51 protein-coding genes and 1 tRNA gene (1 of these 52 running past the window's edge) are annotated in these 56,924 nt (G+C 72.8%); 16 read left to right on the top strand and 36 right to left on the bottom strand.

All coding sequences use genetic code 11. The features are described 5' to 3' along the window. Positions 1 to 503: 503 nt before the first annotated feature. Together SNR22_RS18445 and SNR22_RS18440 are read right to left on the bottom strand one after the other, a co-directional pair. Positions 504 to 1,502, bottom strand: a complete 999-nt coding sequence (locus SNR22_RS18445) for a tyrosine-type recombinase/integrase (protein WP_320067840.1) — start codon at positions 1,500 to 1,502, stop codon at positions 504 to 506. 132 nt (positions 1,503 to 1,634) lie between these two features. After that, a tRNA-Thr gene (locus SNR22_RS18440) sits at positions 1,635 to 1,708 on the bottom strand. A gap of 365 nt (positions 1,709 to 2,073) precedes the next feature. Here SNR22_RS18440 and SNR22_RS18435 point away from each other — a divergent pair. Together SNR22_RS18435 and SNR22_RS18430 are read left to right on the top strand one after the other, a co-directional pair. After that, positions 2,074 to 3,165 carry a sn-glycerol-3-phosphate ABC transporter ATP-binding protein UgpC gene (locus SNR22_RS18435; RefSeq protein WP_320067839.1) on the top strand — a complete coding sequence of 364 codons (1,092 nt, stop codon included), beginning with the start codon at positions 2,074 to 2,076 and terminating at the stop codon, positions 3,163 to 3,165. A gap of 138 nt (positions 3,166 to 3,303) precedes the next feature. Beyond that, positions 3,304 to 3,900, top strand: coding sequence for a hypothetical protein (locus SNR22_RS18430; RefSeq protein WP_320067838.1), 597 nt, complete (start codon positions 3,304 to 3,306; stop codon positions 3,898 to 3,900). A 67-nt stretch (positions 3,901 to 3,967) separates the two neighbouring features. Here the strand turns inward: SNR22_RS18430 and rlmB are convergent, their stop codons facing one another. Continuing rightward, positions 3,968 to 5,098, bottom strand: a complete 1,131-nt coding sequence (rlmB, locus tag SNR22_RS18425) for a 23S rRNA (guanosine(2251)-2'-O)-methyltransferase RlmB (RefSeq protein WP_320067837.1) — start codon at positions 5,096 to 5,098, stop codon at positions 3,968 to 3,970. After that, positions 5,098 to 6,513, bottom strand: coding sequence for a cysteine--tRNA ligase (cysS, locus tag SNR22_RS18420; RefSeq protein WP_320067836.1), 1,416 nt, complete (start codon positions 6,511 to 6,513; stop codon positions 5,098 to 5,100). The genes rlmB and cysS overlap by 1 nt, the downstream gene beginning before the upstream one ends. Before the next feature lie 63 nt (positions 6,514 to 6,576). Here cysS and SNR22_RS18415 point away from each other — a divergent pair, with 63 nt between their 5' ends. Next, positions 6,577 to 7,269 carry an IclR family transcriptional regulator gene (locus tag SNR22_RS18415; protein ID WP_320067835.1) on the top strand — a complete coding sequence of 231 codons (693 nt, stop codon included), beginning with the start codon at positions 6,577 to 6,579 and terminating at the stop codon, positions 7,267 to 7,269. A gap of 177 nt (positions 7,270 to 7,446) precedes the next feature. Continuing rightward, positions 7,447 to 8,460 (top strand): hypothetical protein, encoded by a 1,014-nt coding sequence (locus SNR22_RS18410; RefSeq protein ID WP_320067834.1) that lies wholly within the window; start codon positions 7,447 to 7,449, stop codon positions 8,458 to 8,460. Between the two features lie 107 nt (positions 8,461 to 8,567). Here SNR22_RS18410 and SNR22_RS18405 read toward each other — a convergent pair whose 3' ends face one another. From SNR22_RS18405 to SNR22_RS18395, 3 genes are all read right to left on the bottom strand, one after another. After that, positions 8,568 to 10,244: a S8 family serine peptidase gene (locus tag SNR22_RS18405; protein WP_320067833.1), complete on the bottom strand. Its 1,677-nt coding sequence runs from the start codon at positions 10,242 to 10,244 to the stop codon at positions 8,568 to 8,570. Positions 10,245 to 10,450: 206 nt separating this feature from the next. Next, positions 10,451 to 11,428: an EamA family transporter gene (locus tag SNR22_RS18400; RefSeq protein ID WP_320067832.1), complete on the bottom strand. Its 978-nt coding sequence runs from the start codon at positions 11,426 to 11,428 to the stop codon at positions 10,451 to 10,453. 433 nt (positions 11,429 to 11,861) lie between these two features. Beyond that, positions 11,862 to 13,271 (bottom strand): class II fumarate hydratase, encoded by a 1,410-nt coding sequence (locus SNR22_RS18395; RefSeq protein WP_320067831.1) that lies wholly within the window; start codon positions 13,269 to 13,271, stop codon positions 11,862 to 11,864. 127 nt (positions 13,272 to 13,398) lie between these two features. Between SNR22_RS18395 and SNR22_RS18390 the strand changes: the two genes are divergently transcribed. Then, on the top strand, positions 13,399 to 14,766 hold the full coding sequence (locus SNR22_RS18390) for a hypothetical protein (RefSeq protein WP_320067830.1): 1,368 nt from the start codon (positions 13,399 to 13,401) through the stop codon (positions 14,764 to 14,766). Between the two features lie 61 nt (positions 14,767 to 14,827). Here SNR22_RS18390 and SNR22_RS18385 read toward each other — a convergent pair whose 3' ends face one another. The 3 genes from SNR22_RS18385 to SNR22_RS18375 all read right to left on the bottom strand — a co-directional run bounded on the left by SNR22_RS18385 (position 14,828) and on the right by SNR22_RS18375 (position 18,717). After that, positions 14,828 to 16,495, bottom strand: coding sequence for a fumarate hydratase (locus SNR22_RS18385; protein ID WP_320067829.1), 1,668 nt, complete (start codon positions 16,493 to 16,495; stop codon positions 14,828 to 14,830). Positions 16,496 to 16,631: 136 nt separating this feature from the next. Further along, a complete protein-coding gene (locus SNR22_RS18380) occupies positions 16,632 to 18,098 on the bottom strand; it encodes a PQQ-binding-like beta-propeller repeat protein (protein ID WP_320067828.1) in 1,467 nt (488 codons plus the stop codon). Positions 18,099 to 18,210: 112 nt separating this feature from the next. After that, positions 18,211 to 18,717, bottom strand: coding sequence for an Lrp/AsnC family transcriptional regulator (locus SNR22_RS18375; RefSeq protein ID WP_320067827.1), 507 nt, complete (start codon positions 18,715 to 18,717; stop codon positions 18,211 to 18,213). 139 nt (positions 18,718 to 18,856) lie between these two features. On the opposite strand from SNR22_RS18375, the gene hppD reads away from it, so the two are divergent. From hppD to hisC, 4 genes are read left to right on the top strand one after another with little or no spacing between them, the layout of a single operon-like run. Further along, complete coding sequence (gene hppD, locus SNR22_RS18370) at positions 18,857 to 20,062, top strand: 4-hydroxyphenylpyruvate dioxygenase (RefSeq protein ID WP_320067826.1); 1,206 nt, start codon at positions 18,857 to 18,859, stop codon at positions 20,060 to 20,062. Positions 20,063 to 20,084: 22 nt separating this feature from the next. Continuing rightward, positions 20,085 to 20,858, top strand: a complete 774-nt coding sequence (locus SNR22_RS18365; RefSeq protein WP_320067825.1) for an RDD family protein — start codon at positions 20,085 to 20,087, stop codon at positions 20,856 to 20,858. After that, a complete protein-coding gene (locus SNR22_RS18360) occupies positions 20,855 to 21,841 on the top strand; it encodes an RDD family protein (RefSeq protein WP_320067824.1) in 987 nt (328 codons plus the stop codon). The genes SNR22_RS18365 and SNR22_RS18360 overlap by 4 nt, the downstream gene beginning before the upstream one ends. Beyond that, on the top strand, positions 21,838 to 22,941 hold the full coding sequence (gene hisC, locus SNR22_RS18355; RefSeq protein WP_320067823.1) for a histidinol-phosphate transaminase: 1,104 nt from the start codon (positions 21,838 to 21,840) through the stop codon (positions 22,939 to 22,941). The genes SNR22_RS18360 and hisC overlap by 4 nt, the downstream gene beginning before the upstream one ends. 103 nt (positions 22,942 to 23,044) lie before the next feature. Here hisC and SNR22_RS18350 read toward each other — a convergent pair whose 3' ends face one another. The 5 genes from SNR22_RS18350 to SNR22_RS18330 all read right to left on the bottom strand — a co-directional run bounded on the left by SNR22_RS18350 (position 23,045) and on the right by SNR22_RS18330 (position 27,444). Beyond that, on the bottom strand, positions 23,045 to 24,298 hold the full coding sequence (locus tag SNR22_RS18350; RefSeq protein ID WP_320067822.1) for a PQQ-binding-like beta-propeller repeat protein: 1,254 nt from the start codon (positions 24,296 to 24,298) through the stop codon (positions 23,045 to 23,047). A gap of 49 nt (positions 24,299 to 24,347) precedes the next feature. Further along, the gene (locus tag SNR22_RS18345) at positions 24,348 to 24,833 is read right to left on the bottom strand and encodes an SRPBCC family protein (protein ID WP_320067821.1); all 486 of its coding nucleotides are present in this window, start codon (positions 24,831 to 24,833) and stop codon (positions 24,348 to 24,350) included. Between the two features lie 166 nt (positions 24,834 to 24,999). Then, positions 25,000 to 25,209 (bottom strand): DUF397 domain-containing protein, encoded by a 210-nt coding sequence (locus tag SNR22_RS18340; protein ID WP_320067820.1) that lies wholly within the window; start codon positions 25,207 to 25,209, stop codon positions 25,000 to 25,002. Positions 25,210 to 25,390: 181 nt separating this feature from the next. Next, entirely contained in the window at positions 25,391 to 26,587 is a 1,197-nt protein-coding gene (gene fahA / locus SNR22_RS18335) for a fumarylacetoacetase (RefSeq protein WP_320067819.1), read from the bottom strand. Then, positions 26,584 to 27,444: a hypothetical protein gene (locus tag SNR22_RS18330; protein ID WP_320067818.1), complete on the bottom strand. Its 861-nt coding sequence runs from the start codon at positions 27,442 to 27,444 to the stop codon at positions 26,584 to 26,586. The genes fahA and SNR22_RS18330 overlap by 4 nt, the downstream gene beginning before the upstream one ends. Positions 27,445 to 27,538: 94 nt before the next feature. Here SNR22_RS18330 and SNR22_RS18325 point away from each other — a divergent pair, with 94 nt between their 5' ends. Then, entirely contained in the window at positions 27,539 to 28,705 is a 1,167-nt protein-coding gene (locus SNR22_RS18325) for a homogentisate 1,2-dioxygenase (RefSeq protein ID WP_320067817.1), read from the top strand. Between the two features lie 105 nt (positions 28,706 to 28,810). On the opposite strand, the gene SNR22_RS18320 is transcribed toward SNR22_RS18325, so the two are convergent. The 5 genes from SNR22_RS18320 to SNR22_RS18300 form a co-directional block, all read right to left on the bottom strand. Further along, on the bottom strand, positions 28,811 to 30,370 hold the full coding sequence (locus SNR22_RS18320; RefSeq protein WP_320067816.1) for a chitinase: 1,560 nt from the start codon (positions 30,368 to 30,370) through the stop codon (positions 28,811 to 28,813). A gap of 218 nt (positions 30,371 to 30,588) precedes the next feature. Further along, positions 30,589 to 31,683: a tetratricopeptide repeat protein gene (locus tag SNR22_RS18315; RefSeq protein ID WP_320067815.1), complete on the bottom strand. Its 1,095-nt coding sequence runs from the start codon at positions 31,681 to 31,683 to the stop codon at positions 30,589 to 30,591. 8 nt (positions 31,684 to 31,691) lie between these two features. Next, the gene (gene ispF / locus SNR22_RS18310; protein ID WP_320067814.1) at positions 31,692 to 32,174 is read right to left on the bottom strand and encodes a 2-C-methyl-D-erythritol 2,4-cyclodiphosphate synthase; all 483 of its coding nucleotides are present in this window, start codon (positions 32,172 to 32,174) and stop codon (positions 31,692 to 31,694) included. A 16-nt stretch (positions 32,175 to 32,190) separates the two neighbouring features. Further along, positions 32,191 to 32,886: a 2-C-methyl-D-erythritol 4-phosphate cytidylyltransferase gene (ispD, locus tag SNR22_RS18305; protein ID WP_320067813.1), complete on the bottom strand. Its 696-nt coding sequence runs from the start codon at positions 32,884 to 32,886 to the stop codon at positions 32,191 to 32,193. A gap of 57 nt (positions 32,887 to 32,943) precedes the next feature. Further along, the gene (locus SNR22_RS18300) at positions 32,944 to 33,429 is read right to left on the bottom strand and encodes a CarD family transcriptional regulator (protein WP_320067812.1); all 486 of its coding nucleotides are present in this window, start codon (positions 33,427 to 33,429) and stop codon (positions 32,944 to 32,946) included. Between the two features lie 328 nt (positions 33,430 to 33,757). Here SNR22_RS18300 and SNR22_RS18295 point away from each other — a divergent pair, with 328 nt between their 5' ends. Next, positions 33,758 to 34,489 carry a hypothetical protein gene (locus SNR22_RS18295; protein WP_320067811.1) on the top strand — a complete coding sequence of 244 codons (732 nt, stop codon included), beginning with the start codon at positions 33,758 to 33,760 and terminating at the stop codon, positions 34,487 to 34,489. Between the two features lie 13 nt (positions 34,490 to 34,502). Here the strand turns inward: SNR22_RS18295 and SNR22_RS18290 are convergent, their stop codons facing one another. From SNR22_RS18290 to SNR22_RS18280, 3 genes are all read right to left on the bottom strand, one after another. Beyond that, positions 34,503 to 35,132, bottom strand: coding sequence for a hypothetical protein (locus SNR22_RS18290; RefSeq protein WP_320067810.1), 630 nt, complete (start codon positions 35,130 to 35,132; stop codon positions 34,503 to 34,505). Between the two features lie 179 nt (positions 35,133 to 35,311). Then, positions 35,312 to 36,370, bottom strand: coding sequence for a type III polyketide synthase (locus SNR22_RS18285; RefSeq protein WP_320067888.1), 1,059 nt, complete (start codon positions 36,368 to 36,370; stop codon positions 35,312 to 35,314). Positions 36,371 to 36,566: 196 nt separating this feature from the next. Beyond that, positions 36,567 to 37,316, bottom strand: coding sequence for a methyltransferase domain-containing protein (locus tag SNR22_RS18280; RefSeq protein WP_320067887.1), 750 nt, complete (start codon positions 37,314 to 37,316; stop codon positions 36,567 to 36,569). Between the two features lie 19 nt (positions 37,317 to 37,335). Between SNR22_RS18280 and SNR22_RS18275 the strand changes: the two genes are divergently transcribed. From SNR22_RS18275 to disA, 4 genes are all read left to right on the top strand, one after another. Beyond that, positions 37,336 to 38,214, top strand: a complete 879-nt coding sequence (locus SNR22_RS18275) for a UbiA family prenyltransferase (RefSeq protein WP_413775657.1) — start codon at positions 37,336 to 37,338, stop codon at positions 38,212 to 38,214. Between the two features lie 136 nt (positions 38,215 to 38,350). Next, positions 38,351 to 39,121, top strand: a complete 771-nt coding sequence (locus SNR22_RS18270) for a hypothetical protein (RefSeq protein ID WP_320067808.1) — start codon at positions 38,351 to 38,353, stop codon at positions 39,119 to 39,121. A gap of 90 nt (positions 39,122 to 39,211) precedes the next feature. Beyond that, positions 39,212 to 40,675: a DNA repair protein RadA gene (gene radA / locus SNR22_RS18265; RefSeq protein ID WP_320067807.1), complete on the top strand. Its 1,464-nt coding sequence runs from the start codon at positions 39,212 to 39,214 to the stop codon at positions 40,673 to 40,675. Positions 40,676 to 40,817: 142 nt separating this feature from the next. After that, complete coding sequence (gene disA / locus SNR22_RS18260; protein ID WP_320067806.1) at positions 40,818 to 42,002, top strand: DNA integrity scanning diadenylate cyclase DisA; 1,185 nt, start codon at positions 40,818 to 40,820, stop codon at positions 42,000 to 42,002. A gap of 29 nt (positions 42,003 to 42,031) precedes the next feature. Here the strand turns inward: disA and SNR22_RS18255 are convergent, their stop codons facing one another. The 3 genes from SNR22_RS18255 to SNR22_RS18245 all read right to left on the bottom strand — a co-directional run bounded on the left by SNR22_RS18255 (position 42,032) and on the right by SNR22_RS18245 (position 44,012). Continuing rightward, the gene (locus SNR22_RS18255; protein WP_320067805.1) at positions 42,032 to 42,787 is read right to left on the bottom strand and encodes a hypothetical protein; all 756 of its coding nucleotides are present in this window, start codon (positions 42,785 to 42,787) and stop codon (positions 42,032 to 42,034) included. Positions 42,788 to 42,942: 155 nt separating this feature from the next. Further along, positions 42,943 to 43,503: a peptide deformylase gene (locus SNR22_RS18250; RefSeq protein WP_320067804.1), complete on the bottom strand. Its 561-nt coding sequence runs from the start codon at positions 43,501 to 43,503 to the stop codon at positions 42,943 to 42,945. Beyond that, a complete protein-coding gene (locus SNR22_RS18245) occupies positions 43,500 to 44,012 on the bottom strand; it encodes a glycine cleavage system protein R (protein WP_320067803.1) in 513 nt (170 codons plus the stop codon). The genes SNR22_RS18250 and SNR22_RS18245 overlap by 4 nt, the downstream gene beginning before the upstream one ends. Before the next feature lie 96 nt (positions 44,013 to 44,108). Here SNR22_RS18245 and SNR22_RS18240 point away from each other — a divergent pair, with 96 nt between their 5' ends. Further along, positions 44,109 to 45,014, top strand: a complete 906-nt coding sequence (locus tag SNR22_RS18240; protein ID WP_320067802.1) for an A/G-specific adenine glycosylase — start codon at positions 44,109 to 44,111, stop codon at positions 45,012 to 45,014. Between the two features lie 114 nt (positions 45,015 to 45,128). Here the strand turns inward: SNR22_RS18240 and SNR22_RS18235 are convergent, their stop codons facing one another. From SNR22_RS18235 to SNR22_RS18190, 10 genes are all read right to left on the bottom strand, one after another. After that, on the bottom strand, positions 45,129 to 47,660 hold the full coding sequence (locus SNR22_RS18235) for an ATP-dependent Clp protease ATP-binding subunit (RefSeq protein WP_320067801.1): 2,532 nt from the start codon (positions 47,658 to 47,660) through the stop codon (positions 45,129 to 45,131). A gap of 587 nt (positions 47,661 to 48,247) precedes the next feature. After that, on the bottom strand, positions 48,248 to 48,592 hold the full coding sequence (locus SNR22_RS18230; RefSeq protein ID WP_320067800.1) for an Lsr2 family protein: 345 nt from the start codon (positions 48,590 to 48,592) through the stop codon (positions 48,248 to 48,250). Positions 48,593 to 48,705: 113 nt separating this feature from the next. Next, positions 48,706 to 50,214 carry a lysine--tRNA ligase gene (gene lysS / locus SNR22_RS18225; RefSeq protein ID WP_320067799.1) on the bottom strand — a complete coding sequence of 503 codons (1,509 nt, stop codon included), beginning with the start codon at positions 50,212 to 50,214 and terminating at the stop codon, positions 48,706 to 48,708. A gap of 194 nt (positions 50,215 to 50,408) precedes the next feature. Beyond that, a complete protein-coding gene (locus SNR22_RS18220) occupies positions 50,409 to 51,167 on the bottom strand; it encodes a type III pantothenate kinase (RefSeq protein WP_320067798.1) in 759 nt (252 codons plus the stop codon). 32 nt (positions 51,168 to 51,199) lie between these two features. Then, positions 51,200 to 52,141, bottom strand: a complete 942-nt coding sequence (gene nadC, locus SNR22_RS18215) for a carboxylating nicotinate-nucleotide diphosphorylase (protein ID WP_320067797.1) — start codon at positions 52,139 to 52,141, stop codon at positions 51,200 to 51,202. A 55-nt stretch (positions 52,142 to 52,196) separates the two neighbouring features. Next, the gene (locus tag SNR22_RS18210) at positions 52,197 to 53,891 is read right to left on the bottom strand and encodes an L-aspartate oxidase (protein WP_320067796.1); all 1,695 of its coding nucleotides are present in this window, start codon (positions 53,889 to 53,891) and stop codon (positions 52,197 to 52,199) included. A 79-nt stretch (positions 53,892 to 53,970) separates the two neighbouring features. After that, on the bottom strand, positions 53,971 to 54,867 hold the full coding sequence (locus SNR22_RS18205) for a septum formation family protein (protein ID WP_320067795.1): 897 nt from the start codon (positions 54,865 to 54,867) through the stop codon (positions 53,971 to 53,973). A 110-nt stretch (positions 54,868 to 54,977) separates the two neighbouring features. Next, entirely contained in the window at positions 54,978 to 55,403 is a 426-nt protein-coding gene (gene panD, locus SNR22_RS18200) for an aspartate 1-decarboxylase (RefSeq protein ID WP_320067794.1), read from the bottom strand. 33 nt (positions 55,404 to 55,436) lie between these two features. After that, positions 55,437 to 56,273 (bottom strand): pantoate--beta-alanine ligase, encoded by an 837-nt coding sequence (gene panC, locus SNR22_RS18195; protein WP_413775656.1) that lies wholly within the window; start codon positions 56,271 to 56,273, stop codon positions 55,437 to 55,439. 59 nt (positions 56,274 to 56,332) lie between these two features. Further along, a protein-coding gene (locus SNR22_RS18190; protein WP_320067792.1) for a Rossmann-like and DUF2520 domain-containing protein crosses the window boundary here: on the bottom strand, positions 56,333 to 56,924 show its 3' portion. 383 nt of this gene lie beyond the right edge of the window; only the last 592 of its 975 coding nucleotides appear in the window; its start codon lies beyond the right edge, outside the window; it ends in the stop codon at positions 56,333 to 56,335.

Genomic DNA, 56,924 nt, shown 5'->3' with positions numbered 1-56,924 from the left:
CCTCCTGCGTGGCCACCGCCGGTGCTGGCTGGGGCGCAGCAGGGGCGGATGCGCTGTCGGGGCGGCTGCTGGCGGTCCGGCTGGGGCGGGTCTCGGGGCTCGCGCCGGCGGTGCGATCCGCCCGGCTGGGTGCGATCGGGGCGGGGATTGCGGTAGGCGCCGACTGTGTCGGCCGGGGGATGGCAGTCGGGCGGGGTGTGGCGACGCTGGCGGAAGGCGAGGGAGCGGCTGGGTTGGTGGGGGGTGCCGCTGGAGATGACGGCGTCGCACCGCCCCCGAGGAGGCCATCGATCAGGTCTTCTATCAGGCCGCCACCGCCGTCCGCTGGTGCGGGAGCGCTGAGGGCGGCGGCGGCAGTCAGAGTCAGAGTCAGGGCGGCGAGGCGCATGGGGTACCTCCTGGTGCTGGCAGAGCTTCGGACCCTACCCGTAGTGATCTTGCGGCTACCTGCAATTACGTGATGCAAATTGCACCATGTGCGATTTAGGACCAAGAGTGCAGTTTCAGATGCCGCCCATCACGTCGATTCGGTCGTAAGCGCGGCGAGCGCGCGCGGACTTCGCCGATCGGCCGTAGTGCCGCAGCATCTGAGTCGAGTCCCACCCGGCCAGCGCCATGAGATCGCCCTCCGCCCCGCCAGCGTCAAGCCACCTATGCGCGAAGGTATGGCGCAGCAGGTGCGGATGGAGAGGGATGCCGATTCGCTTGCCCCTCCGGACGAGCACCTGATAGATCCCGTTCGGAGTCATCGCGGTGCGCCGGCGCACGCCCAGCCAGAGAGCGGGCAGGCTCGCGGCCGGGTGCTTCGCCCTGATCCGGATGTACCGGTCCAGGGCGAGTGCCGCACGCTGGTCGAAGGGGACGACGCGCCGGCGGTTGCCCTTGCCGGTGACCACGGCCTCGCGAGCGTGCGCGTTGGCGTCGTCGAGTTGGAGCAGCGCCAGCTCGGCCAGTCGGGCGCCGGTGGCGGCGAACAGCCGTAGCAGCGCGGCGTCTCGCCGGCTCTCGAAGTCCCGTCCCCGCTCGGCGTCCCGGATCAGCGCCTGGAGCTGCTCGGGGCTGAGCACCTGCGGCGGGGCTTCGTCGGCCTTGGGCGCGGCAGGCACGGTGACCTTGCCGAAAGGGTTCGGCAGTTCTTCCTCCTCGGCGAACCAGGCGAAGAACTGCTGCAGCGACCTGCCGACGTTGTTGATGTAGCCCTTGCCGTACCCCTGGCATGACGCTGGCGCGGCCGCCGGGTGGCGCAGGGCGTGGGGGCAGGGCTCTCCGCCGGCCCGGAGCCAGGCGAAGAACCCCCTGAGGTGGTCCCGGCCGACGTTCTCCCAGTCGGCGAGGGCGGGGTGGAGGGTGTGGAGCCAGCCGCCGAAGAACTGGGCGACGTCGACGTAGATCTCGACGGTGCGGTTGCTGAGGCCTTCGGCCTCCATGCTCAGCCGCCAGGAGCGGATCCAGGTCTCGTAGGGCCCTGGGTCGGGTCGGCGGATCTTCGGGTGGCGGGTCATGAGATCCACCGTGCCCGCAGCCCTCGGCAGGGCGACACCGCCGCAACGGGCGTAGGCGATTGGTCTTTGAGCATCGTTCGGTGTGCCTCTCGCTGAGGCTCACCGGCGTTTGCGCAGGTGGTGGAACAGTTGAGCCCCCGGCCGGGATCGAACCGGCGACATCTCGCTTACAAGGCGAGTGCTCTGGCCAGCTGAGCTACAGGGGCAGGACGTGCGTGGCCAGCATAAGCGACGGACCTCGGGAGTTGTCCCTCGGCAGGCCCTCCGAGCACGGAAAACGCCGATTTGCCGACCCCGTCCACAGCCGTCCGTCGGCCGTCGGGCCGAACCGTGTGGAGATTGATGCCCGGCTGTGCCCGACTGCCCGGAATGCGCAATGCCGTCCGTCCCACCCTAGGTTCCTCGCCTTGGCACGCGAGGAAAACCCGTTTACGGTGCAGTGACCCGGATGACACCCCGGCGGCCCCCTGCTGCCTACGACGTCGTCCGATGGCCGGCGTCGCACGACTCCGGTCGCTCCTTCACTCGGATCGTCCGGCACGTTCCTGCCGGTGAAAGGAAGCGCTCCACCATGGCTACGGTCACCTACGCGAAGGCGTCCCGCATCTACGCGGGCACCGAGCGTCCCGCAGTGAACCAGCTCGACCTCGAGATCGGCGACGGGGAGTTCCTCGTCCTGGTCGGCCCCTCCGGTTGCGGCAAGTCCACCAGCCTGCGCATGCTCGCCGGCCTGGAGGACGTCGACGACGGCGCGATCTACATCGACGACCGCGACGTCACCCACCTGCCCCCGAAGGCCCGCGACATCGCGATGGTCTTCCAGAACTACGCCCTCTACCCGCACATGTCGGTGTACGAGAACATGGCGTTCGCGCTGAAGCTGCGCAAGACCCCCAAGGCCGAGATCGACCGGCGGGTCAAGGAGGCGGCCGGGCTGCTCCAGTTGGAGGAGTACCTGGGCCGCAAGCCGAAGGCCCTCTCCGGTGGTCAGCGCCAGCGGGTCGCGATGGGCCGGGCGATCGTCCGCGAGCCGCAGGTCTTCCTCATGGACGAGCCGCTGTCGAACCTCGACGCCAAGCTCCGGGTGCAGACCCGTACCCAGATCGCGTCGCTGCAGGCGAATCTCGGCATCACCATGGTCTACGTCACCCACGACCAGGTCGAGGCCATGACCATGGGCCACCGGGTGGCCGTCATGCTCGACGGCGTCCTTCAGCAGGTGGACACCCCCCGGGCGCTCTACGACACCCCGGCCAACGTATTCGTCGCCGGCTTCATGGGCTCCCCGGCCATGAACATCAAGACCGTCCCGCTGAACGAGCGGGGCGCAACGTTCGCGGAGCTGGACATCCCGCTGACCCGCGAGCAGGTCGAGGCGGCCCGCGCCGAGGGCGGCGACAGCAAGGTGACCGTGGGCTTCCGCCCGGAGGACTGCGACATGGTGAGCCCGACCGAGGGCGGCATGCCGGTCGTGGTCGAGCTGGTCGAGGACCTCGGCTCGGACGTCAACGTCTATGGCCACGCCGCGCTGGAGGGCCACAACGAGCGCTTCGTGGTCCGCACCGACCGGCGCAGCATGCCGAACATGGGCGACACCGTGTTCGTGAAGCCGCGGACCGGCCGTACCCACGTCTTCCACGCCACCACCGGCAAGCGGATCTGACGTAACAACGCAATGGGGTGCCCGCCGACCGGTGGGCACCCCATCGTCGTCTCCGGGCCGGTATCCGGGTATTCACCGAGGTATCGGTACGCCGGCACGGCATAGATTCGACGCGCCCCGCGGAGAATCGAGGACACCATGCCGACCACGGTCGACACCCTGCCCCCGGCCCATCCGTCACGACGCCACCGGGTGCATCGGATCGTCCGGTCGACGATCCGGAGCCTGCTCTACTGTGCGGCGCTGCTCCCGGTCGCGTTGGTCGCGCTGCCGGCCGGGCTGCTCGGTCAGGGGCGATCGGTCGCAGGGTGGTGGAACATCCTGCGCACCCGCCTGCTGAGTGCACCCGGCGTGGACCCGACGCGCCGGCCGGGGGCGGTGGCCGTCGTCAACCACGCCCTGCTGAGCCTGCTGCTGGGTGCCGCCGCGCTGGTGCCGCTCGGGGCCGTCCTGCTCATCGTGGCGCGCGGCGCCCTGTACGGCTTCGTCGAGCCCGGTCCGTTCGACAACTCCTGGGGCGGCCCCACCCTGGCCGGAGCCTGGCTCGCGCACTTTTTGATCGGCATCCCGTTCGCCCTGGCCGGGCTGGCCGCCCTGGCCGGCATCGCCGCCGTTCACCAGCGGCTGACGCTGGCCCTGCACGGCGCACGACGGGCCCCCTGGCTCGTTCTGGCCACCGTGGTGGTCGCGCTGTTCGGAGCGTTGATCATTTTCGCCTGGAGCCAGCAGTTGTAGGCCCCGGACAGGCAAAAAGGGGCGGCCCGCCAGCTCGGCGGACCGCCCCTTTTCCGGGTCTGCGGGATCAGCTCTCGGCGGCCCGGCGGCGGGTCACCTCGGCGAGGGCCACCGCTGCGGCGACGCTGGCGTTGAGCGACTCCACCTCGGAGATCATCGGGATGCTCACGGTCAGGTCGCAGGTCTCGCCGACCAGGCGGGACAACCCACGCCCTTCCGAGCCGACCACCACGACCAGCGGACCGACGGCCGCCTCCAGGTTGTACAGGTCGGTATCGCCGTCGGCGTCCAGGCCGACGACCATGAAGCCGGCGTCCTTGCACGCCTTCAGCGACCGGGTCAGGTTGGTGACCTGGGCAACGGGCACCCGCGCCGCCGCGCCGGCACTGGTCCGCCAGGCGGTCGCGGTGATCCCGGCCGCCCGCCGCTCCGGTACGAAGACACCCTGCGCGCCGAACGCGGCGGCAGACCGGATCACCGCGCCGAGGTTGCGCGGGTCGGTGACGCCGTCGAGCGCGACCAGCAGCGGGGCGGTGTGCTCCATCGACGCGGCGACCATGTCCTCGAACGGCTGGTACGCGAACGGGGGCACCTGGAGGCCGACACCCTGGTGCAGCACGCCACCGGTCATCCGGTCCAGCTCGGCGCGGCTGATCTCCAGCAGAGCGATGCCCCGGTCGGCGGCGGTGCGGTTGATCTCGTTGAGCCGGTCATCGCTCTCAAGGCCCTGGGCGATGTAGAGCGCGGTGGCCGGCACCTGGGTGCGCAACGCCTCCAGCACCGGGTTCCGCCCGACGAGCAGTTCCGGGCTGTCCTTCGCCGGATTCGACTTGCGCCCCGGCGCGACCCGGGGGCCGGTGCGGCCGGTCGGCCTGACACCCCGACTGCTGGCGCCGGCCCGGCCGGCGGGTACGCCCCGACCGCCGCCCTTGCCCCAGGTGGTGTCCTTCGTGCCCGGCTTGCCGATCTTGGGGGCGCGCCCCTCCTCGGTCGCCGCCCGAAGCTCCTTGTCCTGCTTCCAGGCGGTGCGCTGCGGCAGCTTCTCGGTGCCCGAGTAGCCCTTGTGCCAGGGGCGCTCGTCGGCGGGCAGGGTCTTGCCCCGGCCCGCGAGGGAGTCCTTGTTCTTGCCTCCGGTGCCCTTCGGGGCGCCCGCCTTCGGCGTCAGTCGCCGGCCACGGCGCTGCGAGTTGCCGGCCATCAGTCCTGCTCTCCAATAGTCCAACGGGGGCCCTGCGGGGTGTCCTCGACCACAACGCCAGCCTGCTTGAGCTGGTCACGGACGGCGTCCGCGGCAGCCCAGTCCTTGCGGCCGCGAGCCTGCGCGCGCTGCTCCAGGGCCAGTGCGACCAGCGAGTCGACCACGTCGCGCAGGTCGTCCACGCGACCGCCGCCGGTCCACGCCTCGTCGAGGGGGTCGATACCGAGGATATCCAGCATCGCCCGCGCGGAGCCGAGCGCCGTGCGGACGGTCACATCGTCGCCGGCGGCCAGGGCGCTGTTGCCGTCCCGGATCACCTCCTGGAGCACCGCGAACGCGGCCGAGGTGTTCAGGTCGTCGTCCATCGCGGCGACGAAGGCGGCCGGCAGCTCACCGAACTCACCCGGGCCGACCCGCTCGGCTGCCCGCTGGACGAACCCCTCGATCCGCCGGAAGCCGGTCGCCCACTCGCGCAGCGAATCCTCGGTGTAGTCGATCACCGACCGGTAGTGCGCGACCGCGTAGTAGTACCGCAGCTCGATCGGACGAACCCCGAGCGATGCGACGTACGCCAGGTCGAGGGCGTTACCGGCCGACTTGCCCATTTTCGCGCCGCCGATGCTGAGCAGCCCGTGGTGCACCCAGTACCGGGCGAACGGCAGGCCCGCGGCCTGCGACTGGGCGATCTCGTTCTCGTGGTGCGGGAAGGTCAGGTCGAGCCCGCCGCCGTGAATGTCGAACTCTGCGCCCAGGTAGCGCCAGCACATCGCCGAGCACTCGATGTGCCAGCCGGGACGCCCCCGCCCCCACGGCGAGGGCCAGTACGCGTCGGCCGGCTCGTCAGGCTTGGCGCCCTTCCAGAGGGCGAAGTCGCGCGGGTCGCGCTTGCCCCGCTCCGGGGCGTCGCCGCCGGCCTGCATGGCGTCGGGCGACTGGCCCGAGAGCGCCCCGTACGCCGGCCAGGAGGCCACGTCGAAGTAGACGTCGCCGGAGCCGTCGCCGGACGGGTAGGCGTGCCCCGTGTCGATCAGCTTCGCGATCAGCTCGTGCATCTCCGGGACGTGCCCGGTGGCCCGCGGCTCATACGTCGGCGGCAGCACGTTCAGCGCCCGGTACGCGCCGGTCAGCGCCCGCTCGTTGGCGTACGCGATCGACCAGAATGGCCGGCCCTGCTCGACGGCCTTGACCAGGATCTTGTCGTCGATGTCGGTCAGGTTGCGGATGAACCGGACCTCGAACCCCTTCGCCAGCAGCCAACGGCGCAACACGTCGTAATTGACGCCGGAACGAAGGTGGCCGATGTGCGGGGGTGCCTGGAGGGTGAGACCACACAGGTAGACCCCCACCTTGCCGGCTTCCTGCGGGACGAAGTCCCGCACCGATCGGGTGGCGGTGTCATACAGGCGTAGCGTCACCGCACAAGGGTAGCCGTCCGTGCTTTCCCGAGTTGTCCGGTGCCGGGTCGTACGCTGCCCCTCGTGGATGAGGCGGCGCGGCAGCAGGACGGCACGACGACCCGGCCCGGCGGCGGGGCGCGCGGGGGTGAGACGGCCCAGACCCTGGACCGGGGACTTCGGCTGCTGCACCTGGTCGCCGACGCCCCGGGCGGGCTGACCATCACCGAGGCCGCGAACCTGCTGGGCATCGGCCGCGCAGCCGTCTACCGGCTGGTCGGGGCGCTGAACGGGCACGGCATGGTACGACGCGACGGCGACGGCCGGCTACGGCTCGGCGCGGGGGTGCTGCACCTGGCCCGGCGGGCCCAACCACTGCTCGCCGAGGGGGCGCTGCCCGCCCTGCGCCGGCTCGCCGAAGAGGCCGGCGCGACCGCCCACCTCACGATGGTGGAGGGCGGTGAGGGCGTCGCCCTGGCGGTCGTCGAACCGAGCTGGACGTCGTTCCACGTGGCGTACCGGACCGGGACGCGGCACCCGTTGGAGCGGGGAGCCGCCGGCCGGGCCATCCTCGCCGGGCGGTCGGGCTCCGCCGGCCCGGTGGGCACCAGCGGCGAGTTGCAACCCGGGGCGTACGGGGTGGCCGCTCCGGTGCTCGGCGTGCCGGGCCTGGAGGCGAGCGTCGGGGTGGTGGCGCTGGCCCCGCTGGATTCCCAGGTCGTCGGCGAGCAGGTACTCGCCGCGGCGACGGCCATCGCGACGGCCCTGTCCTCCTGAGCCGCCCTGCCCCTTTTGATCCGCCCCTGACAGCCGAGCTGCCCTGCCCTCGACTTGATCAGCCAATACCACATGCGTGGGCCGTCCGGCGGGTTGTCCACAGGCGCCCGCACGGCCCGGTGGCGCGGTTGTCCACAGGGGTATCGGGCGTACGGCGGCAACCGTGAGCCTGGGCAGATGCCCCGACGTCCTGATCGCCCGTCCGCCCTTGCCTGGCAGGTCTTCCGCGCCTCCGAGGCGATCCGGGCGGGCCTCGTGACCGCGCACCGCCTACATAGCTCGGCCTGGGTCAACCTGCGCCGCGACATCTACGCCGACTCCCGGCTCGACTCGGACCACGTGCTCGCCTGCCGAGCCGCGTCCCTGCAACTGCCTCCGGGCGCGATGATCGCCGGGCCGTCGGCGGCGCTGCTGCACGGGGTCGAGCACGCAGCCGAGCTCTCCGACGACGTGCACGTGGCCAGCCCCCGCACGGCCGGGCTGCGCAGCCAACGAGGGCTCCGGGTGCACCTGACCGACCGCCTCCCCGCGAGTCAGTGCCCCGCCCCCATTCCCCTACCCAGCATCAGCCGCGCCGAACCGTGGCCCAGGGATGCCACGGGGCAGCCGGGTGGCCTCGCCCTCGCCGAGACCGCACCGGTCCCGGTGGCGGTGGCGGCGTGGGCGCTGCCCCGTACCGACCCGACGACGGCCGCGTGGGAGACGGCCGTGTGGCTGGAGCCCCTTCGGGCCGTGGGAATCATCGACAGCCTGCTCCGCAAGGAGCTGACCACCCGGGACGCGTTGACCGCGATCGGCGTCCGCAACGCGGAACGGCCAGGTGGGCGGCGGGCGAGGTGGGTCTTCGACCTGGCCGACCCCGGGGCGCAGTCACCACCGGAGTCGGAGTTGCGGGTCCGGCTGGTGCTCGCCGGGCTCCCCCGCCCGCTCGCCCAGCACCCGATCCGGCTGGCGTCGGGGATCGTCGAGCACCTGGATCTGACCTGGCCCACGTTCCGGGTCGCGGTCGAGCACGACGGCCGCCGGCAAGCAGACATCGAGCAGTTGCACCGGGACCGCCAACGGTTCGAGCAGCTCGTCGGCGCGGGATGGCTCGTGCTGCACGTGACCAGTCAACGCCTCCGGCACGACTTCCCCGCGTTCGCGCGGGAGGTCCATGCCGCCCTGGCCTCCCGAGGCTGGCGTCGGTGACCGTCACCAGCATCAGCCGAGCGGGCCGTCGACTGGTCGTCCCCGGGAACGACGAAGGGCCCGGGCGACGGTGGTCGCCCGGGCCCCTCTCCCGGTGGCACCGGTTGTCACATCCGGGTCGTCACCGCCGCATACGCGTCGATGATCCCGTAGCCGTAGAAGCCGTTGAACGCGGAATTACCGGTGCAGTACGCGTCGAACTCGGCGTCGCGGCCCTCGTTGGTGTACGTCTGCAGGCGCGGCTCCGGGCAGGCGTGCTCCGCAGCGGTCCGGTAGAGCTGCCGCTCCACCTTCGTCGGGTCCATGCCCAGGCCACCGCGGGTCTTCGTGCCGTACTTGCTCACGATCAGCGCGGCCACGCCGCTGACGTGCGGCGACGCCATCGAGGTGCCCTGGATGTAGGTGTAGTAGCCGCAGTCGCCGTTGGCCTTGCACTGCTTGAACACCGACTCCTCGAAGCCGGCGACGATGTTGCCGTTCTCGTCGACCGATCCCTCCTCCTGGAGCACGTGCTTCGGGTACGTGGAGAGGATCATGTTGGAGTCGAGGCGGTAGGTGTCGGTGCCGAAGCCGTCGCGGAACCAGCCGCCCGGCGCGGCGACCGAGATCTGCTCGGTGCCGTAGTTCGAGTAGTCGGCCTTCTTACCGGACGGGCCGACCGAAGACACGCCGATCACGTGCGGGCCCTCCACGGGAAGGTCCCAGCAGGTGGCGTTGTCGATCGGCCGCGGGTACGGGTCGCCGCCGTAGTCCGGGCTGGAGGTGTCGATGCGCGGGGCCGCCATGTCCTCGTGGTTGTTGCCCAACGATCCGACCAGGGTGACGCCCTTGCGGTGGGCGAAGCTGAGCGCCCGCTTCATGGCCTCGATGACCGCCCGCTGCTCGGCCTGCGACTGCGCCGAGTCGGCCGGGTTGGCCGTGCAGTTGTAGAGCCACGGGTCGACGTAGAAGGACATGTTCACCACGTCCAGGCCGACGTTGCCCGCGTGCACCAGGGCGTTGACGACCGGGTCGAGGAAGAAGTAGCCGGAGTCCTGGCCACCCTTCAGCTCGACCAGGGTGACGTTCGGGGCGACGCCGGAGAGACCGAACCCGTTCGCGGCGGCGCCGATGGTGCCGGCGACGTGCGTGCCGTGGCCGCCGTCGTCGGTGCCGACCGGGTCGAGGCAGCCGACCACCTCGCACTCGCCGTCGATCTCGGGGATGTCCCGGGCGAAGTTACGCGACAGGGACCGGCTGAAGTTCGGCCCCAGGTCGGGGTTGCTGGCGTCGAGGCCGGTGTCCAGGACGCCGACGGTCACCCGACGGTCGCCCGGCTCCACCTTGCGGGCCTTGTCGGCCCGGATCATGTCCAGACCCCAGAGCTTGTCGTCCAGCGGGTCCATCTTCTTGCCCCGCTTGGCGACCGGGCCCTTCGCCCTGGCTGTCGCCTGGGCCTGGGCAAGGAGGTGCTCCTGCTCGACCCGGTCGAGCTTCGGCTTGCTGCCGATCGCCTTCTTCTCGGCGGCGCCGAGCAGGGCGGCGTTCGCGGTCGCCCGGCTGGCGAAGTCGGCACGGTCGCTGACGACCAGGAACAGACCGACCTCGTCGGTACGGGACAGCACAGTGCCGCCTGCGGCGGCGATGGCGGCGATCGCCGCCTCAGCGGTGACACCAGACTCCGAAACGACGGTAAATTCCCGGGTCGTGGTCGGCTCGGCGTTCGCCGGCCCCATGACCCCGGTCACCGTGAGTGCCAACGCCGTTGCGGTTGCGACGGCACCGGCGGTGAAGCGCTTGCTCACCACATCGGATCCTCTCGTTGAGGGACGTGGCAGTCATCCCATATCACCTGCGCGTGTTCCGCTAGTTGGGAGTCCGTATTACACGGCAATCAGACTTTCGTCGTCTCACTGTCACCAGCCCTGACCGAGCGAACCGGCGTGGGAGAGCGCTACGCCTTGGCGGGCGGTCGGCGCTCGTCGGCGTCGAGTGGCAGGCGCTCAGGCCGTCAGCCCTCGGCGGCGAGCGCGGGCTCGGCGGGCCGGCCACCCGGCGGGCCGTCGTCGTCCGATGGCTCGCGTAGCTCGTCGAGGCGGACCAGGGCGACCCCGGCGATGATCAGGGCACCGCCGAGCAGTTGCCCGACGGTCGGCAGTTCGTTCAGCACCAGCCAGGCGATGAGCACGGCGAACATCACCTCGGTCAGCCCGACGAACGAGGACAGCCGGGCACCGAGGATCCGGGTCCCGGCGATCCCGGTCAGATACGCGACCACTGCGGCGATCAGCGACAGGCCGGCGATGGGCACCAACCAACTGGTGTGCTGCCCCGCGAAGGTCACCTCGCCGAAGACAGCCCGCAGCGGCAGGACTCCGGCCAGGCCCAGCAGGAGCAGGACCACCGCGCCGACGGCCATGCCGGCGCTGGCCATTGTCACCGACGGCAGGCGGTCATCGACCCGCCCCGCGATCACGAAGTACCCGGCCAGCCCTACCGCCGCGCCCAACCCCCACAGCACGCCCACCGGGTCGAGCCGGCCGGCACCGGTCAGGTCGAGGACACCGCCGAGACCCGCCAGCGCGGCCACCGCCCCGGCCACGGTCAGCCGGCGCGGACGCTGGCCGTGGACCAGCCACATCCAGCCGACCACGAGGATGATGGCCAGGTACTCCAGCAGTAGCGCCACACCGATCGGCAGGTAGCGGACGGCGTTGAAGAAGCACGCCTGGGCGAGTGCGACGCCGAGGAGCCCGAAGGCGCCGATCGGGGCGAGGTTGCGCCGCAGCACACCCCACCGGCCGCGCAGGGCCAGCGCCCCCGGCACCGCCAAGACGGCGGCGGCGATGCCGACACGGGCGATCACCGCAGCCTCTGCGGACCAGCCGGCCTCGATCAGCGAACGGGCGAAGGTCCCCGAGGTAGCGAACGTGACGGCCGACAGCAGCAGCAGGCCGAGACCGGTGCCGGCGGCGGATCGTGAACGCATTGACTCTCCTCGGTACGTCATTGATGCGGGGTCGCTGACCGGCAGCCGGGCAAGCGGGGACGGTCAGGCGGCCGTGCCCGCCATCAGCCAACACGCCGTCCGGCAGCGCCAGCGACACCCGGGGATCGGCGAGGAGGTTGCGGATCTGTCATTTGACCCGCTGCGGCTGCTCTTGCGCCAGTTGGCACCAGTTACTCCATGACTCCGCCCCTTCCCTCGGCGATCGATCGACTCCTGCGGGGGCAACAACAGCGCGCCGAAAGTAGCTTCCCAGGTCGGTGTGGAGACGCCGCAGATCCTCTAGCCCGGTCCCAGCTCCTGGCCGCCGATCTGACCTCCCGCCGGGCTGACGGGCAGGCCGTCATGCTCGCCCCAGGCGGCTGCGCCATGAACAAGCTGCGCCATGGGTGAGCCCTGTCAGAGTTGCGCCGGGTCAGGGGTGGGTCATTCGGAGCAGGTCGAGGGCCTCGTCCAACTGCTCGGCGGTGAGCTTGCCGTTCGCCACGTGCCCCCGGGCGATCACCACGTCCCGGATGGCCGTCTCCTTGGCCAGCGCCTCCTTGGCGATTGATGCGGCCTCGTCGTACCCGAGGTAACGGTTGAGGGGGGTGACGATCGAGGGCGAGCCTTCGGCGTACGCCAGGCAAACCTCGGCGTTCGCGACCAGGTCGACCACGCAGCGGTCGGCGAGCAGGCGGCTCGACGCGGCCAGCAGCCGGATCGACTCCAGCAGGTTGCGGGCCATCACCGGCAGCATGACGTTCAGTTCGAAGTCGCCCTGCGAGCCGGCGAAGCCGACGGCCGCGTCGTTGCCGATCACCTGGGCGCAGACCTGCCGCATCGCCTCCGCGACCACCGGGTTCACCTTGCCCGGCATGATCGAGGAGCCGGGCTGGAGGTCCGGAATGCGCAGCTCGCGCAGGCCGGCTCGGGGGCCGGAGCCCATCCACCGGATGTCGTTGGCGATCTTGTACAGGCCGACCGCGATCGTGCGGAGCTGCCCGGACGTCTCCACCAGCGCGTCGCGAGCGCCCTGCGCCTCGAAGTGGTTGCGTGCCTCGGTCAGCGGCAGGCCGGTGGACTCGCGCAGCCTGGCGACGACCGCCGCGGCGAAGCCGAGCGGGGTGTTGATCCCGGTGCCCACGGCGGTGCCGCCCAACGGCAGTTCGGCCAGCCGGGGCAGCGCCCCCTCCAGCCGTTCGACGCCGTAGCGGACCTGGGCGGCGTACCCGCCGAACTCCTGACCCAGGGTGACCGGTGTGGCGTCCATCAGGTGGGTGCGACCGGCCTTGACGACTGTCTCGAACTCGGTCTCCTTGCCCTCCAGCGCCTCCGCGAGGTGGGTCAGCGCCGGCACCAGGTCCTCGACGACGGCCTGGGTGGCAGCCAGGTGGATCGAGGACGGGAAGACGTCGTTGCTGGACTGGGAGGCGTTCACATCGTCGTTCGGGTGCACGTCCCGGCCCAGCTCCCGGCCGGCCAGGGTGGCGATGACCTCATTGGTGTTCATGTTCGACGAGGTGCCCGAGCCGGTCTGGAAGACGTCGATCGGGAACTGGTCGTCGTAACTGCCGTCGGCCACGTGCGCGGCGGCGGCAGCGATCGAGGCCGCCACGTCCGCGCCGATCACGCCGAGTTCGCCGTTGATCTCGGCCGCCGCGCCCTTGATCTGGGCCAGGGCTTTGATCTGGGCCGGCTCGATCCCCCGCCCGGAGATCGGGAAGTTCTGCACCGCGCGCTGGGTCTGCGCCCGCCACAGCGCCTCGACGGGCACCTCCACCTCGCCCATCGAGTCGCGTTCGATCCGGTAGCCCGCTGCCTCTGGAGTCGTCACGCGTACCATCCTGCCCCGCCCGCCGCCGGCCCGCAGATGATCGCGGGGAGGCCGGCGGAGGGAAAACGGGCGCGCCCCGGAGGGGCTGACAGTTAAGATCGTCGAACTGTTTTGCCGCTGACCGGAAGGAACTGACTTGTTCGACAGACACGGGGGATCCTCCCGCCGACGCGCGCCGCGCCGGCTCCGCAGTGCGGCACTCACCGCCCTGCTGACCACCGCCACCGCCCTGGCCGTCACCGGCCACCCCGCCGCAGCCGGGCTCGCGACCGAGGAGAACACCGCCCCCGACGCACCGGGCGGTCTCCGCGTCGCGGGCTGGACCTGCACCGACGACCTGTTCGTGGACACCGCGACGCCGCACCTCACGGCCACGGTGACCGATCCAGACGCCCAGCCCGGGCTCGTGGAGCAGGTCCGGGCAACTTTCGCATGGTGGCCCGTCGAGCAGCCGGCGCAGCGGACCGAGTGGACGTCCGGGGCGAAGGCCGCGCCCGGCCAGTTCCGGTACGACGTCCCGGCCGGTGCCCTGGCCGACGGCGGGACGTACGCGTTCGCCGTGCGGGCCATTGACCACGACGACGCCGTCTCCGCCTGGTCGGCGGAGTGCCGGTTCACCGTCGACCTCGTCAGCCCCGCAGAGCCGGCGGTCAGCTCCACGGACTACCCGGCGGACGGCGGCTGGTACGGCGGGCCGGGCCTGCCCGGCCAGTTCACCTTCAGCGCCGCCGACGGCGACACGGACGTCGTCAGCTTCCGGTACACGCTGTCGGGCGGGCCGACCGGCTACGTCGCCGCGCAGCAGCCGGGCGGCTCGGCGACGGTCACCGTGACCCCGGACGACGACGGGCCGCGCACCCTGGGCGTCCAGGCGGTGGACCGGGCGGGACGCCCGTCGCTGACCACGAGCTACGTGTTCCGGGTACGCGACACGAGCCCGACGATCACCGACGGCAACCCGACCGCCGGGTACGGCCAGCCGCGCACCCTGACCTTCGCTCCCCGCATGGAGGACGTGGTCGAGTACACGTACCGGGTCAACGACGGGCCGGAACAGACCGTGGGCGCGGCGGCGGACGGCGGGGCCACGGTCACGGTCACGCCGACCGTCGCGGGCTACAACAACGTGTACGTCCGCAGCCGGACGGCCGGCGACCTGCCCTCGGGCGAGGCAAGCTACCGCTTTTACCTGGCGACCAAGCCGACCGTCAGCTCGGTGCAGTACCCCCTCAACAGGCTGGGTGCCCCGGCCGGCACGCCGGGCACGTTCGTGTTCGGGCCGGGGATGACCGGGGTTACGGAGTACGTCTACTCGTTCGACGGTCGTCCCGCCGAGACGGTCGCGGCGGGCGTCAACGGGTCGGCGTCGGTGGTCTACACCCCGACGACCTCCGGAATCCACCGGCTCACCGTGTACAGCCGCACCGGCGACGGGATCGTGTCGGAGACGGTCAGCGGCACGTTCTCGGCCAGCCGGCCACCGCTGACCGCCGCGCCGAGCTGACCGCCGCCCCGGGCCGGCCCGCGCCCCGGCGGGCCGGCCAGCAGGGGCGCGTACGTGACGGTCAGCGGCGGCCGACGGTGAGCACCGGCTTGGTGACCTCGGCGAAGAAATCGTTGCCCTTGTCGTCGACGACGATGAAGGCCGGGAAGTCCTCGACCTCGATCTTCCAGACCGCCTCCATGCCCAGCTCGGCGTATTCGAGCACCTCGACGTGCTTGATGCAGTCCTGCGCGAGCCGGGCGGCCGGGCCGCCGATCGAGCCGAGGTAGAAGCCGCCGTGCTGCTGGCAGGAGCGGGTCACCTGGCCGGACCGGTTGCCTTTGGCCAGCATCACCTGGGAGCCGCCGGCGGCCTGGAACTTCTCCACGTAGGCGTCCATCCGGCCGGCCGTGGTCGGGCCGAACGAGCCGGAGGCGTACCCCTCGGGGGTTTTGGCCGGGCCGGCGTAGTAGACGGCGTGGTCGCGCAGGTACTGCGGCATCGGCTCGCCCGCGTCCAGCCGCTCGGCGATCTTCGCGTGGGCGATGTCCCGGGCGACGACCAGCGGGCCGGTCAGCGACAACCGGGTCTTCACCGGGTACTTCGACAGCTCGGCGCGGATGGCGTCCATCGGCCGGTTGAGGTCGACCCGGACGGCTTCCTCCGCGTCCAACGTCTCGTCGGTGACGTCGGGAAGGTACCGCGCCGGGTCGGTTTCGAGGCGCTCCAGCCACACGCCCGACGGGGTGATCTTGGCGACCGCCTGCCGGTCCGCCGAGCAGGAGACGGCGATCGCCACCGGGCAGGACGCGCCGTGCCGGGGCAGTCGGACCACCCGCACGTCGTGGCAGAAGTATCGGCCGCCGAACTGTGCCCCGATGCCGAAGTTGCGGGTCAGCTCCAGCACCTCGGCCTCCAGCTCCAGGTCCCGGAAGCCGTGCGCGGTCATCGAGCCGGAGGTGGGCAGCGCGTCCAGGTACTTGGCGCTGGCGTACTTCGCGGTTTTCAGCGCGTACTCGCCGGAGGTGCCGCCGATGACGACGGCCAGGTGGTACGGCGGGCAGGCCGCCGTGCCGATCAGCCGCAGCTTCTCCTCCAGGAACTGCATCATCCGCGTCGGGTTCAACAGCGCCTTGGTCTCCTGGTACAGGTACGACTTGTTGGCCGAGCCGCCGCCCTTGGCCATGAAGAGGAACTTGTACGCGTCGGGGTGGCCGTCCGGGTCCTCGGCGTAGAGCTCCACCTGCGCCGGCAGGTTACTGCCGGTGTTCCGCTCGTCCCACATGGTCAGCGGGGCGAGCTGCGAGTAGCGCAGGTTCAGCTTCGTGTACGCCTGGTAGACGCCCCGGGAGATCGCCTCGGCGTCGCCCCCGTCGGTCAGCACGTGCCGGCCGCGCTTGCCCATCACGATGGCGGTGCCGGTGTCCTGGCACATCGGCAGCACCCCGCCGGCGGCGATGTTCGCGTTGCGCAGCAGGTCCAGCGCGACGAAGCGGTCGTTCGGCGAGGCCGCCGGGTCGTCGATGATCGACCGGAGCTGGGCCAGGTGTGCGGGGCGAAGGTAGTGGGCGATGTCGTGCATCGCCTCGGCGGTCAGCGCGGTCAGCGCGGTCGGCTCCACGGTGAGGAACCGGCGCCCGCCGGGACCGTTGACGACGTCGACACCCTCGTCGGTGACCAGGCGATATTCGGTCTGGTCGGGCCCGGTCGGCAGCAAGGGAGCGTACGAGAACGCGGCGGCACTGCTCATGAGCGGAAAGCCTAGGGCAGACCGACCGAACGATGGCACCCGACGGGGGCGTCCTGGGACGCCGCTCTCACCCGGCCCGGCCCGGCACGCCCGGCCGCCCCGCGCGGGCCACGCTCAACGCCCGCGCGGGCCACGCTCAACCGTCCTTGTCGTCGTGCTCGGGACAGAGTTCCCGTTTCGGCCCGCAACTGCCCTCGTCCCCGGGCCCGCCCCCGGGCATGTCGCCGGGGGCACCGCCGGGTTCGCCCGGAGCAGGCCCGCCGTCGCCGCCCGGCGGCTGCGCGGGGGCCGCCCCGCCCGCGCCGAAGCGGACGTACCCGATCTCCCGGCCCTCGCCGATGACCATGCCGGCGGGGCCCACCGCCAGGGCGTTGGCCGAGGTCCGCAGCACGACCAGCTCCTTTCCGGTACGCGGGTCCAGCGCGATCAGCCGGTTCGGCTTCTCCTCGGCGAGCACCGCCGCGTACGGGGTGAGCGTGCTGCCACTGCGCCCGCCGGCGGCCCGGGTCCACCGGGTCCGGTCCGTGCCCAACTCCCGGGCGATGACCGACCGCTTGTCGGCGGTGCGGACCAGCGCGTACCGGTCGTCGACCGCGATCAGCTTCTGCCCCTCGCCGTTGACCTGGAGCAGCCGACCGTCGTACCCGTCGATGACCGCCTCCCGGCTGTCCGGGGAGACACCGATCAGCACGTTCCGCGCGCCCTGTGGGTCCTCCCGCTGCGCGCAGCCGGCGCTGTCCGCGGTGCGCAGGTTGATCCCGGTGCGCCGCCACACCTCCCGGCCGGTGGTCGGGTCATGGGCGGTGACGGTGAACGCGCACGACCCGTCCTGGGAGACCGCCTTGATCCGCAGCATCCGGCCGCCGACCACCGCGAGCCGCTCGTCCCGGCCGGGCTCGACGTCCTGGAGCACCCGCCCGGTGGCGGTGTCCACCACGTGCACCCGGCCGTCCACCGGGAAGCCGAGCAGCGGGGGCACCGCCTCCGGGCCGGCCACCCCGTCGTCGATCCGGGTGGTGGTCAACCGGCGGGTGTCGAGCAGGTCGGGGTTGTCGGCGAAGAGGCCGGTGCTGACGCCGGGCAGGAACGCCGTCCACAGCGGCTTCGTGCCGCGCGGCTCCCAGGCGCTCAGCGTGCAGTCGGTCGCCTCGACGCACCGGGCGTCGAGGAGGAGATTCCGATACGTCCAGACACCCACCGCGTCGTCGTCGCGGCGGCGGGTCGCCCCGGTGACGGGGTCGAGCAGCTCGTACCCCTTGACCAGGAGCTTGCCCACGGCGACGACCGGGTCGCGGTCACCGCCGGCCACCGCGGACCAGTCTGCCTTGCGCTCCCAGAGCTGGACGCCGGTGGCGAGGCTGCGCGCCTCGACCCGGGTACGCTGCTCGACGACGACGGCGCCGCCGGCGATGGTGACGCTCTTCGGGGTTCCGCCGATGCGCTGCTGCCAGACCACGTCCGGCTCGGAGATCGGCTCGCTGCGGTCGACCCAGTCCCACACGCCGGGAAACGGGTTCCAGACCCCGGTCGCGGCAAGGACGACCACCGTGACGAGGCCGAGCAGGAACCAGCCACGCAACCTGAGGCCGCCCACCTTCGCCACACCGGACACGGTAACGACGATCACCGCCGCGCCGAGTGCCCGCGCGCCCGTGTCGCGACGCTTTCTCGCCCGGCCGGCGTGTTAAAGGGGGCGCCTGGCTCCACCGGAGGCGTCAGGAGTGCGCCTTCCCCTCCCCGCGGGCGGCGGAGCGGACGAGGGGGAGCACCCGGTACGGAATCTGCTGGGCCAGCGCGATGATCGTCGACGCCCGCCGGATCCCCTCGTACGAGACGATCAGGTCGATCACCCGCTGGAGATCGGCGTTGGAGCGGGCGACGATCCGGCAGAGCAGATCGCTGGAGCCGGTGATGGTGTGCGCCTCCAGCACCTCGGGGATCGCCGCGAGGTGCGCGGTGACGGCGTCGTGCCCGAGCCGCTGGCTGATCTCCAGGGTGACGAAGCTGGTCACCGCGAAGCCGATCGCGGTCGGCGAGATGTCCGGCCCGAAGCCGCGGACGACGCCCCGGGCGAGGAGCTTGTCCAGCCGGGCCTGGACGGTGCCCCGGGCCACGCCGAGGCGCCGGGAGCACTCCAGCACACCGATCCGGGGCTCCTCGGCGAAGAGCTCGATGAGTCGCGCGTCCAACTCGTCAAGCTGAACATCCTGTACAGCGGTCACGGATGAAGACCATACCGAATGCGCAACCTGACCAGGGGTTTTCGCAACTGTTGCCCAACCGTCCGCGCCCGGAGATCCTCGCCAGATAGTCCACCGACGGCGGCCGACGAGGCCGGCCGGTACGCAAGGGAGGCCACTCATGACCCAGGCGATCGACCGACCCCGGTCCACCGAGGAACTCGACATCGACCGGCTGGTCGGCGCCGTCGACCACGACATCAGCCACGACCCGTTCCCGGTCAAGGGGCTCGACCATGTCCGCTTCCTGGTCGGCAACGCCAAACAGGCCGCGCACTACTACTCGACCGCGTTCGGCATGACCTGCGTGGCGTACCGGGGGCCGGAGCAGGGCTACCGGGACCACGCCGAGTACGTGCTGACCAGCGGCTCGGCCCGGTTCGTGCTGACCGGCGCGGTTCGCCCGGACGCGACCGGCGCGGACCACGTGACGAAGCACAGCGACGGCGTGTCCGACATCGCGCTGGAGGTGCCGGACGTCGACGCCGCGTACGCGTACGCCACCGCGCAGGGCGCGACCGGCCTGATCGAGCCGCACGACGTCTCCGACTCCCACGGCACGGTGCGGATGGCCGCCATCGCCACCTACGGCGACACCCGGCACACCCTGGTCGACCGGTCCCGCTACACCGGCCCGTTCCTGCCCGGCTTCGTCGCCCGGGGCCCGATCGTGGACCGGCAGCCGATGATCGCCGCCGGCCTCCAGCCGAAGCGCTTCTTCCAGGCCGTCGACCACGTGGTCGGCAACGTGGAGCTGGGCCGGATGGACGAGTGGGTCGAGTTCTACAAGCGGGTCATGGGCTTCTCCAACATGGCGGAGTTCATCGGCGACGACATCGCCACCGACTACTCGGCGCTGATGAGCAAGGTCGTCGCGAACGGCACCCGGAAGGTGAAGTTCCCGCTCAACGAGCCGGCCGCGGCCCGGAAGAAGTCGCAGATCGACGAGTACCTGGAGTTCTACCAGGGGCCGGGCGCCCAGCACATCGCCGTGGCCACCAACGACATCCTGGCCAGCGTCGACGCGATGCGCGCGGCCGGCGTGGAGTTCCTGGACACCCCGGACTCGTACTACGAGGACCCGGAGCTGCGGGCCCGGATCGGCAACGTGCGGGTGCCGATCGAGGAGCTGAAGGGCCGCAAGATCCTGGTCGACCGGGACGAGGACGGCTACCTGCTCCAGATCTTCACCAAGCCGGTGCAGGACCGCCCGACGGTCTTCTTCGAGCTGATCGAGCGGCACGGCTCGCTCGGCTTCGGCAAGGGCAACTTCAAGGCCCTCTTCGAGGCCATCGAACGGGAGCAGGAGAAGCGGGGCAACCTGTAGATCACCTGCGACACTGTCCAGCGTGACCCAGCCTCCGACGTACCCGACGCCGCCGGCCGGTGGGCAGCCGCCCGCCGCCGGCGGCGTCGCGCCGCACCCCGCCCCGGCTCCGCAGGGGTACGCCGTCCCGGCGCAGCTACGCCCCGCCGGTTACGCCCCGCCGGGCGTCGCCGCCGGCCCGCCGCCATCCGGCTGGGCGGGCCCGCCCGGGTACGCCCCGCCGCCCGGGTGGACCGGTCCGCCGCCGCCCGGGTACGCCCCGCCGCCGGTCGGCCCCGGAGGGCAGCCGCTGGCCAGCTTCGGCGACCGCCTGCTGGCCTTCCTGATCGACGGCGTCGTGGCCAGCGCGGTCATCATGGTGCTGTTCCTGCCGGTCTTCATGGTCATCTGGTTCAGGATGTTCAGCGAGCTGACCCGGACCAACCCGGACGGCACCCTCGTGGAGCCCGACCCGAGCACGATGTTCACCGACTTCATTCTGCCGCTGCTCCTGGCCGAACTGGGCGTCCTCGTCCTGATGCTGGGGTTCTACTGGCTCTACCACGTCGAATACCTGCGCCGGACCGGGCAGACGCTGGGCAAGAAGGTCATGAAGATCAAGGTGGTTCCGATCGATGCGAACCGGACGCTCGACCGTGGCATGGCCGGCAGGCGATACCTGGTGCAGTACGTCGGCGGGTCATTCGTGCCCGGGCTCAGCTACGTCGACGGGCTCTGGCAACTCTGGGACAAGCCCTGGCAGCAGTGCCTCCACGACAAGTTCGCCCAAACGGTCGTCGTTAAGGTTGCTCCGTGAGTGTGAACCCTGGTTGGTACGTCGACCCCGCTGATCCGGAGACCAGGCGGTACTGGGACGGTGGAGGCTGGATCGGCGCGCCGATCCCGGTCGACGCCACCCCGCCGGACGGGCCGCCCCCGGTCGAGCCCCCGCCCCCGGTCAGCCCCGCCGCGCCGCCCCCGGGCCAACCGTCCTCGCCCCCGGGCCAGCAGCCCGTGCCGCCGGCCGGCCCCGGCCCGCTTCCCGGCTGGCCGGGGCAGCACCCGCAGGGTGGCCCGCCACAGGCCCCGGGCAACGGCACCCCGTCAGGTCCCGGCCACGGTCCCCCGCCCGGGTACGGGCCGCCACCCGGCTGGCCGTACCCGGTCTGGCCGGGGCGCCCGCCCGAGCCGCGCCCGCACGGGCTGCCGCTCGCGCCCTTCGGCGCCCGGCTGCTCGCCCGGCTGATCGACTTCGGCGTCGTGTTCCTGCTCAACGCGGTCGTCAACGGCTGGTTCGTCTGGCGGTACATCCAGGAGGTCACCCCGTACTTCCAGGAGGTGGTCCGTCGGGGGATGGCCGGCGACTCCTCCACCGACGGGCTGCCCCAGCCCGGCGAGCATGCCGGCGGGCTCCAGGTCGCCATCCTGCTGATCGCCACCGCGCTCTGGTTCGCCTACGAGGTGCCGGCGATGGCCGCCAAGGGGCAGACCCTCGGCAAGCGGGTGATGGGCGTCCGGGCCGTGCCGGTCGAGGCCGACCAGCCGCTCGGCTTCGGGCGGGCGCTGCGCCGGTGGAGCACGATGGGCCTGCCCACCCTGCTCTGGTACTGCTGCGGCTTCGGCCTGCTGCTCCAGCTCGTCGACGCGGTGTCGCCCCTGTTCGACCACCCCCTGCGTCAGGCGCTGCACGACAAGCGCGCGCAGACCGTGGTGGTCCGGGCACCCCTCTCCCCGGGTGCCGGCAGCGATGCCACCGCACCACAGAAGCCACCCGCTACCCCTCCGGGAGACACGCCATGACCGAGACCGGACGTCACCGCCCGCCGCTACGGCTGACCCGGGCCGACCTCGACACGCTGCCCAACTACGTGCCCGGTCGCAGCCCCGCCGACCTGGCCCGCGAGCTGGGCCTGCCCGAGGCGATCAAGCTGGCCAGCAACGAGGTGCCGTACGGCCCGCTGCCGGGCGTGGTGGAGGCGGTCGCCGAGGCGGTCGCCGGCTCGCACCGGTACCCGGACATGGGTGTCGTCGCGCTCCGCACGGCACTCGCCGACCGGTACGGGGTGGACGCCGACCGGATCGCCACCGGCTGTGGGTCGGTGGCACTGGCCGAGCACCTGGTCCGGGTCACCTGCCTGCCCGGCGACGAGCTGCTCTACTCGTGGCGCTCGTTCGAGGCGTACCCGATCATCGCGGCGACCAGCGGCGCGACCAGCGTGCGGGTGCCCAACGACGCCGCGCACGGGCACGACCTCGCGGCGATGGCGGCGGCGGTGACCGACCGGACCCGGATGGTGCTGGTCTGCAACCCCAACAACCCGACCGGCACCGCGCTGCGCAAGCCGGAGCTGGACCGGTTCCTCGACTCCGTCGGCGAGGACGTGCTGGTCGTGATCGACGAGGCGTACCGGGAGTTCGTCACCGACCCCGAGGTGCCGGACGGCCTGACCTACCTCGACCGGCCCAACGTGGTGGTGCTGCGCACCCTGTCCAAGGCGTGGGGGCTGGCCGGCCTGCGGATCGGCTTCCTGGTCGCCTCCGAAGAGGTGGCCGCCGCCGTACGCAAGGTGGTCACCCCGTTCTCCACGAGCACGGCCGCCCAGGCCGGCGCGCTCGCCGCGCTGGCCCAGGCCGACGAGGTGGAGCGTCGGTGCGCGCTGGTGGTGGCCGAGCGGGACCGGGTCACCGAGGCGCTGCGCACGTTCGTCGCGGACGTGCCGTCGAGCCAGGCGAACTTCGTCTGGCTGCCGCTGGGAAAGCGGGCGGTCGAGTTCGCCCGGGCGTGCGAGGCGCGCGGCGTGATCGTCCGGCCGTTCGCCGGTGAGGGCGTCCGGGTCACCATCGGCACCCCGGCGGAGAACGACGCCTTCCTGGCGGCGGCGGAGGCGGCTCTCGGCTGAGCGGGAGCCCGGCCGCCCCTCCGGGCCGGACCGGCCCGGTCCGTCACCGTACGGCGGACCGGGCCGGACGTCTCAGGCGGCGGCCGGCTCCGGCTCCCGGGGGTCAGGTGGCGGCGAGGATCACCGGTTCGGAGGACAGGAAGTAGCGCTGGTCGTCGGCCTCCGGGGCGACCGGCTCGCGGAGCCGCTCCATCGCCACGTAACCGCCCGCCGCGTACGCCAGGCCGGGCACCCAACCGATGCCGTCGCGGCCCACCTCCAAGGGGAAGCGGGAACGCTCCGCGCCGCTGCTCGGGTCCAGGGTGACCAGATCGTTGGCCTCGGTGAGCAGGTGCACCCGGCCGGGCTGGACGGCGACGATCCGGGCCGGCCCGAGGTCGGCCCGGCGCCACAGCTCCTCGCCGGTCCGAACGGAACGCCCGGTCACCACCCCGTCGGCGGACCCGATGGCCTGCTCGCCGTCCAGTTCGACGCCGGTCGGGTCCAGGGCCGGGGCCGCGACCGGCTCGCCGTCACCGACCAGCCAGCCGCGTCCTGCCCCATCGATCGGGCCGGTGGTGCGCAGGCCCCGGCACCGGGAGCGGTGGCTCACGCACCCGACCGGGGTGACGGCCAGCTCGGCGGTAGCCCCGGTCGGCGACAGACGGGTGGTCGGCGCACCGGTGGCCACGTCGCGGAACTCGACGGCGGCCGACCCGGAGCACCGGTCGACGGCGACGAACTGCCCGGCCGCTGTGGTGCCCACGTCGGTGCGGCAGCCGCCGTCCACGTCCGCCGACCAGAGCCGCCGGCCGTCGGCGAGCGCGAAGCCGCGCACCCCGTCCGGCCCGGAGACCACCAGCCCGGCCCGGCCGTCGGCGGCTCGGGCGAGGAAGAGCCCCGGTGGGTCCCAGACCGCGCCGGCCCCGGTGCGGCGGCCGGTCCAGCCCTCGGCGGGCGCGGGGCCGTCTGCCTGCCAGGCCACCTGTCCGGTACGCGCGTCCAGCGCCACCAGCTTCCCGTCCGACCAGCGGCTGACCACCGTGGTCCCCTCCGCCACCACCCCGCTGACCTCCGCCGGCCAGCGCCGGTACGACCAGTACGGGGTGACCCGGTGCCGACTGTCGGCCGGCTGGTCGGCGTACACCTGGCGGGTGGCGGCGTAGACGCGGAGCCGGCCATCCACGATCAGTGGGGCCACCGGCAGCCGGCCCACGACCCCGATCGCCGGGGTGACCGCCGCCGGGTAGCCGGATCGGGCGGGCGTGTCGACCTCGGCGGGCGCGAGCACCCGGTGCACGACGACCGCGACCGCCCCGACGCCGACAAACGCCGCTACCGCCGCCGCGACCCGCCGCCGCCCCCTCACGAACCCCATGCCGCACCTCCGCCCGGCACCCTATCCAGCGGGGCCGTCATCGCCCCGGTCAGGCCGCCTCGGCGACAGCCTGCGGGTCGACGACGGCGCGGGCGAGGTCGGCGAGGTCCCGGTGGAAGGCGAACTCGACCGCGCGGGCGGCCAGGCCGCCGAAGAGCAGGGCGAGGACGCGACCGTACGGGGCGGTGGCCACCGCCTCCTGCCGCACGGTGACCGCGGTGCAGGGCCGACGGCGACGCTGGACGGTGCGCAGGGTCCAGGTGGTCCGGTAGGTCACGCCGACGCCGGGCGAGGCGAGCACCAGCCGCCGGCAGGGCACGGCCTCCACCACCAAGAACTCCTCCGCCTGCGCGCCGCCGTCCGGGCGGGTCCGGGTCTCCCGCCAGGCGGTGCCGAGGGTGAGCGGGCCCGGGGTGAGCAGCTCGACCCCGCCGACCGTGGTGAGCCAGTCCACGCGGACCGGCAGGTCGACCAGGACCCGCCAGAGGTCGACGGCGGGCGCCTCGATGAAGTGGGTGACAGTGACCGTCGACATGACACCTCCCGTGTCCTCCACGGTACGGGGAGTGAGCGTGCGGCGGGACCCCAGCGGCGGAAAATCCACCGCTGGTGGCCGCCCCGGGAGAGACGAAGCCGGGCCTCTCCCGGGGGATGGGCGCCGCCGACGTGGTGGTCGCCGTCAGCGCCCTACCGGCAGGCGATCAGGCCTGGAACCGGCCGACCCTGATCGCGTCGACGAAGGCGGTCCAGCCCGGCGGGCTCACCGCCAGCGTCGGTCCCTCCTGGTCCTTCGAGTCGCGTACCGCGACGAGGCCGGCGGTCCGCGCCAGGTTGTCCGCCACCTCGACGCACAACCCCTGGTCGTTGGAACGGCTGCTGGTGCGCCAGACGGCACCCGCGAGATCGGTCATGCTCGTGCTCCTGCCCTTCGGAACGTCCCCTCGACGACCGGCAGCACTCCGGTATGCGGTGCCGGTCGGGCCCCGCCGGGACGGGCGGACCCCGGCTCGATCAACGCGGATGGGCAGAGCCCCGATCGCACAATCTGTGCGACCGGGGCTCTACGGTGCTCGGAGGGGCGGCCCCGCCGGCTCAGCGGGCCGGGCGGACTGTCCCGGTGACCTCGCCGAGGGCGACGGTGGTGCCGTCGGGGCCGGGCGCGGTGGCGGTGAGGGTGACCGTGTCGCCGTCCTCCAGGAAGGTCCGGGTCTCGCCGCCGACCTTGACCGGCTCCGCGCCACCCCAGGTCAGCTCCAGGAACGAACCGACCTGACCCCGCTCCGGGCCGGAGACGGTGCCGGAGGCGTACAGGTCGCCGGTGCGCAGGGACGCGCCGTTCACGGTGAGGTGAGCGAGCTGCTGGGCAGGGGTCCAGTACATGGCGGCGAACGGTGGCTCGCTCAGCCGCTCACCGTTCCACTGCACCGCCAGCCGCAGGTCCAGCCCGACATGCGGCACGTCGCGCAGGTACTCCGCCACCGGCGGGTCCTGCTCGGGCGCGGGCACGAACGCGTCGGCGAGGGCGTCCAGGGGGGTCACCCAGGCCGACACCGAGGTGGCGAAGGACTTGCCCAGGAACGGGCCGAGCGGCTGGTACTCCCAGGCCTGGATGTCCCGGGCGGACCAGTCGTTGACCAGCACCACCCCGAAGATGTGGTCGGCGAAGTCGGCCACGGAGACCCGGTCGCCGAGGGCGCTCGGCACGCCGACGACGAAACCGACCTCGGCCTCGATGTCGAGGCGTACGGACGGGCCACAGACCGGACCCTGCGGGCTGGCCCGCTGCCCGGTGGGGCGGACGATCGGCGTGCCGGAGACGACCACCGTGCCGGCCCGGCCGTGGTAGCCGACCGGCAGGTGCTTCCAGTTCGGCAGCAACGGTGGCTGGCCGGGGCGGAAGATCTGCCCGACGTTGGACGCGTGGTGCTCGGAGGAGTAGAAGTCGACGTAGTCGGCCACCTCGAACGGCAGCAGCAGCTCGGCCTCGGCGAGCGGGACGAGCAGCGGCTCCACCACCGCCCGGTGGGCGGGGTCGGTGAGCAGCTCGGTGACCCGCTGCCGGACGGCGGTCCACTGCGGGCGGCCCAGCGCCATGAACGCGTTGAGGGTGGGCCGGGCCAGCGCGCCGGCGGCCAGCACCAGCCCGGCCGCCTCGGCTCCGGCCAGGTCGAGCACGAACTCCCCGATGCGTACGCCGACTCGGGGGTCGTCCCCGCCGGACCGGAACACCCCGTACGGCAGGTTGCGCACCCCGTACGCCGAACCTTCGGCACCCGTAACCCAGGTCATGCGTCTCCCCCGTTCACCAGCCCCAGCCGGATCAGATCGGTCAGTGGTTCTGAGATGCTGCACGAGCCGAATCCCACCCAGAGCGGCCGGTCGGCGTCCCGCCCGGCCCGGACCCGATCGATCAGCGGCACCGGGTCGGTCGCGGCGAGCAGGGCGGCCACCTCGTCCACCGCGGCACCGTCGGCGGCGGCGAGCGTCGCGGCGAGCACGTTGCCGAAGCCGTGCTGGGTGAAGCCGGTCTCCGGATCGCGGTGCCGAACGGCGTGGTGCAGCCCGGCGGTCAGTTTGAACGGCAGCCCCCGGTCCCGGCAGGCGCAGATCACGGCGGCCAGCTCGACCGGGGTCGGGAAGAGCTCGGCGGCCAGCCCGCCGGTGCGGAACTTGGCGGCGACCGGCACCCCGTCGGCGCGGGCGGCGGTCAGCGTGTCCAGGGCCGCCATCAGCCCGAAGGTCAGCGGCAGCTCGGCGTACACGTCGGGGCCACCCCGCCGGGTCAGCTTCAGCAGCTCGGCCAGGCCGGGCTGCGGGTCCTCCCCGCGCTTGGCGACCACCACCTCGATCTGGCGGGCGGTGACGCCGGCCGGCGTCAGGGCCGAGAGCGCGGCGGGCAGCCGCTCGATGCCGGTGTCGCCGATCAGCCCGATGACGAGTCCCTCGGCGGGGTCGACCAGCGGGCCCAGCTCACCGGCGACGACGGCCGAAGCCGGGACGAGCAGCGGGCCGACCAGGTCGGCGTACCAGGAGTCGCGGTGCCGGCGGTGTGCGGCGACCGCGGCGGGCAGCGACGCGCTGCCGGGCGGGAAGACGGCGGCGTCGTCGATGAGGCCGGCGAGGAGGCGAAGCACCTGCGTTGACACGAGACAAGAACTTACGGGACGCTACAAGGAACGGACAACAGTGTCCGATTATCGGACGCAGGTGGCCGGTTAACGGGACGAATCGGGAGGCGACATGCCGTACTACCGCAGCGTGGGCGAGGTGCCCCGCAAGCGGCACACCCAGTTCCGCCAGCCCGACGGCACCCTCTACCCGGAGGAGCTGATGGGCCAGGAGGGCTTCTCCTCCGACTCGTCCCTGCTCTACCACCGGCACGCCCCGACCGCGATCATCGTCGCCGAGGAGTTCACCCCACCGGCCGTCACCCGGGCGCCGAACCTGCCGCTCAAACCCCGCCACCTGCGCACCCACCAGCTCGACGGCACCGGGGCCGACCCGCTGCTCGGCCGGCGGTACCTGCTCGCCAACGACGACGTCCGGATCGCGTACGTGCAGGCCGACCGCCCTTCCCCGCTGTTCCGCGACGCCACCGGCGACCACTGCCTCTACCTGGAGTCGGGCACCCTGCGGGTGGAGTCGCCCTTCGGCGTGCTGGACGCGGTGGCCGGCGACTACGTGATCATCCCGACCTCCACCATCCACCGCCTCGTCCCCACCGGCGACGAGCCCGTCCGGCTGCTGGCCGTCGAGGCCGCGGGGCACATCGGCCCACCCAAGCGCTACCTGTCGGCGCGGGGCCAGTTCCTGGAGCACTCGCCCTACTGCGAGCGCGACGTCCGGGGGCCGGACGCGCCGCTGCTGGTCGACGGCGAGGACGTCGAGGTGCTGGTCCGACACCGTCGCGGTTGGACGAGGTACGTCTACGCCAACCACCCGTTCGACGTGGTCGGCTGGGACGGGCACCTCTACCCGTGGGCGTTCTCCATCCACGACTTCGAGCCGATCACCGGCCGCATCCACCAGCCGCCGACCGTGCACCAGACGTTCCAGGGCCCCAACTTCGTGATCTGCTCCTTCGTGCCGCGCAAGGTGGACTACCACCCCGCCGCCATCCCGGTGCCGTACAACCACCACAACGTCGACTCCGACGAGATGCTCTTCTACACCGGCGGCAACTACGAGGCCCGGCGCGGCTCCGGCATCGAGCAGGGCTCGATCTCGCTGCACCCGTCCGGCTTCACCCACGGCCCCCAGCCGGGCGCGGCCGAGCGGTCGATCGGCGTGGACTTCTTCGACGAACTGGCCGTCATGGTCGACACGTTCCGCCCCCTCGACCTCTGCGACGCCGCCACCGAGTGCGAGGACCCGGGCTACGCCTGGACCTGGGCGCGCCGCGGCTAGGACTGATCCGGTCTCGGGGGTCCGTGACCCCGACTGCCGTCGCCGGCCGCCACCACTGGGGGCGGCGGCCGGCGACGGGTCAGGGCATCATCTTCGGGCTCCGGGTCAGGGCAGCGCCTTGAGGAACGGACCGTGGCTGAGCCGGAACTCCCAGGAGTAGTACCGGTCCCAGTTGATCGACCAGGTCATCAGGCCCCGGAAGGCGGGGTTGGTCCCGCTGCGCGGGGCGTACCCGCCGCAGTTCTGGCCCTTGACCAGGCAGGTCACCGCCTGTTGCACGCCCGCGGGCGCGAGGTATCCGTTGCCCGCGCTGGTCGAGGAGGGCGTGCCGAAGGCGACCTGGTCCTCGCGCAGGGCAGGAAAGACGGCATTGGCGTTGCCGGCCACCGGAAACCCGGCGAGCAGCATGTCGGTCATCGCGATGTGGAAGTCCGCGCCGCCCATGGTGTGGTACTGGTTGTCCAGCCCGACGATGGGGCCGGAGTTGTAGTCCTGCACGTGCAGGACGGTGAGATCGTCGCGCAGCGCGTGGATCACCGGCAGGTACGACCCGGCACGGGGGTCCTGTCCGCCCCACGGGCCCGACCCGTAGAACTGGTAGCCGAGCTGCACGAAGAACGTCTCCGGGGCCATGGTGAGCACGAAGCCCGCCCCGTAGCGCTGCTTGAGGGAGCGGATCGCCGAGATCAGGTTTACCACGACCGGCGTGGTGGGGTTACGGAAGTCGGTGTCCCCGGTGTTGAGGTAGAGGGAGTGGCCCTCGAAGTCGATGTCCAGGCCGTTGAGGCCGTACCGGTCGATGATCGCGGAGACCGACCGGACGAAGGTGTCGCGGGCGGCGGTGGTGGCGAGCTGCACCTGCCCGTTCTGGCCGCCGATCGAGAGCAGCACCTTCTTGCCCTGCTGCTGCTTGGCACGGATCGCCGCGGTGAACTCCGCCTCGGTCTCCACGCCGGGGCACTCGGCGACAGGGCAGAGCTGGAAGCGGATGTCGCCGGAGGTGACCGAGGTGGGTTCGCCGAAGGCGAGGTTGATGACGTCCCAGTCGGCGGGCACGTCGGCCATCCGCAGATAACCCGCGCCGTTACCGAAGCTGGCGTGCAGGTAGCCGATCAGCGCGTGTTTGGGCAGCCCACCGACCGGTGGAGTGGTCGGGGGTGGGGTCGTCGGCGGTGGGGTCGTCGGCGGTGGGGTCGTCGGCGGTGGGGTGGTCGGCGGTGGGGTGGTCGGCGGTGGGGTGGTGGGCGGGGAGGTGGGCGTGCCGCCGCCGCACGGGGCACCATTGAGGTTGCAGTCGGTGGGGGAGCCCGCGCCGGTGGCCAGGAAGCCGAACGACACCGAGGCGCCAGGGGCGACGGTGCCGTTCCAGGACCGGTTCGTGAAGGTGTGCCGCTGGCCGGCGCTGCTCACCGTGGCGTCCCAGTACGAGCCGAGCGTCGTGCCGGTCGGCAGCGTGAAGGCGACCTGCCATCCGGTGATGGTACCCGGGCCGCCGTTGGTGATGGTGAAGCGGCCCTCCCAGCCGGTTCCCCAGTCGGAGGTCTTGGTGAAGGCGGCCGTGGGGCCGGCGGCCAGGGCCGGGGTCGCGAGGGTCAGGGTTGCCGCGGCGGCGGTGGCGAGGGCCGCCAGGACTGCCAGGAGCGGTGTTCGGGGACTGCGCTGCATCCGGTCCTCCCGGTAGGGGATCGCCCCGCCGGAGACGTATCGACGGGTGGCTAATTATTAAGTTTGTTAACTGTGAATGTCCAGAGCTGGCCCGCAACGAGATCCGATCGTCGGCGCTGCGCCGGATCCGCGCCGACGGGCACCGGGGAAAGGCGGGGGCGGGGAGGGGGACGTGTCGCGAGCGTCGCGTCGGGCCCGGGCGATGCCCGGCCCTGGCCTCAGCGCACGGTACGGGAGAACACGGCCAACTCGGCCACGGCGGTGACGGCGATCGTGAGCACCAGCGGCCAGGGTGTGCCGACCGCTGCGTAGAGCACGAGCAGCACCGGCGCGGCGGCCACCCCGTACACGGCCAGGGCCAGCGACCGATCCGAGCGCAGCAGGCCCGGCAGCACGGTACGGGTCAGCCCCGGCACCCGCGCCGCGAGCAGCCAGCCCACCAACGCCCCGCTCAGCGCCACCAGCACCGCGAGGAACCGGGACGGGCCGGCCGCGCCGGCCGCCGCGATCGCCACCAGGACGGTACCCACGAGCGACCAGCCCGCCCCGTACAGCACCAGGCGGCGCAGCTCATCGGTGGTGCCCCGACGCGGGTCGGCACCACTGCGGCGGGGGTCGGCACCATCCCCGCGCGGGTCCGCCTCGCCCCGACGCGGGTCGGCTCCGCTCCGGCTCGGGTCGGGCGGTGCTGGGGTGAACGGGACGGTCTCGGCCAACTCCGCCAGCGCCTCGGCGTACCGGCGCCGCTCCAGCCGGACGATGCCCGGCTCGTCGCCGGCCCCGGTCAACTCTGGGTCGAGCCGCAGCGCCTCCCGGTACGCCCGCTCGGCCAGGTCGTAGAGCCGCAGCCGGCCGGCGACCAGGGCGAGGACGAGGTGCCCCTGCGGCTCCTCCGGGGCCAACTCCACGCCCCGCCAGGCCGCGTTGAGGGCCGGCTGCCCGCCGCGCGAGCCGGACAGGATCGCGGCGGCGCTGCGCTGGGCGTACGCGTCGGCGGGGCCGACGGTGAGGAGCTGATCGGCGGCACCGGCCGCCTCGGCGTACTCCCCCAGATCGGCCAGCGCCAGCCCGCGCACCACCAGCGGGCCAACCGCGTCCGGGGCGACGGCCAGGGCCGCGTCGGCGGCGACGCGCGCTTCGGCGGGCCGCCCGGCGGCGAGGTGCACCCGGCCCAGCGCAGTCAGCGCGGCGGCGTTCGCCGGCTCCAGGGCGAGCGCGAAGCCGACCTCACCGACGGCCTCGTCGTACCGGCCGAGGTCGGCCAGGAGGTGGGCGCGCTGGAGGTACCCCTCGGCGGTGGCGTCGCTCGACATCCGGCGGCCTAGGCGGCGTCGGACTGGTGGACGAGGGCGACCGCGATGCCGGTGAGCCCCTCGCCGCGCCCGGTGAAGCCGAGGCCGTCGGTGGTGGCGGCGGAGACGGTGACGGGGGCGCCGACCGCCTCGGAGAGCACCGCCTCGGCCTCGGCCCGGCGCGGCCCGATCTTCGGGCGGTTGCCGATCACCTGCACTGACACGTTGCCGATCTGGAAGCCGGCCACCCGAACCCGGCGGGCGGTCTCGGTGAGCAGCGCCACCCCCGACGCGCCGGCCCACTCCGGCTCGGCCACCCCGAAGTTCGACCCGAGGTCGCCCAGCCCGGCGGCGGAGAGCAGCGCGTTGCACGCGGCGTGCGCGGCCACGTCGGCGTCGGAGTGCCCGGCCAGGCCGTCCTGGCCGGGCCAGAGCAGGCCGGCCACCCAGCACGGCCGGCCGGCGGCGAAGGCGTGCACGTCGGTGCCGATGGCCACCCGAGGAACGATCATGCGCCGAGGGTACGCGTCACGCGCCGCCGGCCAGCAGGTGCTCGGCGAGCGCCAGGTCGAACGGGCGGGTGACCTTGAGGGCGTACTCGGAGCCGGGAACGCAGACCACCGACACGCCCTGCTTCTCCACGAGGCCGGCGTCGTCGGTGAGCGGGTCACCGGCCGTGGTGTGGGCGGCGGTCAGGATCGCCCGACGGAAGCCCTGCGGGGTCTGGACGGCCCGCAGGGCGGACCGGTCGACCGTGCCGAGGACCACCTCGCCGGGCCCGACCTCCTTGACCGTGTCGACCACGGGGAGGACGGGGATCACCGCGTCGTGCCCGGAGCGGACCGCCTCGGCCACCGACTCGATCAGTTCGGACGGGGTCAACGCGCGGGCCGCGTCGTGCACCAGGACGATCTCCGGGCCGGCCGGGACGGCCGCGAGTGCGGCGGCCACCGAGGCCTGGCGTTCCGCACCGCCGGGCACGACCAATACCGGGGCGACCGGGGCGAGGAGTTCACGGACCGCCGCCACCTCGCCGGGTGGGGCGGCCACCACGATGGTGTGAACGGATCCGGCGGCGGCGATCCGGCGTACCGCGTGCACGAGCAGCGGCTCGCCGGCGAGCAGGCGCAGGGCCTTGGGTGCGCCCGGACCGAGGCGTACCCCGGCGCCGGCCGCAGGCACGAGGACCGCGACGTCACCGCGCGGATTGAGCTGCGCGGTCACGTCGCGGTCCTCGGGTTTTCTCTGCTACGGAGTGGGTACGACGATGTTGTGGGAGACCTAGCCCTCGGTCAACACCCTGTCGAGCAGCGACTCGGCCTCGTCCTTGGTGCTCTTCTCGGCCAGCGCGACCTCGCCGACGAGAATGTCACGGGCCTTGGCGAGCATGCGCTTCTCGCCTGCGGACAGGCCCCGCTCCCGCTCCCGACGCCACAGGTCGCGGACGACCTCGGCGACCTTCAGCGGGTTACCGGAGGCCAGCTTCTCCAGATTCGCCTTGTAACGCCGCGACCAGTTGGTCGGCTCCTCGGTGTGCGGAGCGCGGAGGACGTCGAAGACCTTGCCGAGGCCCTCTTCGCCGACCACCTCACGCACGCCCACGATCTCGGCGTTCTCAGCGGGCACCCGGACCGTCAGGTCACCCTGCGCGACCCGCAGGACGAGGTACTCCCTGGGCTCGCCCTTGATGAGCCGAGTCTCGATTGCCTCGATGAGTGCGGCCCCGTGGTGGGGGTAAACAACGGTCTCGCCGACACTGAAAACCATAGGTTCGAAACCCCTTTCGCTGTGTCTAGGGTAACACGCTCAGGCACCGATGTCCTACCGCTGTCCTGACCGTTGGCGCAGCTCAGGGGCCCTGTGAGAGGTATTTCTTCAGCTTGACAGGCGGCCAAACCGATGGTCGGAACACACTCCGTGATGGTCGTATGACACCCCGGTGCGGGTGGTCGGAGCGTGGATTTCTCGGGCGATGCGCTTCTCCCATGGTAGCCCGGTCACGCCACCCGTGCCGGGGTGTAGCGGCAGGAGGGACCGGTGGGGGACGCTGGAGGCGAACCGCTGTCCGTGTACCGAGACGGTTCGAGGGGGTCCGATGGGCATGCCGGACGGAGACGGTCACGGCCCCGCCGACGGCCTTCCCGGCCTGCCCCCGGGATGGGGTCGGGTGGTGGTGCCGGACGACGCATCCGCGCTGGCCAGGGAGGCCGCGCAGGTCCGCCGGGAGTTACGCCGCCAAGCCGGCCGGAGCCGCCGGCGGGGACGCACCGGCCCCGCCCTTCGGGCGGACGGCCGGCCGTCGCTCCGCCTGCCGCTGCTGGTACTGCTGGTGGCATTGCTCACCACCCTCGCCGGCCTGTCCGCCGTCACCTGGCCCCGGTCACCTCGTACCGGCGACCGACCCACCGTTGTGGCGCACCCCACGGCGACCGACCTGACCGGCCGGGCACTGCCCGCCCTGGAACTGGTCGACGCCGGGGACTCGACCGTGTCGTTGCGCGGGCTGCTCCCCGCGGTGATCGTCCTGGTGGACGGCTGCCCCTGCGCCGAGCGGGTGACCGAGGCCGCCGCGCTCGCGCCGCCCGGGGTCACCGTGGTCGCCGTCCACGGCACCCGCGCGCCCCGCGCCACCCCGGCACCGTCCGGCGCGGCCGTGCGACCACTCGCCGACCCGGGCGGCGGCCTGCGCGCCTTCCTGCGCCGGTCGCCCCGCCCCGACACGGCCAGCGTGCTCCTGGTCGACCGCGCCGGTCTCCTGGTGCGGGTGGTGCCCGAGCTGCGCTCCACCGAGGACTACCGTGCCGACCTGGCCCGCCTCGGCTCGTGACCCGACCGGCCGGTCAGAACCGCAGGGCCGCCAACCGGGCGTCGACGACGGCCGGGCCACCCCCGGGCGTCGCGGCGAACTCGATCCGGATCGGGCCGTCCCCGACGTTCAGAAACATCGCGGCGGCCGTGCCGTCGCACGGCGCATTGCGGCTCTCCGGGCGGCCGGAGTGGACGGACACGAGCAGGAGCTGCCCCTGGCCGACGCACCGGTACTCGAGCAGGTGTGGCCACGCCCTGGCGGGCCTGAGCACCCGGCGCTGCGGCGGCAGACCGGGGCGCACCGTCAACCGGGCCCGCCAGACGGTGGGACTAGTCCGGTCCGACCCGCCGCCGAGGTTCTCGTCGTGGCGGGTGTCCAGGACACCCTCGGCGATCACCTTGCCGGTGGCACCATCGATGACTGCCATCCGGGTGGTTGCCCGGCGTCGCCCGTCGGCCGCCGGTCGCCCGGACCCGATCCGCTCGGAACCGCCGGTCACGTCGGACCCGTCACCGGGGCCAGGGGACGCCGCGGCGGACCCGCCGGAGGGGCCGACCGTAGGGGCCTGCGCCCGCCACCACCCGCCACCGGCGGCCACGACGAGGACGGCCAGCGCGGCGAGCCCTCCGCCCCGGAGCCGGTCCACAACATCGCCACCCACGGGGCAAGCCTAGCCATCCGGCACCGGTTGCACCGACCGCGAGACGCCTTCGACCCGGGGCGAGCCGGAACCGCGAGACGCCTTCGACCCGGGGCGAGCCGGAACCGCGAGACGCCTTCGACCATCGACACCGGTACCGCCGGCGCGCCCGACCGGTGGCCGTCACCCACGGGGGTGATTCAGACGACCCGGTCGAGGAGGGCCGCGTAGAGGGTCAGGCCCGGTCCGAACGCGAGCATCAGGACCCGTCCGGGCGGCTGCGCCGACCGCAGCAGCCGATCGAGAATCAGCAACACCGTCGTCGAGGAGCAGTTGCCGTGCTCCCGGAGGGTGGCCCGGGACGCCTCCAGCGCCTCCGGCGGCAGGGTCAGCTCGCGGTCGACCACATCGAGGATGCGCGGGCCGCCAGGGTGCACCGCCCAGCCGTCCACCTCGGAGAGCCGGCCGTCGTGCCGGGCCAGCAGGCCCTCGACCAGCCCTCGGACGTGGACGGAGAGCACCTGCGGCACCTTCGGTGACAACCCCATCCGGAAACCGGTGTCGGTGACGTCCCAGGTCATGTGATCCGCCGTTGAGGTGTCGGTGACCGAGGTGACCTCGCGCAGCGCGTACCCCCGTCCCCCGGGGACGACCACGGCGGCGACGGCGGCGTCCGAGAAGAGCGCGTGGGACACGATCTGCTGGGTGTCCGCCCGGGCTGTGGCTGGCTGGATGTGCAGGCTGGTCAGCTCGGCGCAGAGCAGCAGGGCGGGTCGTTGTCGGGCGGTGACGAAGTCGCCGGCCGCACCGAGCCCCGGCAGGGCGGCGTAGCAGCCCATGTGCCCGACGAACATGCGCTGGGTGTCGGGGGCCATGCCCAGATCCCGGGCGAGCAGGATGTCCAGGCCGGGGGTGGCGTACCCGGTGCACGAGCAGACGACGAAGAGGCCGATGTCGCGGGCGTCCAGGCCGGCGGCGGTGAGCGCCCGCTCGACCGCCTCCTTGCCCAGCGGCAGTGCCTCGACCTGGTAGCGGCGCAGCCGGCGCTCGGTCGACCAGTCCGAGACGTCCTCCAGTAGCGGGTTGACCGCCGCCTGCCGCCGGACGACGCCCGAGTTGGCGAAGATTCGCTCCGCCAGCGCCCGGGTCCGGCCGGAGAATTGTTGGGAGAAGAAACCCTGCCAGAGCTCGTCCTGTGCGGCGCCCGGCGGCTGCGCCGTCCCCATGCCCGCGATCACCGGTACGGCCACGTTCCCCACCTCTCGTTCGCGAACCTTCACGTCGTCACCGCGTCGCCTTCGTCCGCGACCACGGGACCGCCTTCCTCACGCTCACCAACGAGGAGCCGCGGCATCGCGGTCCGGGGGCAACCTGACGGTCCGGCGGGGTGCTCCCGCGGGCACCCACCCGGCGCAGCCCCTTCCCGGCGTTCCCATTACCCCCGTCCCGACCCGGCTACCCGCGGCGAACCCCGCGGCCCTGGTACAGCACCGCGGTCGACCAGGTCGGCTTGATCTCCGTCGTCCGCCCGCCCGCCGTCGGCGCGGGACCACCGCCGGCCCGGATCCGGCGCAGCAGCCAGCCGAGCACCCCCCGCAGCCCCGGCCGGACCCCGCGAACCCGCAGGTCGACGCCGTGCCGGGCGCACTCGGCGACCAGTTCCCGGCGATCCACGAACAACCGTGGGTCGTGGATGCCCCGGGGCACCGTCGGCAGCCGCTCCCCGATCTCGACCGCGACCAGCCGGCTCAGCGCGGTGTCGTTGAGGGTGTCCAGGACCAGCAGCCCACCCGGGCGGAGCAGCCGGCACGCCTCGGCCACCGCCCGCCGCCAGTCGGGCACGTGCTCCAGCAGCTCGCCGGCGGCCACCACGTCGGCGCAGCCGTCGGTCAGCGGCACGGCGGTGGCGTCGGCGTTGACCGGGGTCACCCCGTGCGCGGCGGCCAGGGCCAGGGCCGAGCGGGTGAGGTCGACGCCGACGTGCCGGTAGCCCTTGCCGGCCAGGTGCGGGGCGAGCAGCCCGGCACCGCAGCCCAGGTCGACCAGGAGGGCGCCGGGCCGGGCGGCCGGCGGCACCAGGGCCGCCCGGGCCCGGGCCAGCCAGTGCAGCATGGCGAAGACCCCGTCGGGCTGCCACCACTCGTCGGCCAGGTCGTCGTACTGGCGAGGATCGTTCGGAAGCAGCACGCGGGGCCGGTCGGGCACCCGGGACGAACCGTCACGCATGGCATCGAGCGTGGCACGACTGGGCGGTAACAGCCAGACTTCCCCTATGTCGATGACGGCGTCAGGGCTGCTCAGGGCGAGTCACCCGGAGCCCGCAGCGGCGGTGACCGTGGTCGCCGGGCTGCTCGCCTGGGGCGTGGGGCACCGCCCGTCCGGGATCGCCGCGGTGGCGTGCACGGTGCTCGCCAGCCAGCTCGCGGTCGGCTGGTCCAACGACCACCTGGACGCCGAGCGGGACGCCGCGGTGGGGCGTACCGACAAACCGGTCGCCGCCGGCGCGGTGAGCGCGCGGGCCGTCGGCCTGGCGACGCGGGCGGCGAGCCTGGCCACGGTCCTGCTCGCCGCGGCGACGACCAACCGGACGGCGGCGTTCTGTGCGGCGCTCGCCCTGGTCTCCGCCCTGCTCTACAACTGGCCGCTCAAGTCGACCCCGGTCTCGGTGCTGCCGTACGCGGTCTCCTTCGGCGCGCTGCCCGCGTTCGTGGTGCTGGCCCTGCCCGGCGCGCCCCGCCCGCCGATCTGGCTGGTGGCCGCCGCCGCCCTGCTGGGGGCCGGGGCGCACTTCGCCAACGTGCTGCCGGACCTGGCCGACGACGCCCGGACCGGGGTCCGCGGGCTCCCGCACCGGCTCGGCGCGGCCGGCAGCCGGGTGGCCGCCGCGGCACTGCTGCTCGCGGCGACCGTCACCCTGGTCGCCGGGCCGCCCGGGCCGCCGTCGTGGGCCGGGCTGGCGGCCGTCGCGGCCGCCGCCGGAGTGCCACCCCTGACCTGGTACGCCAGCCGCGGTGCCCGACGTGGGGTGGCCGCGTTCCGGGCGGTGATGCTGGTGGCGCTGATCGACGTGGTGCTGCTCGTGGCCAACGGCCGGGTCGTCTGAGCGCCCCCGGGAAGGTGGTGATGCCGGGTCGGCGTGCGGGTCCCGATCACTCCCAACTACCCTGAAGCCGGTCTGCGCGGGTATGGCCACCGTGCCCGGCGACGGCCGGGTGGGGATCGTGACGAGGAGGACCGACGTGACGCGCTCGATCAGGGGTTCCCGGCGGGCGGCCCTGCTGCTGTCCGGCGTGGCGGCGACCGGCCTGCTGGCGACCGGTTGCGGCGCCGGCCAGGTGGCCGAGACCGCCAACAAGGAGCCGTCGATCCTGGGCGTCAACAGCCAGACCCCGGACAACGCCTACAAGGTACGCGGCCTGTACGTCGAGTACCCGGGCGTCGAGGGCTACAAGTCCGGCGCGAACGCCACCGTCAACGCGGTGGTCTACAACGACACCCGCAGCCCGGTGACGCTGACCGTCACCACGGACGGCGCGCGGGAGATCGTGATCACCGGCGCTTCCGGGTCGGCCAGCCCGTCCCCGTCGACCAGTGAGTCGCCGTCCGAGAGCGCGTCGCCGTCCGCCAGCACCAGCCCGTCCGGTAGCGCCAGCCCGTCCGAGAGCGGCTCGCCGTCGCCCTCGGAGGGTGCAGCGGGGAGCCCGTCCGCCTCGGCCAGCCCGTCGGCCCCCGCCGGTGAGCCGGCCCGGGTCGAGATCCCGGCGTTCAGCTACGTCCAGCTCAACGTGGAGGGCGACCGCTCCCTCCAGCTCGTCGGCCTGAACGAGACGCTGCTCGTCGGGCACCAGGTCAACCTGACCTTCGACTTCGGCAACGGCAAGGTCATCAGCACCGCGGCCCCGGTCGGTGTCCCGCTGACCCCGCTCCCGCAGCCCTCCCCGATCGTCGAGCGCGAGGGTGCGCACGCCGAGGAGGGTGGCACCGAGGCCGGCGCCGGCCACGGCGGCTGAACACCACACCACCGACCGTCGACGACACCGTCGGCGTGGCACCCGCCACGCCGGCGGTGTTTCGTCGTACGGGGGGACTAGCGTTCCGGTGTGACGACGCCCCGATCGACACCCGGCCGAGCGACACCCGCCCGAGCGGTCTCGCGCGGCACGGGCCGGGCCGCCCGCGAGCCCCGTCCGGCCTACGAGTGCGACGCCTGCGGCCACCAGCCCCCGAAGTGGGTGGGCCGCTGCCCGGAGTGCGGCGAGTGGGGCTCGGTGGTCGAGTGCACGATCACCGGTCCGGTCGTCTCCGGCCGGGTCGTCAGCTCCCGGATGCCCGCCGAGCCGGCCCGCCCGATCTCCACCATCAGCGCCGCTCCGGCGAAGGCCCGGCCCACCGGCGTGAGCGAGCTGGACCGGGTGCTCGGCGGCGGCCTGGTGCCCGGCGCGGTGGTGCTGCTCGCCGGCGAGCCGGGCGTCGGCAAGTCCACCCTGCTGCTCGACGTGGCCCAGCAGTGGGCGGCCACCGCCGGCAGCCCGTCCCTGGTGGTCAGCGGCGAGGAGTCGGTCAGCCAGGTGCGGCTGCGCGCCGAGCGGATGGGCGCCCTGCACGACCAGCTCTGGCTGGCCGCCGAGAGCGACCTGGGCGCGGTCCTCGGCCACCTCGACGCGGTCAAGCCGGGGCTGCTGGTGCTCGACTCGGTGCAGACCATCTCCACCCCCGGCACCGAGGGCGTGCCCGGCGGGGTGACGCAGGTGCGGGCGGTCACCGCCGCCCTGGTCTCCATCGCCAAGGAGCGCGGCGTCGCTATCGTGCTGGTCGGCCACGTCACGAAGGACGGCCAGGTGGCCGGCCCCCGGGTGCTGGAGCACCTGGTCGACGTGGTGCTGTACTTCGAGGGCGACAAGCACTCCTCGCTGCGGATGGTGCGCGGCGTGAAGAACCGGTTCGGCGCCGCCGACGAGGTCGGCTGCTTCGAGATGCACGACGGCGGGATCAGCAGCCTCGCCGACCCGTCCGGGCTCTTCCTCACCCGCTACTCGGAGCCCGTGCCGGGCACCTGTGTCACGGTGGCGATGGAGGGGCGGCGGGCACTGGTCACCGAGGTGCAGGCGCTGATCGGCGCGACGGTCGCGGGCTCGCCCCGGCGGACGGTCTCGGGGCTCGACGGGGCCCGGCTGGCAATGGTGCTGGCGGTGCTCCAGCGCCGCGCCGAACGGCTGACCCTGCACGACAAGGAGGTTTTCGCCGCCACGGTCGGCGGCATCCGGGTGGTGGAACCGGCCGCCGACCTCGCGGTCGCCCTCGCGGTGGCCTCCGGCGGGCTCAACCTGGCCATCAACCCGCACCTGGTGGCGATCGGCGAGGTCGGGCTGACCGGCGAGGTGCGCCGGGTCGGCGCGGTGCTGCGGCGGCTGGCCGAGGCGGCCCGGCTCGGGTTCCGGGTGGCGCTCGTTCCGCCCGGCTGCGGGCCGGAGAGCGCCGGGGCGGGCCCCGGGAACATGCGGGTGATGGAGGTCACCGACGTGCGCTCGGCCCTCCAGAGTGCCGCCCGCGCATCCGCAGAGTGACCCACGGTGGCCACCGGGCGGGGCCACCCGGCGCAATTCGAGACAAGGACGACGGGCCCACGACATGGCCGACGAGGGGCATCGTGACACATCACAGTAACCACGACAGCACCCACCGCATGTCAGTCCGTAGACTGTGCGGGTGCCGATCGACCGTGACGCCAGCAAGACAGCCGGCGCGACACCCCACGCCCGCACCGGCCCCGTGGGCTCGCCCGCCCGCCCGATCAGCGTCAGCGTGACCGGGAGTGGCAGCGGCGCGAGCGGCGACCCGCTACGGGCCAACCTCGCGCTCATGGCGCCGGGCACCGCGCTTCGTGACGGCCTGGAGCGAATCCTGCGCGGCCGGACGGGCGCGCTCATCGTCCTCGGCTGCGACAAGGTGGTCGAGGGGCTCTGCACCGGCGGCTTCCCGTTGGACGTGGAGTTCTCCGCGACCCGGGTCCGCGAGCTGTGCAAGATGGACGGCGCGGTGGTCCTCTCCAGCGACGGCACCCGGATCGTCCAGGCGGCCGTGCACCTGATGCCGGACCCGTCGATTCCCACCGAGGAGTCCGGCACCCGGCACCGCACCGCCGAGCGGGTGGCCCGGCAGACCGGTTACCCGGTCATCTCGGTCAGCCAGTCGATGCGGATCATCAGCCTCTACGTCAACGGCCAGCGGCACGTGTTGGACGACTCGGCGGCCATCCTGTCCCGGGCCAACCAGGCCCTGGCCACGCTGGAGCGCTACAAGTTGCGCCTCGACGAGGTCTCCGGCACCCTGTCCGCCCTGGAGATCGAGGATCTGGTCACGGTCCGGGATGCGGTGGCGGTGGTGCAGCGGCTGGAGATGGTCCGCCGGATCGCCGACGAGATCGCCGGGTACGTGGTGGAACTGGGCACCGACGGCCGGCTGCTCGCCCTCCAGCTCGACGAGCTGATGGCCGGGGTGGACGCCGACCGCACCCTGGTCATCCGGGACTACCTGCCCGGCGGTCGCAAGCCCCGCACACTGGACGAGGCGCTGGTCGAGCTGGACCTGCTCGGTGCCACCGAGCTGATCGACCTGGTCGCGGTGGCCAAGGCGATCGGCTATCCGGCCGCCTCCGACGCGCTGGACGCCGCGGTCAGCCCGCGTGGTTTCCGGCTGCTGGCGAAGGTCCCCCGGCTGCCCGTGGCGATCGTCGACCGGCTGGTGCTGCACTTCGGCAGCCTCCAGCGGCTGCTCGGCGCCACCGTGGAGGACCTGCAGGCCGTGGAGGGCGTCGGCGACGCCCGGGCCCGGGGTGTCCGGGAGGGGCTGTCCCGGCTCGCCGAGGCGTCCATCCTGGAGCGCTACGTCTGACCCCGGCCGGGCCGGCCGGGGTGCCCCACTCAGCTGCCGGTGATGGTGAGCTTCGCCGGCTCGCTCAGCTTGGTGTCGAGCCGCCCGAAGACCTGGTACGCCCCGGCCTTCGGGAACGGGCCGCTGGCCAGCCCGTCCTTGCACTGGCTGCTGTCCCTGCCGTTCCAGTCCACCTGGTACGACCGCTCGAAGCCCGGGGTGAACGACTGCACGTCGGAGCCCTTGACGTTGCCGCAGGTGTCGGAGGACCACACCTTCTCCGCGCCCGCCTTCACGTACAGCTCCTGGGAGTTCGCGCCGACGTCCCGGCTGCAGGTGCGGTTCGACTTGTTCTTGATCTTCAGCTGGAGGCTGACCCCGGTCTTCTCGGGCACCGACGTCGACAGGGCCACCGGCGTCACCGAGATCTCCGCGTCGGTGCACGTCCCGTCGCCGGAGCCGGGGCCGGCCGGTGCGGCGGGGCCGTCGTTCCCGACCGGGCCGGCCGTCGGGGCCGGGGCGGCCGACGAGTCCGGGTCGCCGCCGGAGCCGTCCGAACCGTCCGGCGGGGCGCCGGTCTGCGGAAACAGCACCGAGCCGCTCGGGGCCGGCGCCGCGGGCGGGTCGCCGGCGCCGGGCGCCGCCGTCGCCGTCGGGGTCGACTTCGACTGCGGTGTCGTGCCGGTGTCGCCCACGCCGTTGCAGGAGTAAAGCAGGACAATCAGGAAGAGAAGCCCCGCTCCCAGCACGACGACGCGACGCCGCCAGTACACGGCGGGTGGCAGGGGGCCGACCGTCAGACGCATGATGCCCCCACCGTAACGGCGCGACGCGTCCTCGTCCGCCGCGACGCGCCGGACCACCCTCGGCTCACCGCCGCCACCCTCCACTCACGACCGCCATGGGCCCTCAGGCCCCGCACGAACGCTTCCGGGCCGGGCCGGGCCGGGCCCGGCCCGGCTCACAGGTACACCTTGCGCTGGTAGATCGCGTGCGCGCCGGCCACCCGATCCAGAAAGAGCAAGCCGGCGCAGTGATCGATTTCGTGCTGCAACGCCCGCGCCTCGAACCCGTCGGTGATCAGCCGCACCGGGGCGCCGGTGCCCGGCAGCGCCCCCTCGACGACCAGCCGGCTGGCCCGCTTGACGTCACCGGTCAGGTCGGGCACCGACATGCAGCCCTCCCGGCCGGCCTTCCACCGCGTCGCCTCCACCACCCGGGCGTTGCACAGCACGAAGGCCCCGTGCACGGTGACCGCCTTCGGGTGCCCGGTGATGTCCACCGCGAACACCTGGGCGCTCACTCCGACCTGCGGCGCGGCGAGGCCCACGCAACCCGGCGAGACGCGCATCGTCTCGATCAGGTCGGCGGCGAGCCGAACCACCTCGTCGGAGGTCGGGTCCACCTCCGGCCCGGGCAGGCCGAGCACCGGGTCCGGGGCGGAGAGCACCGCACGCACCCCGCCGGGCACCGCCAGCGTCTCGGGGGTCCAGCCGCCGAGCCCGACGTAACCGGCCGTCACAGCAGGTCCGTGTCCGCCGGGCGGAGGCTGACCCCCACACCCAACTCCCCGGCGGTACGCGCCAACCGGCCGGCCACCTCGTCGGAGGATCCCGGTGGCAGCTCGACCTCGGCCACCACCACGTAGAGGGAGCCGGTCAGCCGGGTGCTCAGGTCGGTGACGTTGCCGCCCGAGTCGGCCAGCACCCGGGTCATCGCCGCGACGATGCCCATCCGGTCCGCGCCGTGCACCGCCAACACGTACGGCTCACCGGCCGGCGCAGTCGCCCCGTCGGGAGTGACCGCCCGCACGGTGGCCAGGAGTTGGCCGTCGGCGGCGAGCGGAGCCAGCGCGGCCTCGACCTCGGCGACGGCCGGCCCGACGCAGATCAGGGTCATCGCGAAGTGCCCCCGCAGCCGGGTCATGGTGGAGTCGGTGAGGTTCGCCCCGAGCCGGGCGAGCACCTCGGCGACGTCGGCCACGATGCCGGGCCGGTCCCGGCCGATGACGGTGATCGCGAGCTCATTCATCCGGGCATTCTGCCCGATCCGGTCTCCATGCCCGCGCCGCCCCGCCCGGCCCGCCCATCCTGCGGGAAGGTGGCCCGTGACATGATCGGCGACGCGATGTCTGAGCCCACTTTCGCCACCGTGGTCAGCCGGTGGTACGAGGAGAACGCCCGCGACCTGCCCTGGCGCGTGCCCGACGTGGGCGCGTGGGCGATCCTGGTCAGCGAGGTCATGCTCCAGCAGACGCCCGTGGTGCGGGTACTGCCCGCCTGGGAGGCGTGGCTGGCCCGGTGGCCGACGCCCGCCACGCTGGCCGCCGACACGCCCGCCGAGGCGATCCGGATGTGGGGGCGGCTCGGCTACCCCCGTCGGGCAATGCGACTGCGCGACTGCGCGGTGGCGATCGTCCAGCGGCACGGCGGCGAGGTGCCCGACCGGCTGGACCAGTTGCTGGCGCTGCCGGGGGTGGGCACGTACACGGCCCGGGCGGTGGCAGCGTTCGCCTACGGACAACGGCACCCGGTGGTGGACACCAACGTGCGCCGGGTGGTCTGCCGGGCGATCGCCGGGGAACCGGACGCCGGACCGGCCACCCGCCCCGCCGACCTGGTCGCCACCGAGGAACTGCTGCCGGCGGAGCCGGCCGCCGCCGCACTGGCCAGCGCCGCGTTCATGGAGCTGGGGGCGGTGGTGTGCACCGCCCGCTCGCCCCGCTGCACGATGTGCCCGGTGGAGTCCGTCTGCGCCTGGCGGGCGTCCGGCCGGACCGCGCCGGCCGGACCGACCCGCCGACCCCAGCGGTACGCCGGAACCGACCGGCAGGTCCGCGGACTGCTGTTGGCGGTGCTGCGGGAGGCCACCGGCCCGGTGCCGCACCAACGGCTGGACCAGGTCTGGACCGACGACGTACAGCGCTCCCGCGCCCTGGCCGGGCTGGTCACCGACGGCCTCGTTGAGCCGGTGGGCGAGGCGTTGTTCCGCCTGGCCGGCGACGGCCCCACGGCCCCGGCGCTGCCCATCTGACCCTGATCACACGTCCCTCACCCCACGGCGGCACGGCACCGGGGCGGCACGAAGAAGGCGACGGCCCCGGTGGCTTCCGCCGACCGGGGCCGTCGCCCGCTACCGATGTGTCGTCTACTCGTCCGCGCCAGCGGCGGCGGTGCCGCCGAGGTCGGCGGGAACAGCGTCCGGGACTGCGTCGGGTCGGTCGGCGCCTCGGAAGACGAGCTTGGACTTGTCGATGTCGTTCGGGTCGCCCTCGCAGTCCACCACGACGATCTGACCGGAGGTCAGCTCGTTGAACAGGATCCGCTCGGAGAGGTTGTCCTCGATGTCGCGCTGGATCGTGCGACGCAGGGGACGTGCCCCGAGGACCGGGTCGAAGCCCTTCGCGGCCAGGTACTTCTTGGCGTTGTCGGTCAACTCCAGACCCATGTCCTTGTTCCGCAGCTGCCCCTCGATCCGGGCGATCATGATGTCCACGATCGAGAGGATCTCCGTCTGGCGCAGCTGGTGGAAGACGATCGTGTCGTCGATCCGGTTGAGGAACTCAGGCCGGAAGTGCTGCTTGAGCTCGTCGTTGACCTTCTGCTTCATCCGGTCGTAGGTGGACTCGGAGTCCTCCGACGCCTGGAAGCCCATCGACACCGCCTTGGCCACGTCCCGGGTGCCCAGGTTCGTGGTCAGGATGATCACCGTGTTCTTGAAGTCGACGATCCGACCCTGACCATCGGTCAGCCGCCCGTCCTCCAGGATCTGGAGCAGGGTGTTGAACACGTCCGGGTGGGCCTTCTCGATCTCGTCGAAGAGCACCACCGAGAACGGCCGACGACGCACCTTCTCCGTCAGCTGCCCACCCTCGTCGTAGCCGACGTAACCGGGAGGGGCACCCACGAGGCGGGACACCGTGTAGCGGTCGTGGAACTCCGACATGTCCAGCTGGATCAGCGAGTCCTCGGAGCCGAACAGGAACTCGGCGAGGGCCTTGGAGAGCTCGGTCTTACCCACGCCGGACGGGCCGGCGAAGATGAACGACCCCGACGGGCGCTTCGGGTCCTTCAGGCCGGCCCGGGTGCGCCGGATCGCCTTCGAGACCGCCTTGACCGCGTCCTCCTGGCCGATGACCCGCTTGTGCAGCTCGTCTTCCATGCGCAGCAGCCGGGAGGTCTCCTCCTCGGTCAGCTTGTAGACCGGAATGCCGGTCCAGTTGCCCAGGACCTCGGCGATCTGCTCGTCGTCGACCTCGGACACCACGTCCAGGTCGCCGGCCTTCCACTCCTTCTCCCGCTGCGCCTTCTGGCCCAGCAGCTGCTTCTCCTTGTCCCGCAGCTGCGCGGCACGCTCGAAGTCCTGCGCGTCGATCGCGGACTCCTTGTCGCGGCGCACCTGCGCGATCCGCTCGTCGAAGTCCCGCAGGTCCGGCGGCGCGGTCATCCGGCGGATCCGCATCCGGGCGCCGGCCTCGTCGATCAGGTCGATCGCCTTGTCTGGCAGGAAGCGGTCGGAGATGTAACGGTCGGCCAGGGTCGCGGCGGCCACCAGCGCGGCGTCGGTGATGCTCACGCGGTGGTGCGCCTCGTACCGGTCCCGCAGGCCCTTCAATATCTCGATGGTGTGCGCCAGGGACGGCTCACCCACCTGGATCGGCTGGAACCGCCGCTCCAGGGCGGCGTCCTTCTCCAGGTGCTTGCGGTACTCGTCCAGGGTCGTCGCGCCGATGGTCTGCAGCTCGCCGCGGGCCAGCATCGGCTTGAGGATGGACGCCGCGTCGATCGCACCCTCGGCCGCGCCGGCACCGACGAGGGTGTGGATCTCGTCGATGAACAGGATGATGTCGCCGCGGGTGCGGATCTCCTTGAGGACCTTCTTCAACCGCTCCTCGAAGTCACCGCGGTAGCGGGAACCCGCCACCAGCGCACCGAGGTCGAGGGTGTAGAGCTGCTTGTCCTTCAGCGTCTCGGGAACCTCACCCTTGATGATCTTCTGGGCCAGGCCCTCCACCACGGCGGTTTTACCCACGCCGGGTTCACCGATCAGCACCGGGTTGTTCTTGGTGCGGCGGGACAGCACCTGCATGACCCGCTCGATCTCCTTCTCGCGCCCGATGACCGGGTCGAGCTTGCCCTCCCGGGCAGCCTGGGTCAGGTTGCGGCCGAACTGGTCCAGCACCAGGCTGGTCGACGGCGCGGCCTCACCCGGGGCGGCCCCGGCAGCGGCCGGCTCCTTGCCCTGATAGCCGGAGAGGAGCTGGATGACCTGCTGGCGGACCCGGTTGAGGTCCGCGCCGAGCTTCACCAGGACCTGGGCGGCGACGCCCTCGCCCTCGCGGATCAGGCCGAGCAGGATGTGCTCGGTGCCGATGTAGTTGTGGCCGAGCTGCAGCGCCTCGCGCAGCGACAGCTCCAGCACCTTCTTGGCCCGCGGCGTGAACGGGATGTGCCCGCTCGGCGCCTGCTGGCCCTGGCCGATGATCTCCTCGACCTGCTGACGCACACCCTCCAGCGAAATACCCAAGCTCTCCAGGGCCTTCGCCGCGACGCCCTCACCCTCATGGATCAGGCCCAGCAGGATGTGCTCCGTGCCGATGTAGTTGTGGTTGAGCATCCGGGCCTCTTCTTGGGCCAGGACGACAACCCGTCGCGCTCGGTCGGTGAACCGCTCGAACATGCCCTCGTGCTCCTCACATGCCGTGCGCCTTGATGGTCAGATCGCGGCGGGGCCGGTGCGCGGACGTCCGGGATGGGCGTCCGTGCCTCCTTACTCTATCGCCGCGGACCGACTCCGCTGAGGGCGTGTGTCCTCGACGGGAGCGCGGTACGCGTCGTTTTTACCAACCGTCCGCGCTCAGGCGGTGTTCCAGCACCTTCGCCTGTACGCGGAGAGCGAAATTCGGGCATCGGCAGAACCCGGCTCGGGCGGCTCCTGAGGCCCCTTCCGGGGCCCTCCGGGCGTCCCGGCCGCGCGACGGATGGCCGCCCACAGGCTGTGGACGGATTCTCCACCGGCTGTGGACAACGCCGGCACCCGTCCGGCTCTTCCCGGTCCCGCCCAGGGCACCCACCCGGTCCCCCGAACCCCACGAACCCAGGGGACCACCCGCGCGAACACCGGACACGGCGACGCCGGGCCGGAGACATGCTCCGGCCCGGCGTCGGTGTCGCCCGTATCCCCCGGTGTCGGGTCGTCCGTCCCCCGGCCCGCTCCACGCCCCGCCGGCGGCCGGACGGGTGGGTCATCGGGGACGATCGGGGCGGTCAGCGCTTGGCGTGGAACTCGTCGACGATCTCCTGCGGGATGCGCCCCCGGTCGGAGATGTCCTTGCCCGCCTTCTTGGCCCACTCCCGGATCGCCTTGTTCTGCTCACGGTCGGCGGTGGCGCCACCCCGACCACGCGCGGCCCGGCCGCCGACCACAACGCCGCCCCGACCAACCTTGGTGCCCGCATCGACGTACCGCGCGAAGACCTCACGCAATTTCGCAGCGTTCGCCTTCGAGAGGTCGATCTCGTACTGAACCCCGTCGAGCGCGAACTTGACAGTCTCGTCAGCGTCCCCGCCGTCCAGGTCATCGACCAGCTTGTGAATGATCTGCTTGGCCACGTCCCACATTCCTTTCGAGCAGGGTTTTCCTGCAAACTGACAGCACAATAACCCGCCCGACGCTTGTCACGTCAATAGGATGCGGTATCCGGGTCCCGCCGGGGGTGGGAGTTCTACTCGGGTCGGACCAACGGGAAGAGGATGGTTTCCCGAATTCCCAGGCCGGTGAGCGCCATCAGGAGCCGGTCGATTCCCATTCCCATCCCCCCGGCCGGCGGCATTCCGTACTCCATGGCCCGGAGAAAATCCTCGTCCAGCCGCATCGCCTCGTCGTCGCCCCGGGCGGCGAGCTGCGCCTGGGCCACCAGCCGTTCCCGCTGTACGACCGGGTCGACCAGCTCCGAGTACGCCGTGCCCAGCTCGAACCCGAGGACGTAGAGGTCCCACTTCTCGGCCAGACCCGGCTCGCTGCGATGCGCCCGGGTCAGCGGGCTGGTCTCCTCCGGGTAGTCCCGGATGAAGGTGGGCGCGTCCAGCCCCGGCACGACGAGTTCCTCGAAAAGTTCCTCGGCCAACTTACCCGGCCCCCACTTCGGGTCGACTGCCAGGCCGACCTTGTCGGCGTACTCGACCAGGCGGGCCGGCTCGGTGCGGACCGTGACCTCTTCGCCGAGCGCCTCGGAAAGCACCCCGAAGAGCGTGACCGAGCGCCACTCGCCGCCCAGATCGAACTCCCGACCATCCGCATGCGTCACCACGGTCGACCCGCCGACCGCGATCGCCGCCTGCTGGACCAGATTTCGGGTGAGCGCGGCCATGGTGTCGTAGTCGCCGTACGCCTCGTACGCCTCGAGCATCGCGAACTCCGGCGAGTGCGAAGAGTCGACACCCTCATTACGGAAGTTGCGGTTGATCTCGAAGACCCGGTCGATGCCGCCGACCACGGCGCGCTTGAGAAACAGTTCCGGCGCGATTCGCAGATACAGATCAGTACTCAACGCATTGCTGTGGGTCACGAATGGCCGGGCCGCCGCCCCGCCGTGCAGCAACTGGAGCATCGGGGTCTCGACCTCGAGGAAGGCCTGCTGGTGCAGCGAATCGCGCAGGCTTCGCACGGCTGCGGCCCGAGTACGCACCATCTGCCGGGCCGCCGGCCGGACGACCAGGTCGACATAGCGCTGGCGGACCCGGGCCTCCTCGCTGAGCGGCTTGTGCGCCACCGGCAACGGGCGCAGCGCCTTGGCGGTGACCGCCCACTGCTCGGCCAGCACCGACAGCTCGCCCCGGCGGCTGGTGATCACCTCACCGGTGACCCCGACGTGGTCGCCCAGGTCGACCAGGCGCTTCCAGTCCTCCAGCCGGTCGGCGCCGACCCGGTCCAGGGAGAGCATCGCCTGCAACTCGGTGCCGTCGCCGTCGCGCAGGGTGGCGAAGCACAGCTTCCCGGTGTTCCGGCCGAAGATCACCCGACCGGTGATCGAGACCCGGTCGCCGGTGGCGGTGTCGGTGGGCAGCTCGGCGTACTTCTCGCGGATCTCCGCCAGTGTGTTGGTGCGGGGATATCCCACCGGGTACGGCTCGACGCCCTCGGCGAGCATCCGGTCCCGCTTCTCCCGGCGGACCTTCATCTGCTCGGGAAGGTCGTCGGCGGGGTCGGCTGGCACGGCGTTCTGCTCGGTCACGGCACGCTTCCTCAGGAGGGAGATTTCGGCGGGGTCAGGCCCGAGCGTACTCAAGCGCCCAGGCGGCCGTTACGGGATAACCTGCCCGCCACGACCGACCCCACCCCGGGCCCTCGTTCGGCGCCGCCGCGCCGAGGCCACCGGCCACCTCGGGGTGGGCGTGACCGGAGGCGCCGCCAAGGCGGCCCTCCGGCTCAGATGTTGCGCTCGTAGACCATTCGCAGCCCGATCAGGGTGATCATCGGCTCGTGGTGGGTGATGGTCCGGCACTCGCCGATCACCACCGAGGCCAGCCCGCCGGTGGCGATCACCGCCTTCACCTCACCCAACTCCTCGACCATCCGCTCGACGATCCGGTCGACCTGGCCGGCGAACCCGAAGTACAGGCCGGACTGGAGGCACTCGACGGTGTTCTTGCCGATCACCGACCGGGGCTTGGTGGCCTCCACCTTGCGCAGCTGCGCCGCGCGGGCCGCGAGGGCGTCGAAGGAAATCTCGATGCCCGGGGCGAACGCGCCACCGAGGAACTCCCCCCGGCCGCTGATCACGTCGAAGTTGGTGGTGGTGCCGAAGTCCACCACGATCGACGGCCCACCGAAGAGGGTGTATGCGGCGAGGGTGTTGACCACCCGGTCGGAGCCGACCTCCTTCGGGTTGTCGATCGCGAGCTGCACGCCGGTGCGCACCCCCGGCTCGACGACCACGCTCGGCAGATCGGCGTAGTACCGGGCCAGCATGTTGCGCAGCGAGCGGAGCGCGGCCGGCACCGTCGAACAGGCGGCCACCCCGGTGATCTCCACGGCGTCAGCGGCCAGCAACCCACGGAACATCAGCCCGAGCTCGTCCGCCGTCGAGCGGGCGTCGGTCTTGATCCGCCAGGAGTGCACCAGCTTGTCGCCGTCGAAGGTCGCCAGCACGGTGTTGGTGTTTCCGATGTCGATGCAGAGCAGCACGCACGCAGCCTAGACGCCGGGCGGCGACCCGCTCATCCCGTCCGCAGGTCCAGCGCGACGTCCAGGATCGGCGAGGAGTGGGTCAGCGCCCCCACCGACAGGTAGTCCACCCCGGATGCGGCGTACTCGGCCGCCACGTCGAGGGTCAGCCCACCGGTCGCCTCCAGCTCCGCCCGGTTCCCCACCGCGGCCACCACCTCGGTCAGCGTCGCCGGGGTCATGTTGTCCAGCAACAGGAAGTCCGCGCCGGCCTCGACCGCCTCCAGCGCCTCGGCGAGGGTGTCCACCTCCACCTGCACCGGCACGTCCGGGAAGGTCTCCCGGACCCGACGGTAGGCCGCCGCGACGCCCCCGGCCGCGAACTTGTGGTTGTCCTTGATCATGGCGACGTCGTGCAGTCCCATCCGCTTGTTCGTGCCGCCGCCGGTGCGTACCGCGTACTTCTCCAGCGCCCGCAGGCCCGGGGTGGTCTTGCGGGTGTCCAGCACCATCGCCCTGCTGCCGGCCAGGGCATCCGCCCAGGCCCGGGTGTGGGTGGCCACACCGGACAGTCGGCAGAGCAGGTTGAGCGCGGTCCGCTCGGCCGTGAGCAGCAGCCGGGTGGGACCGGCCACCGTGGCCAGCACATCGCCGCGGGCCACCTGCTGGCCGTCGCGGGCCACCAACGTCACCTCGACGGTACGACCACCGCCCGGCACCGCGCCGCCCGGCGCGGCCTCGGAGCCGGGCGTGAAGCCGGTCACCTCGCCGACCAGCTCGAACGCGGCCGCCGCGACGGCCAGCCCGGCCACCACCCCGTCGGCGCGGGCGACCAGGTCGGCGGTGTCGGTCTGGGTGGCCGGGATGGTGGCCACGCTGGTGACGTCCAGGAACTCCGGGCCGAGATCCTCGGCGAACGCGGTGATGATCACCCGCCGCACCTCGGCCGGGTCGAGCCCGCCGTCCCGCAACGCCCGCTGCGTGGTCTCTCTCACCGTGACTCCTCAGTTCGCGACTGCCTGGCTCGCCGGACCGGCTTACTCCTCGCGTTCACGCTCTTGCCTCCCACTGAGACGTCAACCGGCCCTGCACCCCGATCGCGCCGACGAGGTGGCCCAGCCACCGCTCGTCGGCCGTCGGGAAGTCCTCCCGCCAGTGGCAACCCCGGGTCTCCTGGCGGGTGTACGCGGCGGCGACCAGGGTCGACGCCACGGTGATCAGGTTCGTCGCCTCCCAGTCGGCGGTGCGCGGGGTGCCACGGGCCGCGCCCAGCTCGCCGAGGGTCGCGGCCGTGCCGGCGAGTGTCTCCGCCGAGCGGAGCACCCCCGCGCCCCGGGTCATCGCCCGTTGCAGGGCCGGCGTCCCGTCGGCGGGCACCACCCAGCCGCCCCCGCCGATCCACGCCCCGGTCGGCGCCGGCTGGACCTGCTCCGGCAGGCCGGCGGCGATGTCCTCGGCGATCCGGCGGGAGAAGACCAACCCCTCCAGCAGCGAATTGCTGGCCAGCCGGTTCGCGCCGTGCACGCCGGTGCAGGCCACCTCGCCGCAGGCGTACAGGCCGGGAATGGAGGTGCGGCCGCGCAGGTCGGTGCGGACCCCGCCGGAGGCGTAGTGGGCGGCCGGTGCGACCGGGATCAGGTCGGTGGCCGGGTCCACCCCGATGGCCAGGCAGGACGCGACGATGGTGGGGAAACGCCCGGCGAGGAAGTTCCCGCCGAGGTGCCGGGCATCGAGGTACACGTGGTCGGCCCCGGCGGCCAACAGCACCCGGTGGATGCCCTTGGCCACCACGTCCCGGGGGGCCAGCTCGGCCAGCTCGTGCTGGCCGATCATGAACCGCTTCCCGTCGCCGTCGACGAGGTGGGCGCCCTCGCCGCGCAGCGCCTCGGAGACCAGCGGCTGCTGGGCCCGGCCGGCATCGGACGCCCCGGCCCCGGCCGGGGTGATCAGGGCCGTCGGGTGGAACTGGACGAACTCCACGTCGGTGACCGCCGCGCCGGCCCGCAGTGCGAGCGCCACCCCGTCGCCGGTGGAGACCGCCGGGTTGGTGGTGGCCGAGAAGATCTGCCCCATCCCGCCGGTGGCGAGCACCACCGCGCGGGCCAGGATGGCCCCGACGCCGTCCTCGCTGCCCTCGCCGAGGACGTGCAGGGTGAGCCCGCACGCCGGGCCGAGCCCGCCCGGCCCGTCGCCGGGGGCGCGCAGCAGGTCCAGCACCAGGGCGTGCTCGAAGAGCCGGATCCACGGGTCGCGGCGGACCGCCGCGTGCAGCGCCCGCTGCACCTCCGCGCCGGTGGCGTCCCCGCCGGCGTGCACAATCCGGTCCGCCCGGTGGCCGCCCTCGCGGGTGAGCATGAGCGAGCCGTCCGGGTTGCGGTCGAACTCCGCCCCGATGCGCATCAGTTCCCGCAGCCGGATCGGCCCCTCCTCCACCAGCACCCGGACGGCCGCCGGGTCGCACAACCCGACGCCGGCGACCTCGGTGTCCGAGGCGTGTGCCGCCGAGGTGTCCGTCGGGTCGAGCACGGCGGCGATGCCGCCCTGGGCCCAGCGGGTCGAGCCGTCGTCGATGTTGACCTTGGTGACCACGGTGACATGCAGGCCGGCCTCGCGCAGGTGCAGTGCGGCGGTCAGCCCCGCCACCCCGGAGCCGACCACGATCACGTCGGTGGTCTCCACCCAGCCGGGCGCGGGCGCGCCCAGCAGCGACGGCAGGGCGGGCAGGGCGGCTGTCGGTACGTCCATGGGCACAGTCAACCCGAACGATCCTCACCCCGGGCGGCGGGGGCAGGACGAGCGGTTTCGGCCACCGTGTCCGGTGCCGCTACCTCGTGCGGATCGGCAGCCCGGCCGGGCCGGCACCCTTCAGGGAGGCGGTCACTTTTCGGTCGCTGAGCCACAGGTAGCAGCGGACGCCCCGGTCGCCGACCCGCCAGCGCCCCGCGCCGGGCGGGCGAATCACCACGCCGCTGCGGTAGAGCAGGCTGGCGTCGTCCGGCACCCCGACGTAGCGGGCGAGCGCCGAGCGGCAGCCGACGAAGAAGGGGGCCCAGTCGGCGTCCCGGATCGGATACGGCCGGTCCGGTGCCTTCCACACCCCGACGAACTCGGCGTCGTGCCGGACGGCGCAGGCCACCGGCGTCAGCACCTGCGCCCCCCGGGTCGTGGCGGCCCGGGTGCGCTGGCAGCCCAACCGCAGCGCCGACGGCCCCTTCAACGCATCCCGCAGGCTGCCCGTGCGGGTGACCGGCACGGCGCCCGCCTCGGCGGTGCTCACCTCGGTCAGGTCGCAGCGGTACCAGCGGGCCCCGGACGCCCAGCCGAGCTTCGACGGCAGCGCCACGGCCAGCCGGAGCCGGCCGGCCCGCCAGTCGTCCCCCACGTACCCGGTGGCCTTCGCGTCGCAGTCGGCGAACGCGCCGCGCAGCTCCGCCGAGGCGCTGGCGGGCGGGGCAGGCCGATCGGCCGGGAACGGGCCCACGTACACGGTCTCCAGCCGGTGCCCGACGGTGCAGTCCACCGGGGCGTACGCCGCCAGGGTCACCACCTCGGCAAAGTCGGCGACCTGGCACACCCCGGCCGCCGGGGTGAACGGGCGGGCGGGGGCGAGGGCCGCCCAGTCGTCGGTGAGGTCGCCGTCGAGCCCCGCGGAGCCCCCACAACCGACCAGCATGACCGCCGCGACCAGGGCGGCGCAGACGGTCGTCATCGCACGGCGCATCGGGCCTCCCCAACCACCAGCTCACGACGGCGACCCAAGAGTAACCAGAGACGGCCATCGGTGACAGACCGCGCACGACCCGATGTTCCGGGCTGCCCGGCCGACCGAGGTCAGCCGACGACGGCAAGCGGGCTGGGAACCGGGGCGCCGGCCGTGCCCGGTGCCGCCGCAGCCGGATCGGCACCCAGCTCGACCACCCGGTTGTCGGCGTCGACGTGCACCACCCGAGGCCGGTACGCCCGCGCCTCGGCGTCGTCGAACTGCCCGTACGAGATCAGGATGACCAGGTCGCCGGGGTGCACCAGGTGCGCGGCGGCGCCGTTGATGCCGATCACGCCGCTGCCCCGCTCGCCGGGAATCACGTACGTCTCCAGCCGGGCCCCGTTCGTGACGTCCACGATCGCCACCTGCTCACCCGGGAGCAGGTCGGCCGCGTCGAGCAGGTCCTGGTCCACCGTGACCGAGCCAACGTAGTGCAGGTCGGCCTGGGTCACCGTGGCCCGGTGGATCTTCGACTTGAGCATGGTGCGGAACATCGGGGTGCCTTTCGCGGGGCGGGGAGGGCCGGGTCAGGAATGAGGGGCGAGGCGGATCGCCACGTTGTCGATGAGCCGGGTGGCGCCGACCCCGGCCGCGACCAGCAGCCGGGCCGGGCCGACGACCGGGCCGGGCTCCAGGTCCGGATCGGTCAGCACCAGGTAGTCGAGCTGGGCGCCCGGCGTGCCGGCGCCGAAGGCGCGGTTGGCCTCCGCCAGCACCGCGCCGGCGTCCGCGCCCCGGTCGGCGGCCTCCGCGCCGGCCCGCAGCGCGGCGGAGAGAGTCAGCGCCGCCGCCCGTTCCTGCGCCGAGAGGTAGCGGTTGCGGGAGGACAGGGCCAGCCCGTCCGGTTCCCGGACGGTCGGCACGCCGACCACCTCGACGGGCACGTCGAAGTCCCGGGCCATCCGCCGGACCAGGGTGAGCTGCTGGTAATCCTTCTCGCCGAAGAATGCCAGGTCGGGGCGGGTGAGTTGGAACAGCTTGAGCACCACGGTGAGCACGCCGTGGAAGAAGCCCGGCCGGCTCAGCCCCTCCAGGTCATCGCCGAGCAGGCCCGGGTTCACCCGGACCCGGGGCTCACCCTCCGGGTACATCTCCTTGCGGCTCGGCGCGAACACCACGTCCGAGCCGGCCCGCCGGCAGACCTCCAGGTCCGCCTCCAGCGTGCGCGGGTACCGGTCGAAGTCCTCGTTCGGGCCGAACTGGAGCGGATTCACGAAGATCGTCACCAGCACGTGGTCGGCCCGTTCCCGGGCGGCCCGCAACAGCGTCTCGTGCCCGGAGTGCAGCGCCCCCATGGTCATGACCACGCCGACCGTGCCGGTCAGGGCGGCGCGCGCCCTCCCCAACTCGTCGCGGGTCCGCACCACCGCCGTCCCAACGCCGCCTCGGTTCGCGACCGCGGATCTCGCAAGATCGCCATTTCTCACGCTGCCACCTCCCGATGCATCCCACTGAGCACGTCGAGCAGCGACTCGGCGTCCGCCGGCCGCAGCCGGCCCGCCGCAATGGCCCGGTCCGCCGTCCGCCGGGCCAGGGCCAGATACGGGACCACCGACTCGGGCGCGGTCGCGGCCAACCGCTCCAGGTGTCGGCGTACGGTGCCGGCGTCGCCCCGGGACACCGGCCCGGTCAGCGCGTCGTCGCCGAGGCGCAGGGCGTTCTCCAGCGCCGCCCGCAACAGCGGGGCGAGCACCTTCTCCGGCTGGGCCACCCCGGCGTCGCGCAGCCGGTCGGCCGCCTCGTTGACGAGGGTGACCAGGTGGTTCGCGCCGTGCGCCAGCGCCGCGTGATACAGCGAGCGGTCGGCCTCGCCCACCCACTCGGGCACCCCGCCGAGGTCGGTGACCAGCCGGGCGGCGAACGGGCGCAGCTCGGCCGGTGCGGTCACCCCGTACGAGATGCCGGCGAGCCGGCCGAGGTCGTCCGGCGTACCGGTGAAGGTCATCGCCGGGTGCAGGGCCAGCGGACGGGCCCCGACGGCGGCGGCCGGGGCGAGAACGCCCAGCCCGTGCGCG

It is taken from the genome of Micromonospora sp. RTGN7 (assembly GCF_033804645.1).
GTDB lineage: Bacteria > Actinomycetota > Actinomycetes > Mycobacteriales > Micromonosporaceae > Micromonospora.
Note: the sequence above shows the minus strand (reverse complement) of the source record. Positions and strands in the feature narration are given on the sequence as shown.

What these genes read in the sequence shown, in the direction of transcription:
- SNR22_RS18445 (WP_320067840.1), bottom strand. Translation starts at nt 1,502, where the DNA reads ATGACCCGCCACCCGAAGATCCGCCGACCCGACCCAGGGCCCTACGAG.
- SNR22_RS18435 (WP_320067839.1), top strand. Translation starts at nt 2,074, where the DNA reads ATGGCTACGGTCACCTACGCGAAGGCGTCCCGCATCTACGCGGGCACC.
- SNR22_RS18430 (WP_320067838.1), top strand. Translation starts at nt 3,304, where the DNA reads ATGCCGACCACGGTCGACACCCTGCCCCCGGCCCATCCGTCACGACGC.
- rlmB (WP_320067837.1), bottom strand. Translation starts at nt 5,098, where the DNA reads ATGGCCGGCAACTCGCAGCGCCGTGGCCGGCGACTGACGCCGAAGGCG.
- SNR22_RS18410 (WP_320067834.1), top strand. Translation starts at nt 7,447, where the DNA reads ATGCCCCGACGTCCTGATCGCCCGTCCGCCCTTGCCTGGCAGGTCTTC.
- SNR22_RS18400 (WP_320067832.1), bottom strand. Translation starts at nt 11,428, where the DNA reads ATGCGTTCACGATCCGCCGCCGGCACCGGTCTCGGCCTGCTGCTGCTG.
- SNR22_RS18395 (WP_320067831.1), bottom strand. Translation starts at nt 13,271, where the DNA reads ATGGTACGCGTGACGACTCCAGAGGCAGCGGGCTACCGGATCGAACGC.
- SNR22_RS18385 (WP_320067829.1), bottom strand. Translation starts at nt 16,495, where the DNA reads ATGAGCAGTGCCGCCGCGTTCTCGTACGCTCCCTTGCTGCCGACCGGG.
- hppD (WP_320067826.1), top strand. Translation starts at nt 18,857, where the DNA reads ATGACCCAGGCGATCGACCGACCCCGGTCCACCGAGGAACTCGACATC.
- hisC (WP_320067823.1), top strand. Translation starts at nt 21,838, where the DNA reads ATGACCGAGACCGGACGTCACCGCCCGCCGCTACGGCTGACCCGGGCC.
- SNR22_RS18350 (WP_320067822.1), bottom strand. Translation starts at nt 24,298, where the DNA reads ATGGGGTTCGTGAGGGGGCGGCGGCGGGTCGCGGCGGCGGTAGCGGCG.
- SNR22_RS18345 (WP_320067821.1), bottom strand. Translation starts at nt 24,833, where the DNA reads ATGTCGACGGTCACTGTCACCCACTTCATCGAGGCGCCCGCCGTCGAC.
- SNR22_RS18340 (WP_320067820.1), bottom strand. Translation starts at nt 25,209, where the DNA reads ATGACCGATCTCGCGGGTGCCGTCTGGCGCACCAGCAGCCGTTCCAAC.
- fahA (WP_320067819.1), bottom strand. Translation starts at nt 26,587, where the DNA reads ATGACCTGGGTTACGGGTGCCGAAGGTTCGGCGTACGGGGTGCGCAAC.
- SNR22_RS18325 (WP_320067817.1), top strand. Translation starts at nt 27,539, where the DNA reads ATGCCGTACTACCGCAGCGTGGGCGAGGTGCCCCGCAAGCGGCACACC.
- SNR22_RS18320 (WP_320067816.1), bottom strand. Translation starts at nt 30,370, where the DNA reads ATGCAGCGCAGTCCCCGAACACCGCTCCTGGCAGTCCTGGCGGCCCTC.
- SNR22_RS18315 (WP_320067815.1), bottom strand. Translation starts at nt 31,683, where the DNA reads ATGTCGAGCGACGCCACCGCCGAGGGGTACCTCCAGCGCGCCCACCTC.
- ispF (WP_320067814.1), bottom strand. Translation starts at nt 32,174, where the DNA reads ATGATCGTTCCTCGGGTGGCCATCGGCACCGACGTGCACGCCTTCGCC.
- SNR22_RS18300 (WP_320067812.1), bottom strand. Translation starts at nt 33,429, where the DNA reads ATGGTTTTCAGTGTCGGCGAGACCGTTGTTTACCCCCACCACGGGGCC.
- SNR22_RS18295 (WP_320067811.1), top strand. Translation starts at nt 33,758, where the DNA reads ATGGGCATGCCGGACGGAGACGGTCACGGCCCCGCCGACGGCCTTCCC.
- SNR22_RS18275 (WP_413775657.1), top strand. Translation starts at nt 37,336, where the DNA reads ATGGCATCGAGCGTGGCACGACTGGGCGGTAACAGCCAGACTTCCCCT.
- SNR22_RS18255 (WP_320067805.1), bottom strand. Translation starts at nt 42,787, where the DNA reads ATGCGTCTGACGGTCGGCCCCCTGCCACCCGCCGTGTACTGGCGGCGT.
- SNR22_RS18245 (WP_320067803.1), bottom strand. Translation starts at nt 44,012, where the DNA reads ATGAATGAGCTCGCGATCACCGTCATCGGCCGGGACCGGCCCGGCATC.
- SNR22_RS18240 (WP_320067802.1), top strand. Translation starts at nt 44,109, where the DNA reads ATGTCTGAGCCCACTTTCGCCACCGTGGTCAGCCGGTGGTACGAGGAG.
- SNR22_RS18235 (WP_320067801.1), bottom strand. Translation starts at nt 47,660, where the DNA reads ATGTTCGAGCGGTTCACCGACCGAGCGCGACGGGTTGTCGTCCTGGCC.
- SNR22_RS18210 (WP_320067796.1), bottom strand. Translation starts at nt 53,891, where the DNA reads ATGGACGTACCGACAGCCGCCCTGCCCGCCCTGCCGTCGCTGCTGGGC.
- SNR22_RS18205 (WP_320067795.1), bottom strand. Translation starts at nt 54,867, where the DNA reads ATGCGCCGTGCGATGACGACCGTCTGCGCCGCCCTGGTCGCGGCGGTC.
- panD (WP_320067794.1), bottom strand. Translation starts at nt 55,403, where the DNA reads ATGTTCCGCACCATGCTCAAGTCGAAGATCCACCGGGCCACGGTGACC.